The 57,671-nt window shown below is 63.5% G+C and carries 52 protein-coding genes and 1 pseudogene (2 of these 53 running past the window's edge); 32 read left to right on the plus strand and 21 right to left on the minus strand.

Annotation, left to right across the window (positions count from 1 at the left end; genetic code table 11):
• From GWE18_RS17555 to GWE18_RS17580, 6 genes are all read right to left on the minus strand, one after another.
• Positions 1-339, minus strand: partial view of a hypothetical protein gene (locus GWE18_RS17555; RefSeq protein ID WP_275186944.1) — the 5' portion only. 159 nt of this gene lie to the left of the window's left edge; only the first 339 of its 498 coding nucleotides appear in the window; its start codon is at positions 337-339; its stop codon lies off the left edge, out of view.
• Positions 336-1,019 carry an XRE family transcriptional regulator gene (locus GWE18_RS17560; RefSeq protein WP_275186945.1) on the minus strand — a complete coding sequence of 228 codons (684 nt, stop codon included), beginning with the start codon at positions 1,017-1,019 and terminating at the stop codon, positions 336-338. The genes GWE18_RS17555 and GWE18_RS17560 overlap by 4 nt, the downstream gene beginning before the upstream one ends.
• Before the next feature lie 53 nt (positions 1,020-1,072).
• Positions 1,073-2,011 carry a DMT family transporter gene (locus GWE18_RS17565; protein WP_275186946.1) on the minus strand — a complete coding sequence of 313 codons (939 nt, stop codon included), beginning with the start codon at positions 2,009-2,011 and terminating at the stop codon, positions 1,073-1,075.
• 73 nt (positions 2,012-2,084) lie between these two features.
• Positions 2,085-3,216 (minus strand): peptide chain release factor 2 gene (gene prfB, locus GWE18_RS17570; protein ID WP_156438336.1). Its coding sequence is split into 2 segments (ribosomal slippage): positions 2,085-3,146 and positions 3,148-3,216, totalling 1,131 coding nucleotides; the frame shifts between segments, so codons are not numbered across the junction.
• A 127-nt stretch (positions 3,217-3,343) separates the two neighbouring features.
• Positions 3,344-5,854: a penicillin-binding protein 1A gene (locus GWE18_RS17575; protein ID WP_275186947.1), complete on the minus strand. Its 2,511-nt coding sequence runs from the start codon at positions 5,852-5,854 to the stop codon at positions 3,344-3,346.
• A gap of 243 nt (positions 5,855-6,097) precedes the next feature.
• Positions 6,098-7,453, minus strand: a complete 1,356-nt coding sequence (locus GWE18_RS17580; RefSeq protein WP_275186948.1) for an N-acetylmuramoyl-L-alanine amidase — start codon at positions 7,451-7,453, stop codon at positions 6,098-6,100.
• Positions 7,454-8,165: 712 nt separating this feature from the next.
• Between GWE18_RS17580 and GWE18_RS17585 the strand changes: the two genes are divergently transcribed.
• A complete protein-coding gene (locus GWE18_RS17585) occupies positions 8,166-11,306 on the plus strand; it encodes an Rne/Rng family ribonuclease (RefSeq protein ID WP_275186949.1) in 3,141 nt (1,046 codons plus the stop codon).
• Positions 11,307-11,371: 65 nt separating this feature from the next.
• On the opposite strand, the gene GWE18_RS17590 is transcribed toward GWE18_RS17585, so the two are convergent.
• The gene (locus tag GWE18_RS17590; RefSeq protein ID WP_275186950.1) at positions 11,372-12,700 is read right to left on the minus strand and encodes a dicarboxylate/amino acid:cation symporter; all 1,329 of its coding nucleotides are present in this window, start codon (positions 12,698-12,700) and stop codon (positions 11,372-11,374) included.
• A 257-nt stretch (positions 12,701-12,957) separates the two neighbouring features.
• On the opposite strand from GWE18_RS17590, the gene GWE18_RS17595 reads away from it, so the two are divergent.
• The 3 genes from GWE18_RS17595 (at position 12,958) to GWE18_RS17605 (ending at position 15,910) form a co-directional block, all read left to right on the plus strand.
• Positions 12,958-14,337 carry a hypothetical protein gene (locus GWE18_RS17595; protein ID WP_275186951.1) on the plus strand — a complete coding sequence of 460 codons (1,380 nt, stop codon included), beginning with the start codon at positions 12,958-12,960 and terminating at the stop codon, positions 14,335-14,337.
• 57 nt (positions 14,338-14,394) lie between these two features.
• On the plus strand, positions 14,395-14,616 hold the full coding sequence (locus GWE18_RS17600; protein ID WP_275186952.1) for a hypothetical protein: 222 nt from the start codon (positions 14,395-14,397) through the stop codon (positions 14,614-14,616).
• A 400-nt stretch (positions 14,617-15,016) separates the two neighbouring features.
• Complete coding sequence (locus GWE18_RS17605) at positions 15,017-15,910, plus strand: ferritin-like domain-containing protein (RefSeq protein WP_275186953.1); 894 nt, start codon at positions 15,017-15,019, stop codon at positions 15,908-15,910.
• An 83-nt stretch (positions 15,911-15,993) separates the two neighbouring features.
• Here the strand turns inward: GWE18_RS17605 and GWE18_RS17610 are convergent, their stop codons facing one another.
• Positions 15,994-17,199 carry an aminotransferase class I/II-fold pyridoxal phosphate-dependent enzyme gene (locus tag GWE18_RS17610; RefSeq protein WP_275186954.1) on the minus strand — a complete coding sequence of 402 codons (1,206 nt, stop codon included), beginning with the start codon at positions 17,197-17,199 and terminating at the stop codon, positions 15,994-15,996.
• Positions 17,200-17,419: 220 nt separating this feature from the next.
• On the opposite strand from GWE18_RS17610, the gene GWE18_RS17615 reads away from it, so the two are divergent.
• The 3 genes from GWE18_RS17615 (at position 17,420) to GWE18_RS17625 (ending at position 20,722) form a co-directional block, all read left to right on the plus strand.
• Positions 17,420-18,823, plus strand: coding sequence for a M48 family metalloprotease (locus GWE18_RS17615; protein ID WP_275186955.1), 1,404 nt, complete (start codon positions 17,420-17,422; stop codon positions 18,821-18,823).
• A gap of 125 nt (positions 18,824-18,948) precedes the next feature.
• Entirely contained in the window at positions 18,949-19,716 is a 768-nt protein-coding gene (locus GWE18_RS17620) for a DsbA family protein (RefSeq protein WP_275186956.1), read from the plus strand.
• 193 nt (positions 19,717-19,909) lie between these two features.
• Entirely contained in the window at positions 19,910-20,722 is an 813-nt protein-coding gene (locus GWE18_RS17625; RefSeq protein WP_275186957.1) for a DUF1236 domain-containing protein, read from the plus strand.
• Positions 20,723-20,814: 92 nt separating this feature from the next.
• Here the strand turns inward: GWE18_RS17625 and GWE18_RS17630 are convergent, their stop codons facing one another.
• Positions 20,815-21,837: a helix-turn-helix transcriptional regulator gene (locus tag GWE18_RS17630; protein ID WP_275186958.1), complete on the minus strand. Its 1,023-nt coding sequence runs from the start codon at positions 21,835-21,837 to the stop codon at positions 20,815-20,817.
• 361 nt (positions 21,838-22,198) lie between these two features.
• On the opposite strand from GWE18_RS17630, the gene GWE18_RS17635 reads away from it, so the two are divergent.
• The 8 genes from GWE18_RS17635 (at position 22,199) to GWE18_RS17670 (ending at position 29,921) form a co-directional block, all read left to right on the plus strand.
• Entirely contained in the window at positions 22,199-23,386 is a 1,188-nt protein-coding gene (locus GWE18_RS17635) for a YadA-like family protein (RefSeq protein ID WP_275186959.1), read from the plus strand.
• A 41-nt stretch (positions 23,387-23,427) separates the two neighbouring features.
• The gene (locus GWE18_RS17640; protein WP_275187014.1) at positions 23,428-24,009 is read left to right on the plus strand and encodes a hypothetical protein; all 582 of its coding nucleotides are present in this window, start codon (positions 23,428-23,430) and stop codon (positions 24,007-24,009) included.
• Positions 24,010-24,312: 303 nt separating this feature from the next.
• Positions 24,313-24,780, plus strand: coding sequence for a type II 3-dehydroquinate dehydratase (aroQ, locus tag GWE18_RS17645; RefSeq protein WP_275186960.1), 468 nt, complete (start codon positions 24,313-24,315; stop codon positions 24,778-24,780).
• Between the two features lie 78 nt (positions 24,781-24,858).
• Complete coding sequence (gene accB, locus GWE18_RS17650; protein ID WP_275186961.1) at positions 24,859-25,353, plus strand: acetyl-CoA carboxylase biotin carboxyl carrier protein; 495 nt, start codon at positions 24,859-24,861, stop codon at positions 25,351-25,353.
• Positions 25,354-25,377: 24 nt separating this feature from the next.
• Positions 25,378-26,730 (plus strand): acetyl-CoA carboxylase biotin carboxylase subunit, encoded by a 1,353-nt coding sequence (gene accC, locus GWE18_RS17655; protein ID WP_275186962.1) that lies wholly within the window; start codon positions 25,378-25,380, stop codon positions 26,728-26,730.
• A gap of 124 nt (positions 26,731-26,854) precedes the next feature.
• Positions 26,855-28,384 carry a CHASE3 domain-containing protein gene (locus tag GWE18_RS17660; protein ID WP_275186964.1) on the plus strand — a complete coding sequence of 510 codons (1,530 nt, stop codon included), beginning with the start codon at positions 26,855-26,857 and terminating at the stop codon, positions 28,382-28,384.
• Positions 28,385-28,392: 8 nt separating this feature from the next.
• Positions 28,393-28,833, plus strand: a complete 441-nt coding sequence (locus tag GWE18_RS17665; protein ID WP_275186965.1) for a response regulator — start codon at positions 28,393-28,395, stop codon at positions 28,831-28,833.
• Positions 28,830-29,921, plus strand: a complete 1,092-nt coding sequence (locus GWE18_RS17670; RefSeq protein ID WP_275186966.1) for a response regulator — start codon at positions 28,830-28,832, stop codon at positions 29,919-29,921. Before GWE18_RS17665 ends, GWE18_RS17670 begins: the two co-directional genes overlap by 4 nt.
• 4 nt (positions 29,922-29,925) lie before the next feature.
• On the opposite strand, the gene GWE18_RS17675 is transcribed toward GWE18_RS17670, so the two are convergent.
• Complete coding sequence (locus tag GWE18_RS17675; RefSeq protein WP_275186967.1) at positions 29,926-30,720, minus strand: IclR family transcriptional regulator; 795 nt, start codon at positions 30,718-30,720, stop codon at positions 29,926-29,928.
• Between the two features lie 170 nt (positions 30,721-30,890).
• On the opposite strand from GWE18_RS17675, the gene GWE18_RS17680 reads away from it, so the two are divergent.
• The 6 genes and pseudogenes from GWE18_RS17680 to GWE18_RS17705 all read left to right on the plus strand — a co-directional run bounded on the left by GWE18_RS17680 (position 30,891) and on the right by GWE18_RS17705 (position 35,494).
• On the plus strand, positions 30,891-31,868 hold the full coding sequence (locus tag GWE18_RS17680) for a tripartite tricarboxylate transporter substrate binding protein (protein ID WP_275186968.1): 978 nt from the start codon (positions 30,891-30,893) through the stop codon (positions 31,866-31,868).
• A 10-nt stretch (positions 31,869-31,878) separates the two neighbouring features.
• A complete protein-coding gene (locus tag GWE18_RS17685) occupies positions 31,879-32,496 on the plus strand; it encodes a flavin reductase family protein (protein WP_275186969.1) in 618 nt (205 codons plus the stop codon).
• 56 nt (positions 32,497-32,552) lie between these two features.
• The gene (locus GWE18_RS17690) at positions 32,553-33,413 is read left to right on the plus strand and encodes a fumarylacetoacetate hydrolase family protein (protein ID WP_275186970.1); all 861 of its coding nucleotides are present in this window, start codon (positions 32,553-32,555) and stop codon (positions 33,411-33,413) included.
• A gap of 4 nt (positions 33,414-33,417) precedes the next feature.
• Positions 33,418-34,187: pseudogene (gene hpaH / locus GWE18_RS17695) on the plus strand (2-oxo-hept-4-ene-1,7-dioate hydratase).
• A gap of 29 nt (positions 34,188-34,216) precedes the next feature.
• A complete protein-coding gene (locus GWE18_RS17700) occupies positions 34,217-34,600 on the plus strand; it encodes a RidA family protein (protein ID WP_275186971.1) in 384 nt (127 codons plus the stop codon).
• 18 nt (positions 34,601-34,618) lie between these two features.
• Positions 34,619-35,494 carry an amidohydrolase family protein gene (locus GWE18_RS17705; protein WP_275186972.1) on the plus strand — a complete coding sequence of 292 codons (876 nt, stop codon included), beginning with the start codon at positions 34,619-34,621 and terminating at the stop codon, positions 35,492-35,494.
• A gap of 74 nt (positions 35,495-35,568) precedes the next feature.
• On the opposite strand, the gene GWE18_RS17710 is transcribed toward GWE18_RS17705, so the two are convergent.
• Together GWE18_RS17710 and GWE18_RS17715 are read right to left on the minus strand one after the other, a co-directional pair.
• Entirely contained in the window at positions 35,569-36,378 is an 810-nt protein-coding gene (locus GWE18_RS17710) for a class I SAM-dependent methyltransferase (RefSeq protein ID WP_275186973.1), read from the minus strand.
• Between the two features lie 61 nt (positions 36,379-36,439).
• Positions 36,440-37,381 (minus strand): AEC family transporter, encoded by a 942-nt coding sequence (locus GWE18_RS17715; RefSeq protein WP_275186974.1) that lies wholly within the window; start codon positions 37,379-37,381, stop codon positions 36,440-36,442.
• 86 nt (positions 37,382-37,467) lie between these two features.
• Here GWE18_RS17715 and aat point away from each other — a divergent pair, with 86 nt between their 5' ends.
• Positions 37,468-38,148, plus strand: a complete 681-nt coding sequence (aat, locus tag GWE18_RS17720; protein WP_275186975.1) for a leucyl/phenylalanyl-tRNA--protein transferase — start codon at positions 37,468-37,470, stop codon at positions 38,146-38,148.
• Positions 38,149-38,199: 51 nt separating this feature from the next.
• On the opposite strand, the gene GWE18_RS17725 is transcribed toward aat, so the two are convergent.
• Both GWE18_RS17725 and GWE18_RS17730 read right to left on the minus strand, forming a co-directional pair.
• On the minus strand, positions 38,200-39,234 hold the full coding sequence (locus GWE18_RS17725; RefSeq protein WP_275186976.1) for an aldo/keto reductase: 1,035 nt from the start codon (positions 39,232-39,234) through the stop codon (positions 38,200-38,202).
• Positions 39,235-39,265: 31 nt separating this feature from the next.
• Positions 39,266-40,447: an MFS transporter gene (locus GWE18_RS17730; RefSeq protein WP_275186977.1), complete on the minus strand. Its 1,182-nt coding sequence runs from the start codon at positions 40,445-40,447 to the stop codon at positions 39,266-39,268.
• A gap of 103 nt (positions 40,448-40,550) precedes the next feature.
• Here GWE18_RS17730 and GWE18_RS17735 point away from each other — a divergent pair, with 103 nt between their 5' ends.
• A complete protein-coding gene (locus GWE18_RS17735; RefSeq protein WP_275186979.1) occupies positions 40,551-41,507 on the plus strand; it encodes a LysR family transcriptional regulator in 957 nt (318 codons plus the stop codon).
• 43 nt (positions 41,508-41,550) lie between these two features.
• Here the strand turns inward: GWE18_RS17735 and GWE18_RS17740 are convergent, their stop codons facing one another.
• Positions 41,551-42,537 (minus strand): DUF2155 domain-containing protein, encoded by a 987-nt coding sequence (locus tag GWE18_RS17740; RefSeq protein WP_275186980.1) that lies wholly within the window; start codon positions 42,535-42,537, stop codon positions 41,551-41,553.
• 342 nt (positions 42,538-42,879) lie between these two features.
• Between GWE18_RS17740 and GWE18_RS17745 the strand changes: the two genes are divergently transcribed.
• The 6 genes from GWE18_RS17745 to GWE18_RS17770 all read left to right on the plus strand — a co-directional run bounded on the left by GWE18_RS17745 (position 42,880) and on the right by GWE18_RS17770 (position 48,646).
• Positions 42,880-43,623: an SDR family NAD(P)-dependent oxidoreductase gene (locus GWE18_RS17745; protein WP_275186981.1), complete on the plus strand. Its 744-nt coding sequence runs from the start codon at positions 42,880-42,882 to the stop codon at positions 43,621-43,623.
• 99 nt (positions 43,624-43,722) lie between these two features.
• Positions 43,723-44,670: an alpha/beta hydrolase gene (locus tag GWE18_RS17750; RefSeq protein ID WP_275186982.1), complete on the plus strand. Its 948-nt coding sequence runs from the start codon at positions 43,723-43,725 to the stop codon at positions 44,668-44,670.
• Positions 44,671-44,730: 60 nt separating this feature from the next.
• A complete protein-coding gene (locus GWE18_RS17755; protein ID WP_275186983.1) occupies positions 44,731-45,951 on the plus strand; it encodes an SLC13 family permease in 1,221 nt (406 codons plus the stop codon).
• A gap of 121 nt (positions 45,952-46,072) precedes the next feature.
• The gene (locus GWE18_RS17760) at positions 46,073-47,065 is read left to right on the plus strand and encodes a hypothetical protein (protein WP_275186984.1); all 993 of its coding nucleotides are present in this window, start codon (positions 46,073-46,075) and stop codon (positions 47,063-47,065) included.
• A 104-nt stretch (positions 47,066-47,169) separates the two neighbouring features.
• Positions 47,170-48,012: an endonuclease/exonuclease/phosphatase family protein gene (locus tag GWE18_RS17765; protein ID WP_275186985.1), complete on the plus strand. Its 843-nt coding sequence runs from the start codon at positions 47,170-47,172 to the stop codon at positions 48,010-48,012.
• Between the two features lie 121 nt (positions 48,013-48,133).
• Positions 48,134-48,646, plus strand: a complete 513-nt coding sequence (locus GWE18_RS17770) for a hypothetical protein (protein WP_275186986.1) — start codon at positions 48,134-48,136, stop codon at positions 48,644-48,646.
• Positions 48,647-48,797: 151 nt separating this feature from the next.
• Here the strand turns inward: GWE18_RS17770 and GWE18_RS17775 are convergent, their stop codons facing one another.
• From GWE18_RS17775 to GWE18_RS17795, 5 genes are all read right to left on the minus strand, one after another.
• Entirely contained in the window at positions 48,798-49,772 is a 975-nt protein-coding gene (locus tag GWE18_RS17775; RefSeq protein WP_275186987.1) for a tripartite tricarboxylate transporter substrate binding protein, read from the minus strand.
• Positions 49,773-49,796: 24 nt separating this feature from the next.
• Entirely contained in the window at positions 49,797-50,576 is a 780-nt protein-coding gene (locus GWE18_RS17780; protein ID WP_275186988.1) for an SDR family oxidoreductase, read from the minus strand.
• A gap of 19 nt (positions 50,577-50,595) precedes the next feature.
• Positions 50,596-51,537, minus strand: coding sequence for a 4-hydroxy-tetrahydrodipicolinate synthase (locus GWE18_RS17785; RefSeq protein WP_275186989.1), 942 nt, complete (start codon positions 51,535-51,537; stop codon positions 50,596-50,598).
• A 29-nt stretch (positions 51,538-51,566) separates the two neighbouring features.
• Positions 51,567-53,921, minus strand: a complete 2,355-nt coding sequence (locus tag GWE18_RS17790) for a molybdopterin-dependent oxidoreductase (protein ID WP_275186990.1) — start codon at positions 53,919-53,921, stop codon at positions 51,567-51,569.
• A 132-nt stretch (positions 53,922-54,053) separates the two neighbouring features.
• Positions 54,054-54,776, minus strand: a complete 723-nt coding sequence (locus GWE18_RS17795; RefSeq protein ID WP_275186991.1) for an aspartate/glutamate racemase family protein — start codon at positions 54,774-54,776, stop codon at positions 54,054-54,056.
• A 195-nt stretch (positions 54,777-54,971) separates the two neighbouring features.
• Between GWE18_RS17795 and GWE18_RS17800 the strand changes: the two genes are divergently transcribed.
• Positions 54,972-55,442 carry an Lrp/AsnC family transcriptional regulator gene (locus tag GWE18_RS17800; protein WP_275187015.1) on the plus strand — a complete coding sequence of 157 codons (471 nt, stop codon included), beginning with the start codon at positions 54,972-54,974 and terminating at the stop codon, positions 55,440-55,442.
• A gap of 50 nt (positions 55,443-55,492) precedes the next feature.
• Here GWE18_RS17800 and GWE18_RS17805 read toward each other — a convergent pair whose 3' ends face one another.
• The gene (locus GWE18_RS17805; RefSeq protein ID WP_275186992.1) at positions 55,493-56,431 is read right to left on the minus strand and encodes a GlxA family transcriptional regulator; all 939 of its coding nucleotides are present in this window, start codon (positions 56,429-56,431) and stop codon (positions 55,493-55,495) included.
• A gap of 130 nt (positions 56,432-56,561) precedes the next feature.
• Here GWE18_RS17805 and GWE18_RS17810 point away from each other — a divergent pair, with 130 nt between their 5' ends.
• A complete protein-coding gene (locus GWE18_RS17810) occupies positions 56,562-57,266 on the plus strand; it encodes a DJ-1/PfpI family protein (RefSeq protein ID WP_275186994.1) in 705 nt (234 codons plus the stop codon).
• A gap of 389 nt (positions 57,267-57,655) precedes the next feature.
• On the plus strand, positions 57,656-57,671 hold the 5' portion of the coding sequence (locus tag GWE18_RS17815; RefSeq protein ID WP_275186996.1) for a hypothetical protein. 359 nt of this gene lie beyond the right edge of the window; 16 of the gene's 375 nt are visible here — the first part of the coding sequence; its start codon is at positions 57,656-57,658; the stop codon falls past the right edge of the window.

Consider the following 57,671-nt stretch of genomic DNA (forward strand, 5'->3'; position numbering starts at 1 on the left):
ATGGAATAGCACCGTTCCCGGACCATGCAGCGTTCCGTCGATTGAAAACTCGCCTTTCAGGATGTGCCAGACCTGCGCGAAGCCATGATAGTGCTCGGGGTGATAGGCGCCGGGCTCAAGCCGCAGAATTCCCGCGTTCGGTTCGGTCGGCCGTTCCGGTCGCGGATGAAAAAGCATTTTGCCTGTTTCTCCCGGCCAGCGGATCGTCTCCCATTCGGCTTCGTCGAAATGGCGCGCCTCGTAAGGCTTGTGATCCTTTCGCGACGCTTCGCGCGCAGTCGTCAGTTCCGCATTAGCGGCCGCGGTATCGGGAATCTCCTTGCTCCTGACAGCACTCATTTTGCTCTCCCTTTTGCCGTGCTCTCTCGTTCGCTTTTCCTGCCCGCAATATTGCTCCACCACTCAACCGCGATGGCCGACTGATTTTCGATTGATGTCACCATGAGCAGGCGCGCACTGTCGGATCCGCGCGCCCATGCCATATGCGGTACGTCTGAGCGCAAATGAATCGAATCGCCGCGCTCCAGCGTGATGGTTTCGTCGCCCACCTGAAATTCGACACTGCCTTCGAGGACAAAACACATTTCTTCGCCTGGATGCGCGACCAGCGTCGGCTTGCGTGGTTTTGCCGACAATTCGAGCAGGAAAGCCTCCAGCCGCTGCTCGCCAATGCCCGAAGCCAGCTTGCGCCAGGCATAATTTGCATCAGCGCCCTTCGGTGGAACGGCATCGATTGACCGCACCACGCGATACGCGCGCGTCCGGTCCTCTCCTTCGATGTCGGCAAACAATTCGGCCGGCAGCAACTGAAGGACGCCGGCAATTTCCAGGAGATTACCGATCGAACACGCGATGAGTCCGCGCTCGATCCGCGAGAGAAATGTCGCCGATAGGCCGACCATTCCGGCGAGTTCATCGAGCGTCAAACCGCGCGCCGAGCGGGCCCTGCGAATGACGGCTCCAATTGCGGCAAGGCGAGCCGCCTCGCGGGCGCGCCGGCCAGCTTCTACCGAAACCACGCTACTCCCCTCATTTGCTTATAAGGCAAATCATATTGCTGTATAGGCAAATGTCAAGTTGGCCTCGCGTTGCCTGCACGGGCGAACCAACGTTCGAGAAACTTCAGCACGCGGCCGTCGATCACGAGCAGCGCGCTGCCGATCACAAGCGCGCCCGCGATTTCACGCGGCGAAATCTGCTCGCCGAGTACCAGGACGCCCAGCAGGATCGCAGTCACGGGTATCAGCAGCGTCACCAGCATGACATTGGTGGCGCCGGAGCGCCGCAGGATCTGAAAGAACACGATATAGGCCAGCGCCGTCGACAAGCCGGCGAGGCCGGTCACGGCGAGCCATGTCGCAGTCCCCGGCATCGGCAACTGCCAGGGACGGTCAATGAATGCGGCCACGACGGTCATCATCGCGGCCGAGGCCAGCATCTGAAACGTCGCCGTGCCGAGCGGCGGCGAGTTTGACAGCAGCCGTCGCGCCAGCAGCGCCGATAGTCCGTAAGAGAAGGCGGCCGCAAGGCAGAGCAGAATGCCGAGGCCCTGCCCGCTCTCCAATCCAAACCGGCCGCCCTGGAGAATGATCACGCCGATCAAGCCTGCGATGACGCCCGCGATCCGCCGCGCAGACAGCTTTTCCTCACCCGCCACTGCCATCACGACCACGGTGAACAGCGGCGTGGTCGCGTTCAGGATCGAGGCCAGCCCGCCCGGGATATAGGTCTGCCCGACCACGATCAACGAGAATGGCGCTACGTTGTTGAGAAGCCCGATCGCGATAAACGGCCGCCAGCCCGACAGGCCGGCCGGGAAGCGGATGCGGTAGAACCACAACAGCGGCAGCAGCATGATCGCCGCGAGCGCGACGCGCAAAAACACCACCGTGAACGGCGGCAATTCCTTCAGCACCACGCTGTTGAAGAAGAACGACCCACCCCAGAGGATCGAGAGCAGGCCGAGCAGCGACCAGTCGCGGGCGTCGATCGATGAGTCTTTTGCGGTCATTGCGGCTCAGGTCCGGGAGGCAAAAGGCTCTAGTCAGCCGCGCCGGACTTTGCCACCCGATTTCCGGATACAGCTAGTCGACGTCCTCGACCTGGCCGGGCGCGGTGCCGAATGCGCGCTGCGCCAGGGTTGCCGCCATGAACTCGTCGAGGTCGCCGTCGAGCACGCCCGACGTATCCGAGGTCTGCACGCCGGTGCGCAGGTCCTTCACCATCTGGTAGGGCTGCAGCACGTAGGAACGGATCTGGTGGCCCCAGCCGATATCGGTCTTGGCGGCCTGATCGGCAGCGGCCTGTTCCTCGCGCTTTTTCAGTTCGATTTCATAGAGCCGCGCGCGCAGCATGTCCCAGGCCTGGGCGCGGTTCTTGTGCTGCGAGCGGCCGGCCTGGCAGACCACCGCTACGCCGGTCGGAATATGCGTCAGGCGCACCGCGGATTCGGTCTTGTTGACGTGCTGCCCGCCGGCGCCGCCCGAGCGCATGGTATCGGTGCGCACATCCGATTCCTTGATGTCGATCTTGATCGAGTCGTCGACCACCGGAAAGATCGCGACGGACGAGAACGAGGTGTGCCGGCGCGCATTGGAATCGAACGGCGAGATCCGCACCAGACGGTGCACGCCCGCCTCCGTCTTCAGCCAGCCATAGGCGTTGTGCCCGCTGATCTGGATGGTCGCGGATTTGAGGCCGGCTTCTTCGCCAAGGGTTTCTTCCAGATATTCGATCTTGAAGCCGTGGTTCTCCGCCCAGCGCGTATACATGCGCAAGAGCATCGCGGCCCAGTCCTGGCTTTCGGTGCCGCCGGCGCCGGCATGCACTTCAAGATAAGAATCGAACCGGTCGGCCTCGCCCGATAGCAGCGCTTCCAGCTCGCGGCGGGCGACTTCCTTCTTCAGGGCCTTCAGCGCGTTCTCGGCCTCGACCACGACGCCTTCATCGTTCTCGGCCTCGCCGAGCGCGATCATCTCGACATTGTCGTCGAGCTCACGCTCGACCTTGCCGATGCCCTCCAGCGCATCCACCAGCGAGGTGCGCTCCTGCATCAGTTTCTGGGCCTTCTGGGGATCGTTCCAGAGATTGGGATCTTCGGCGAGCTTGTTCAGCTCGGCGAGGCGAGCCGTGGATTTCTCGACGTCAAAGATGCCTCCTCAGCAGCCCGACTGACTGCTTGATCTCTTCAACGAGGCGTTCGACTTCGGCGCGCATAGGTCTCTCTGATCTGCGGTCGGAACCGCTACTGGATAGAGCCTGATCGGTTCTGAGCAAATCAGAACCGGGCTTTGTCTTGTCTGAGGCGTCGGATGTAGCGGCGTCCGCCGCAAAGCGCAATCGGCTAGTAAAGCCCGCCGGTTCCCGGACGCATGATGTTGCCGGCGTCGGGCTGCTGGTAGCCTTGCGGGTATCCCTGCGGCATCCGGCCGTCCGCATCGGCGACCCCGATCACGGAGTAATTATCCGGCGGCGCGGTGCCCGGCTTGAACGCTTCCAGGATGGTGCGGCCACCCTCGCCCGGTCCGGCGCGCATGCCGCTCTTGGCATCGACGCGGACGAGCTTGATGCCAGCAGGTACCTTGAAGGGAGTCGCCGGCTTATCGGCAAGCGCCAGCTTCAGGAAGTCCTTGGCGATCGGGGCGGCCAGATGACCGCCGGTCATGCCGCGGCCGAGATTGCGCGGCTTGTCGAAGCCGACATAGATGCCGACCACCAGGTCCGGCGAGAAGCCGATAAACCAGGCGTCCTTTTCATCGTTGGTGGTGCCGGTCTTGCCGGCGATCGGCTTGCCGACTTCCTTGACCACCGTCGCGGTGCCGGCCTGCACCACATACTCCATCATCGAGGTGATCTGATAGGCCGTCATCGGATCGAGCACCTGCTCGCGGCGGTCAACGAGCTGCGGCTCAACCTGATTCTTCCAGCCGCCGGGTGCGTCGCAGCCGCGGCATTCGCGGGCATCATGCTTGAAGATGGTGCGGCCGTAGCGGTCCTGAATGCGATCGATCAGGGTAGGCTTCACGCGGCGACCGCCATTGGCGAACATCGAATAGGCCGTGACCATCCGCATGACCGTGGTTTCGCCGGCGCCGAGCGCATAGGACAGATAGTTCGGCAACTCGTCGTAGACTCCGAAACGCTTGGAATACTCGCCGATCAAGGGCATGCCGATGTCCTGGGCCAGCCGCACCGTCACCGTATTCAGCGAATTCCGCAGAGCGTTGCGTAGCGTGACCGGTCCCTGGTATTTTCCGGAGGAATAGTTTTCCGGGCGCCAGACGCCGACGCCCTGCCCCTGGTCGATTTCAATCGGCGCGTCGACCACGACGGTTGACGGCGTATAACCGTTGTCCATCGCCGCCGAATAGACCAGCGGCTTGAACGACGAGCCCGGCTGCCGATAGGCCTGGGTCGCGCGGTTGAACTGACTTTGGTCGAACGAGAAGCCGCCGACCATCGCCAGCACACGGCCGGTCCACGGATCCATGGCAACCATCGCGCCCGAAACTTCCGGCAATTGACGCAACCGATACTGGCCTTCGACCGGCTTGCCTTCCTTGTCGAACAGCGGGTCGGCATAGATCACGTCACCCGGCGACAGCACCTGCGCCACCGAGGTCGGCGTCTTGCCCCTCGTAGGACCCGAGGCCGCCTTGGCCCAGCGCACGCCATCGAGCGTGATGATGCCGGTCTGCCTGGCCTTGCTGACGGCGCCACCGAGTTCGCGGCCCGGCTGGAAGCCGATCCGCGCCGATTGGTCTGATGTCTCCAGCACCACCGCCATCCGCCAAGGCGAGATGTCGCCGAGTGATTTGACGTCGGCGAGCTTGACGCCCCAGTCGCCGGAAATATCGAGCTTCGAGGGCGCGCCGCGCCAGCCGCTCGCCTCATCATATTTGACGAGACCGGCGACCATGGCCTTGCGCGCCATCACCTGCATCTTCGGGTCGAGCGTGGCACGGACCGACAATCCGCCTTCGTACAGCTTCTTTTCGCCGTAGCGCTCAAAAATGTCGCGCCGGACTTCCTCGGCGAAATATTCGCCGGCAAAGATATGCGCGCCGTTGCCGCGGCTGGTGGTGACGTTGAGCTGTTCCTTGCGGGCCTTGTCGGCATCGGCCTGCTTGATCCAGCCGTTTTCTACCAGACGATCGACCACGTAGTTGCGCCGCTCGACCGCGCGATCGCGGTTACGCACCGGATGCAGCGCCGCAGGCGCCTTCGGCAGCGCCGCCAGATAGGAGGCCTCCGCGATCGTGAGTTCGTTCACCGACTTGTCGAAATAGACCAGCGAGGCCGCCGCGATGCCGTAGGCGCCGAGGCCGAGATAGATTTCGTTGAGATAGAGCTCGAGGATGCGGTCCTTCGAATAGGCGCGCTCGATGCGCATCGCCAGCAAGGCTTCCTTGATCTTGCGGGTGAAGGAAACCTCGTTGGTCAGAAGGAAGTTCTTGGCGACCTGCTGGGTGATCGTCGAGGCACCCTGCGGTCGACGATTGGAGCCGAAATTCTGCGCATAGAGGACGGCCGCGCGCGCCATGCCGGTGAAGTCGATGCCGCCATGCTCGTAAAAATTCTTGTCTTCGGCCGCGAGGAACGCGTTGATGACGAGTTTTGGCACCGCTTGAATCGGCAGATAGAGCCGGCGCTCCTTGGAATACTCGCCGAGCAGCGCACCGTCAGACGCGTGCACGCGCGTCATCACCGGCGGCTCGTAATCCTGAAGCTGCGAATAGTCGGGCAAGTCCTTGGAGAAATGCCAGATCGCGCCCGCGACGCCGGCGACGCCGACCAGGAACACGACGGTCCCGGCAGCGAACAGGAAACCCAAAAACCGGACCAGCAAGCGCATTATCGAAGTTTCCGTTCCAACCCTGTGCGCCGGTATCTGCGGCGTCTATCCTAGCCACGGCAATCCAGCCGAACGAGTTGCCGCTACGCGGTCGAACACTAAAAGGTCCGGCGGACAATAATTTACCGATTCCGAAGACCAGCCGTCGATTTTCTATACCGTTGCCGCTGTGGCCAAACTAGGGCTTGGTGCACCGGATGGCATGCTTTTCAGCCTGCTCTTACCCCATGCGCACCGGACTTTTCACTTGCCCGGTCCGGCAGTTGCCAGCCGTTTGGCTAAAAACGCATCAATTGCCTGCGCCATCGATCCAACCGTCCGGTTCCGCCAGTTTTCCGATACCAGATGCTCAAGGTCGCCCTTGTTCGAGACATAGCCGAGCTCGACCAGGACCGAGGGCACATCCGGGGCCTTGAGGACCCGGAAGCCGGCCGATTTCAGCGGATGCTTGTGCATCCGCACCGTATTCTTCATTTCGCCCATTAGTGTCCGCGCGAAGCGGTTTGAAAAGGTCTTGGTCTCCCGCTGCACCAGGTCGATCAGGATATCGGCGACCTCGGTCGGCTCGTCCGTGAGATTAACACCGGCGATCGCGTCCGACTTGTTTTCGGCATCTGCCAATCGTTCGGCATCGGAGTCGGTGGCCTTGTCGGACAGCGTGTAGATAGTGGCGCCCCGGGCGTCGCCTTCGCCGCGCGGCAAGGCATCGGCATGGATCGAAATGAACAGTGCGGCAGCTTCGCTGCGTGCGACCTTCACGCGATCGGCGAGCGCAACGAACGTATCGTCCGTCCGGGTCATGACAACGCGATACTTGCCCGATTTCTCGATCCGGTCGCGTAGCGCCAGGCCAAAGCTCAGCACTAAATTCTTTTCCATGACGTCGGCACCGCCGGCCTGGGTGCCGTTATCGACGCCGCCATGACCGGGATCGATCACGATCACCGGCCGCTTGTCGGGCGCTTGCGGCGGCTTGTCGGGCGCCTGCGGCGGCTTGGCCGCAGCCGACGAATCCGCCCGCGCGACGGCGGCGTTGGCCTCGGCGATCGCGGGCCGCAGTTCGGGCCGGCTTTCGGGCGCCAGAGACTGAACAAAGTTGGTGCGGTCCACCTCTTCGAGTTCAAGCACCAGCCGCGGCGGCTGCCCGTTGGCCGCCTCCAGGACGTAGGATTTGGCGATCTTGGCCGGCCCGGTCAGGTCGAACACGATCCGCGATCCGCCCGGCATGATGAGACCGTAGCGGAACGCCTTGACCAGCCCCCGCCCCGCGACTCCGATCCCCGCAGGAAGCTGGAAACTTATCTGCGGAAGGTCGACGATCACGCGATAGGGATCTGCCAGCGTGAAGGCGCGAAACTGGACTGCCTTGTCGAGATCGAGCACAAAACGGGTCTGTTTGGCATCGCCAGCCAGGCGAGCGTCAGACGCGACGGGGAAATTCGATACTGCCGCCGGGCTGGGGATGGCGGCTTGAGTAGCCGGTCCTTGATAAACCGGTGCTTGGGCCATGCTGGGGCTGACCAGCTGGGTGCATAGCAATGCTGCGGCGCACAACAGGCCGTGTCCCAGCAAAACAAGGTGATTTGCGCGGCTCGCCAACGATTCGGTGCCTCCGGAGGAGCCTTCCCTTACCGCATTAGGACCACAGGGTTAATTGGACCTTAAGGCCAGATCGGCGAAAAGCAGCGAGTGTTGCCGCACTGCGACGGTTCCATGATGCTTCCCTTGCACGCAGCCCCCAATCCACGTATGTACGAAGTGCTGACGGCTAATACTCCCGGTTGTGTCGCGTTCAGCCTCCCGGTGCAGCGCCGGAACCTTCGAAGCCGGAGGAACCTGCGTCTTTCCCGACCCCTCCACGGCCAGCGCCGCGCGCGGCTGACACGGAGAGCGGCGGTTTCGAGCCCGAGCGGCGTCCGATCCCAGGTCCTTTCCAGGGACGGTTTGAGACACGGCAAAACTGATTATCCGGACCAAAAACGGTCCGATATGCGATGGCCGGCGGGCGTTTAGGCGCCGAACCGGGCCTTCAGCGATAAATACGGCGGTATCCTTTTCCGCCAACATGTTCAGACGGGCCGACGCATGATGCGCCAGACTGTATTGCCGACCAAGATCCACGGAACGATCGCGCCGACGCGAGGCGAAAGCTTCGCACGTCGCATCGCTCTGGTGGGCCCCCGTTCGGCGCGGCGCCAAGAAGTGCGTTTTGGCCTTCCCCTCACCCCCGAATCAGGTGGACCGTCGCGTCACCGGGCCGCGCAATTTGCGCGCGCCATGCACCGCGCCCGCCGCCGTCAAGAGTTCCAAAATGCCCAACAAGATGTTGATCGACGCCACCCACCCGGAAGAGACCCGGGTCGTTGTGGTCCGTGGCAACCGCGTCGAAGAATTTGATTTCGAGACCGCCCAGCGCAAGCAGCTCCGCGGTAATATCTATCTGGCCAAAGTCACGCGCGTTGAACCGTCGCTGCAGGCGGCGTTCATCGAGTATGGCGGTAACCGCCACGGCTTCCTGGCCTTCAGCGAAATCCACCCGGACTATTATCAAATCCCGGTTGCCGACCGTCAGGCGCTGATCGAAGCCGACGAGCGTGCCCACCGCGAGGCCGAGGAAGAGAGCGAGAACCGCTCCAGCCACCGCCGCCGCTCGCGCCACCGCAATGCGCGACGCCGCGGCCATGGTGATCGTGTCCAAAGCGACGTCATCGAGAGCGCCGGCCAGGATCCCGCGCAGGCAGCCCAGCCCTATGAGGGCCAGGAGCTTGAACAAGGGCATGAGCACGAGGGCATGTATGCCGGCGAAGCGCATCCGCACGAGGCCGAACATCATGAGGATGATGCCGGGCATCATGACGATACGGCCCAACACGACACCGCCCAACATGACCAAGAATCGCATGACCACCAAGCGCATGGTCACGATCCCGACCATCCGCACGATCAAGCCGATCACGAGGCGCCCGCGCCTCACGAATCGGCGGAGGCCTCAAGCGAAGCGCCGGTCGTTCAACTAGAACCCGGCACAGTTGCCGCGGCGCCAGCCGAGACAGCCGCCGTCGAAGCAACGGCTGAGCACGCGCATGATGAGCGTCATGACGAGGAACAGGCGCGCGAAAACGCTGCCCATGCCGACGATGCGCCGCATATCGAGCACGCCGGTGAAGGGTACGCCGCAGCTTCTACGGACGAACTCGCCCCGGCTACCGAAGGCGATGACGGCCACGACGATGAGGACGATGCCGACGACGCCGAGGAGGAAGTCGTCGAATCCGTCGGGGGCGACGACGTCCTGGAAGAAGTTCCGGAACGCCCGTTCCGCCCGCGCCGCCAGTACAAGATTCAGGAAGTCATCAAGCGCCGCCAGGTGATGCTAGTTCAGGTCGTCAAGGAAGAGCGCGGCAACAAGGGCGCGGCGCTCACGACCTACCTGTCGCTCGCCGGCCGCTATGCGGTCCTGATGCCCAACACCGCCCGCGGCGGCGGCATCAGCCGCAAGATCACCTCGGCCCAGGACCGCTCGCGACTGAAGGAAGTGGTGCAGGATCTCGACGTGCCGGAAGGCATGGGGATCATCCTGCGCACCGCCGGCGCCTCGCGGACCAAGCCCGAGATCAAGCGCGACTTCGAATACCTGATCCGCATGTGGGAAACCGTGCGCGACATGACGCTGAAGTCGCAGGCCCCCACCCTCGTCTACGAGGAAGGCTCGCTGATCAAGCGCTCGCTGCGCGACCTCTACAACAAGGAGATCGACGAAATCCAGGTCGCCGGCGAAGCCGGCTACCAGGAAGCCCGCGACTTCATGAAGATGCTGATGCCCTCGAACGTGCGGGCGGTGAAGCAATATCGCGACGGTCAGCCGCTGTTCTCACGGATGGGCGTCGAGAGCCAGTTGGACGCGATGTTCTCGCCGACCGTCCAGCTCCGTTCCGGCGGCTACATCGTCATCAACCAGACCGAGGCGCTGGTCTCGATCGACGTCAACTCCGGCCGCTCGACCCGCGAACATCACATCGAGGACACCGCGCTCAAGACCAATCTGGAGGCGGCCGAGGAAGTCGCCCGGCAACTGCGTTTGCGCGATCTCGCCGGCCTGATCGTCATCGACTTCATCGACATGGACGAGAAGCGCAACAACCGCGCGGTCGAGCGAAAACTCTCAGACTGCCTGCGGCAGGATCGCGCGCGCATCCAGGTCGGACGGATCTCGCATTTCGGCCTGCTGGAAATGTCGCGCCAACGCATCCGCGCCAGCGTGCTGGAGAGTTCGACCGAGCCGTGCGCGCAATGCGGCGGCAGCGGCCATGTGCGCTCGGTCTCGTCGGTCGCGCTGCAGTTGCTGCGCGGCATCGAGGAAATCCTGATGAAGGGCGCGACCCACAATCTGGTGGTGCGCACCCGCACCGACGTCGCGCTCTATGTGCTGAACCACAAGCGCGGCCATCTGCGCGATCTCGAAAACGCCTTCAAGGTTTCGCTGGCCGTCGTCGCCGACGCCACCGTGAGCGGCCAGCAGTCGTATATCATCGACCGCGGCGAGCAGGTGCACACGCTGGAAGCCGCCAAGGCGCTGCTCGCGGCACAGGCTGCCGCCTTCCTGCCGCAGGTCGAGGAAGCCTATGACGACGACGAGGCGTTCGACATCGAAACCGAATCCGAGGTCGAAACCGAGGAGACCGAGGGCTTGACCGACGATGCCGCCGAAGCGGCGGCGGGCGAAGGCGAAGGAGACGGCCACCGCCGCAAGCGGCGCCGACGCCGGCGCGGCCGCGGCGAGCCGCGTGACGGCGGCGTCCCGCGCGAGGACGCTGACACGATCCGCGTCGCGGGCGAGGCCGTCGAAGACGCGACCGCCGAGGACGGCGGCGAAGCCGACGAGGACGAAGGCGACGAACAGCCCGGCATGGTCCGCGGCGATCAGCCTGCCAATGGCGAACGACGCCCGCGCCGCCGCGGCCGCCGCGGCGGTCGCCGCCGACGTGGCACCGGGCTGGAAGACGGTCTTGCCGGATCGATCGCGGATGAACTCAGGCCGTCCCCGGCTCCGGAAGTCGCCGGCGCGGTCGCCGATTTCGAGGGCAGCACGTCCGAACCCGCGCCATCGCTGGTGCAGGCCGACGTTCAGCCCGAACCATTCTCGCAGCCGGCGGAGATACAATCTCCGGCCTACGTCCAGCCCGAGCCGGTTGCGAGCGCGCCAGCGCCAGCCGCTGAAGAAAGCGGGCAAGAGGCCGAGCGGGCCGCTGCGCGGCGGCGTTCGACCGTGCGCGAGAAGGTCAGCTTCATGGCCAGCGCTCCGGCCGAGCCGGCGCCCTCCATCAGCGAGAGCACGCCAGAGCCGGTCGCGCCTCCCGCGCCCGCTCAGGCCGAACCTGCACCGGCGGAATCGGGCGAGCCCGCACCACGCAAGGCAGGCTGGTGGTCGCGGCGTTTCGGCAGCGGCGAGTAAGGAATCGAACCCAAAAGAAAACCGCCCGGCGAAAACCGGGCGGTTTTTTTGCGTCGAGCTGATCGCTAGCCCGTCGTGATCGCGGTCTCCACGTCGGACGGATCAACCTGCTTGTTCAGATTCGCGTGCAGCTTGTCCTTGTCAAGTTCGCCTTCCCACCACGACACCACGACACAGGCAACGCCGTTGCCGCACAGATTGGTCAGCGCGCGGCACTCGCTCATGAACTTGTCAATGCCCAGAACGATGGCCATACCAGGCACCAGACGTGGATCGACCACGGCGAGCGTCGCAGCCAGCGTGATGAAGCCGGCGCCGGTAATGCCGGACGCGCCCTTCGAGGTCAGCATCGCGACCAGGAGGATGGTCAGTTGCTGGCCGAAGGTGAGATCGAAGCCCAGCGCCTGTGCGATGAACAGCGTTGCCAGCGTCATGTAGATATTGGTGCCGTCGAGGTTGAAAGAGTACCCGGTCGGCACCACGAGGCCGACGACCGATTTGGAGCAGCCGAGCCGCTCGAGCTTTTCCATCAAGGACGGCAGCGCGCTTTCCGAGGACGATGTGCCGAGCACGATCAAAAGCTCGTCCTTGATGTAGGCCAGGAACTTGAAGATCGAGAAGCCCACCATCCGCGCGATCACGCCGAGCACCACGAACACGAACAGCGCGGCGGTGACATAGAAGGTCGCAATCAGCCCGACGAGGTTCAGGATCGCGCCGGTTCCGAACTTGCCGATCGTGAACGCCATCGCGCCGAACGCGCCGATCGGTGCTGCCTTCATCACGATGGCAATCACGCCGAACACGGCATGCGCCGCATCGTCGATGAAAGCACGGATCGTGTGGCCGCGCTCGCCGAGGCCCATCAGCGCAAAGCCGAACAGGATCGAGAATAGAAGGACCTGGAGGATTTCGCCCTGCGCGAAGGCGCCGACGACGGTGTCGGGAATGATGTGCAGGAAGAAATCGACCGTCTTCTGCGCCTCGGCCTGCTTGGCGTAGCCGGCGACGGCTTGCGCATTCGCCATGCCGCCGCCGAAACCCGCGCCCGGCTTGACCAGATTGCCGACCAAGAGGCCTAACACCAGCGCGAAGGTGGAGACGACCTCGAAATAAACCAGCGCCTTGACGCCGATCCGGCCGACCTTCTTGGCATCTTGTATGTGCGCTATGCCGGATACCACGGTGCAGAAGATGATCGGCGCGATCACCATCTTGATCAGCTTGATGAAGCCGTCGCCGAGCGCCTTGATCCAGTCGTTGGTCGCCAGCACAGGCCACAGCCAGCCAAACAGCGCACCGAGCACGATCGCAATCAAGACCTGAACGTAAAGAACTCGGTACCAGGGCTTTGCTGCGCTCGCGGGCGCTTCGGTCGCAATCGTTGCCGCCATGACGCTTACTCCCCTCAGAGGCGCGGACCGGTCGCATGCGCCAATCCGTCGCACACAGCCAAAGCCCTTTAAAGAAGAATATTTTTCCCGATCGGCGCGCGCGCGGTGGAACGAAAACGCGGGTGGCTGCCCGTTCGAGTGTGAGCCCATAATTCCAGAGGCGGGGGCGAACGTGCTGTTGGCGGCTGTGTTCGTCCGGTTTGGAGCAAAACATCTCGGCATACGTTAGCTGCGGAGCCTGATACCGCGAGGTCGCCATGCTGCCGCGCGTGTTGGTGACGATAACGATCGCCGTCCTCCTGTTCTCCCCTGCGGCGGCGCAAGAGCCGCGCGCGCTGCTCGACCTGCCGCAGCTTGCTCCTTGCAGCTCAACATCACATCCGCGCCTGCCAGAGAAATGGCGGGGTACTTATCTGATGGCGCCCTTCACCAAGGCGCAGCTCGTGCTGGCCGAAATCGTCTTCGACGCCGCGCTTTCCGCGATGCGAGTTAGGCTTCATGGTGTCAGGCGCGGGTCGCTCGATTTGTTTGTTGCCGGCAACCGGACGTATGTCCTCGAGTCGGATGGCTCCACGATCAAGGAGTGCCGCGCTTTAGGCGATACCGGCTGGCGGCCGCTTCCGACAGACTGGCTTGCGCCGCAGTCGCAATGCACGGGCTCAGCGCCAATCGGCGAGACGCCGGTCGAGTGGTGGAAAACAGCGATCGCTCCAGAGCCTGCAAGCTATTGGCTCTGGTTCAAGACATCGGATCAAACGCCGTTTCGTCTCGTCTTCCCATTTGCAAGCGATCGGCTTCCACCACTCAGCGGATATGCGCTCAGCTATCAGGTTCGATTCGATACACTGGACGAAACAGGTCTTGCCGGGATCGATGCCGCCTGCCGACAGGCCAAGCCGGCAATGACCGGAAATCCGGTGCGCACGCTGCATGGCCTGATCGGCAAAATATCGCAATCGCGCCAGCTTGCGCAGAGCGAGATCAACCAGATCATGCCCGAACTTCAGGCAGATTGTCCTGCGGTCCCATTTTCCGAGTGGCCCGAGAGGCTCGCGATCACAGGCGTGATGACCCCTTTCGATTCCGATGAAAACCCGTACCCCGCCGAAGTGCTGTATGACTGGACCGTGCCGGCACAACGCACCCGCACGTTCGGGGGACCGGAAGCCGGGATCACGGCTCAGGACTCACTGCTTCTGGACCCGCACGGTTACACAATGACGCATTATCGTGACCGGCCACTGGTCTGCAGGCCGGTCTTGCCCGGCACCATCCGTCCCGGTTGGGCCGCCCGCGCTCCCTGCGAGTGCGCAGCGACGATCAACGGCACGACCTCCCTGTCGCCCTACGGAACGGCGCGAATTTTGGTGTGTCCACTCGCAAGTCCGCGCGTCGCGTGGGCCTGGTACGCCCTCTCGGGGAGACCCACCGTGTTCATGGTGACTTCATTACGAGGCGATGAAGGAAAACGCCTCTTCGCGGTGCTCGACTATCACGCGTGGCTTCCTGACCATTCGTTCTCGCGCTCCGTATTTGGCAAGCCGCCGCAATGTGCAATTGCTTCGCATTCGCGGACCACTCGATCGCCGTTGAGACGCTGCTCCACATGCCATCTTGGTCCCGCGTACTCACGTTGACCTGCAGGAACGCGGACAGCATTCGCGCGTTCGCTTTTGGGGTGAGTATCACTGCAGATGGAGGAGCAGATGAGAAAGCTGACATTGATCCTTGCTGCCGCCGGCTGTGTCGGCCTTGCGGCGCCCGCGGTCGCTATCGAGAGGCCGCTCGCCGGGCAGAGCGGACCGCAAGTCTTAAGCACGGACCTGAACGGAACAAGCGCCATCGGTGAATTTTCTGCACAGAAGAAGAAGGCGAAGAAAAAATCGACGACCGACCGCAGCTCTTGGGGCAAATAGGCTGATCCGTCGGCTCTCGCGCTCTTCTTGAGATGACTTCAGATCTATCGCCGTGGCTGGCGGTAGGGGAAAGGCCATGACGTTCGTCGCCGAGATCGGCGCAGGTCTGTGATCGGCTTAATTGGCACGTACCCGGTTATGTTCACCTCAACGTGCGATCTGTTATGCCCTCGCGCGGGCACGGAGGCGCAGTCAGCGGCGAAAGCGAAACGTCTACATGGTGGCTTCGTCGAAGCGTCACGAGGTCGTGCTGCTTAGTTTGAAGCCAGCTAGGAACGTGCTCGGCGCTCTCACGTTGTGCGCATCAAGCATCGCACTGGTGCCGAGGTCGCGCCCGATAGCGTCCTTATAGCGGTGAAGAGCGGCGCGGCCCCCAATCAGAACAGAGGAGGGTTACGCCATGAAGTCGTTGCGTATTTCGCGCCGGCAATCGATCGCCGGCCTATCAGTCGCTGGCCTTGCGGGATTGCTCATTCCGCACGCCTACGCCCAGCAGAAGCGAGAGACGACCGGCGTTGGAATCGGCCCGAAGGGCGCCGCTATCGACGACGAGGACATCTTCACCTTCGCCCTTAATCTCGAATACATGGAAGCCGAGTTCTATCTGCGCGCCACCACCGGCAAGGGTATCAGCGACACCGATGCCGGGATGGACGCAGCTCGGGTGGTGGGTGGACACGAGGCCCAATTCAAGGACAAGGCGATCCGCGAGTTCATCGAGGAGACGGCGGAAAACGAACTGGCCCACGTTCGCTTCTACCGCAAGACACTTGGCAGAAACGCCATTTCGAGACCGGCGATCGACTTCGACGCGGGCTTCAAGGCCGCCGCCCAGGCTGCCGGACTGCCTGCCGATTTCGATCCGTTTGCCGACGACATGTCTGTCCTGCTCGGCGGCATGCTGTTCGAGGACGTCGGGGTGACCGCGTATGCCGGTGCGGCGCCGCTGCTCAAGAAAAAGGAATTCGTGCAGGCGGCGGCCGGGATCCTTGCCGTTGAGGCCTACCACATGGGAATGGCACGCTCCCAGCTTTACATGATGGGCGAGAAGGCGTGGGAAGCCGCCAACGCAATTTCGGACGCGCGGGATAAAATTGACGGGACGCCTGAAAAGGAAGACGAGGGAATCAGGCTCGACGGCAAAGCCAACTTCGTGCCTTCAAACGCCGACGCGATTGCCTTCCACCGCACGCCGCAGGAGGTTCTGCATATCGTCTACCTGACGGAAAAGGCCGGCGTCAGTAAAGGCGGATTCTACCCGAACGGAATGAACGGAGAACTCAGGAGCACCTGATGCTCCCGGGTTTGCACATGCGCGGATCGGCCGTCGCAAGGCGGCCGATCTCGTCGCGATCCGGCGACTTAATCCGAAATTGACTAGCTCAAACCCGAGCCCTGCCCGAGCCAGCGCGCGATGCGTGTCACCGCTTCACGCATCTCGTCGGCCGAGCGCGCGTAGGAAAAGCGAATGAAGCTGCGGCCGTGGATCGGATCGAAATCGACGCCCGGCGTCGCCGCCACATGCGCCTTCTCCAGCATGCGGCCGGCAAATTCGAAACTGTCGGATGTGAAGTCCGAAACATCGGCGTAGAGATAGAAGGCGCCATCCGCCGGCAGGAACTTGGTGAGACCGGCCTTCGGCAGTCCCTCGATCAGGATGCGGCGGTTCTCCTGGTAGCCGCGCTTGATCGCCTCCATCTCCTCGCGTCCTTCGAATGCTGCTTCGGCCGCGATCTGCGATAGCGTCGGCACCGAGATCGACAGGTTCTGCTGCAGCCGTTCGATCGGCCGCACCAGCGGCTCCGGAACCACCATCCAGCCGACCCGCCAGCCGGTCATGCAGAAATATTTCGAGAACGAGTTGATCACCAGCGCATGCGGCGAAAGCTCCGCCGCCGTCACCGCCGGAAACGCATAGTCGAGACCATGATAGATCTCGTCCGAAATGAAGCGGATGCCCGCGCCTTCCGCCGCATTGATCAGGCCGGTGAGCGCCTCGCGCGACATCATCGTTCCCGTCGGATTGGCGGGGCTGCCGACCAGCACGCCCTTCAGCGGCGCCTTGCGATGCGCGGCCAACAAAGCCTCTCCGGTCAGCGCATGACGCGCCGCGCTCGATGTCTCGATCAGCACCGGCTCGCAGCCGAGCGCGGTCAGGATATGCCGGTATGGCGGATACCCCGGCACCGTGACCGCCACGCGGTCGCCCGGTTCGAACATCGACAGAAACGCCAGAATGAATCCGCCGGACGAGCCGGTCGTGATCACGATGCGTTCGGGATGGACGGTACAGCCGTAAGTATCACGGTAATGTCTGGCGATTCGCGCGCGCAGCGTGGGCATGCCGAGCGCGGACGTGTAATCGATCCGCGCCGCATCGAGCGCGGCGTGCGCGGCCGCGATCGCGACCTTCGGCGCCGGCGCCGCCGGCTGCCCCACTTCCATGTGAATGACATGGCCGCCGGCCGCCTCGATGCGGGCTGCGGCCGCCATCACGTCCATCACCATGAAAGGCGGAACGTCGCTCCGTCCCGAGGGCGTCAGCAGGTCCTTCACACGGTCTCTAAGTGTCGATTCCAGCATCGATATCTGCTATCTGCACGGGCGCTGCCCGAATTCAGGTCCCTGAACCGGTTACCGCCCCAGACTGGCCGTATTCGGTGGCTTGTTATAGCGTTTTCAAGCGAAGTGATACCGGCTCGGGTGAAGAAAACACGTTGAAACAACAAACTGGGACCCGTCTCTGATCTAATCAGAAACCGAACCGGCCTCCGGGCATACCACCAATCGCCAAAGACTGCTCATGCTGCTCCGCACCGCCTTACGCAAGAAATTATTGAAGCTGACCGCGCTGACGACAGCCGTCGCGCTTGCCGTGTCGCCCATGGCGGCGATGGCGCAAGAGAACAGGGGGCCGCCGGTGCTCCGCGACACCGAGACGGAACAATTGCTGCGCGAATACACCCGGCCGATCCTGCGCGCCGCCGGTCTGGAAAAACAGAACATCCAGATGGTGATCATCAACCAAGGCGTCTTCAACGCCTTCGTTGCCGATGGCCGCCGCATCTTCGTGAACTACGGTGCGATCATGCAGTCGGAAACGCCGAACCAGATCATCGGCGTCATGGCGCATGAAACCGGCCACCTTGCCGGCGGTCATCTCGCCAAGATGCGCGAGCAGATGGCGCAAGCCCAGACGCAGATGATCATCGCCATGCTGCTTGGCGCCGGCGCGATGGTGGCTGGCGCGCAAGGCGGCAGCAACAGTGGTTTGGCCAACGCCGGCGCGGCAATGTTCTCAGCTCCCGGAGAAATCATCCGCCGCAACCTCCTCTCTTACGTGCGCCAGCAGGAGGAAAACGCCGACAAGGCCGGCGTGAAATTTCTGACCGCCACCGGCCAGTCCGCGAAGGGCATGTACGAGACCTTCAAGCGATTCACCGACGAGAGCCTGTTCGCCGGGCGCGGCACCGATCCCTACGTCCAGTCGCACCCGATGCCGTCTCAGCGCGTCGCCGCGCTGGAAGAGCTGGCAAGGTCGAGCCCTTATTGGGACAAGAAGGACGACCCTGCCCTGCAGCTTCGCCACGACATGGTGCGCGCCAAGATCTCGGCCTTCATGGAGCGGCAGGACACCGTGTACCGACGCTATCCGTTGTCCAACAACAGCCTGCCTGCGCGCTACGCGCATGCTATCGCAACTTATCGGCACGGCGACCTGCGCAGCGCGCTCGCGCAGATCGACGCCCTGATTCAGCAGCAGCCCAACAACCCCTATTTCCACGAAGTGCGCGGCCAGGCGCTGCTTGAGGGCGGCAAGCCGCAGGAGGCGATTGCGCCGCTGCGCAAGGCCGCAGCGCTCTCCAACAACTCCCCGCTCATCGAGATGCTGCTTGGGCAGGCCCTCGTGGCAACCGGTAACAACGCCTACACCGACGAGGCGATTGCGATCCTGCGTGCGGCGGTAGCGCGAGAGAGCGAGGCGCCGCTCGGCTACATGCAGCTTGCGATGGCCTATGGCCGAAAAGGAGATTACGCGCAGGCCGATCTGGCATCGGCCCAGGCCGCCTACCTTCGCGGCGACAGCAAGACCGCGCGTGATCTTGCGTCCCGGGCGAAAACGCGCTTTCAAATCGGGACGCCGGGATGGGTCAAGGCTGACGACATTGTGAGCGCCAAGCCGTTGCCGGGCCAGAAGAGCAACTAGAAATAAACTGCATTCAGCTATAATCGGACTTGATCACCAAGGATTTGGTCCCAAGGACCAAGATATTCTCGAGGAGCCGGCCTTCAGCAGAATTGCCCGGGAACTCGCCGCATAAGGATTAACCGATGCCCTCGTTCCGCCGTCTCATCCCCGCATTGTTCGCTTTGGCGCTTTGCGGCGCACCGCAGTCCGCTTCCGCGCAGAGCTTCACCGACGCCCAGCGCGGTGACATCGAGGCCATCGTCCGGAATTACCTGATCGCGCATCCCGAAGTGCTCGAAGAGGCGATGACCGAACTTAGCAAGCGTCAGGCCGCGGCGGAATCCGCCAAGCATGAAGCAGGTGTCGCCAACAATGCGGATGCGATCTTCAACTCGCCGCGCAACGTCACGGTCGGCAACAAGGATGGCGACGTCACCTTCGTCGAATTCTTCGATTACAATTGCGGTTATTGCAAGCGTGCGATGATGGACATGATGGAGCTGATGAAGAGCGATCCCAAGCTCAAGGTCGTGCTGAAGGAGTTTCCCGTACTGAGCGCGGGCTCGGTCGAAGCGGCCCAGGTCGGCGTCGCCGTGCGCATGCAGGATCCGTCCGGCAAGAAATATCTCGACTTCCACCAGAAGCTGCTCACCGGCCGCGGCGCCGCCGACAAGGCGCGCGCGATGGCCGTTGCCAAGGAAGTCGGCCTCGACATGGCGAAGCTGGAGAAGGATCTCTCGAGCGCGGAGGTGCGCGGCACGCTCGAAGAAAACTTCAAGCTCGCCGAAGCGATGGGCATGAACGGCACGCCGAGCTACGTGATCGGCAAGCAGGTCGTGATCGGTGCGGTCGGCGTCGAGAGCCTGCGGGAAAAGATAAGCAACGCCCGTTGCGGCAAGGCGACGTGCTGAGGCGACACTTGCTTCGCGCATGAAGTGAAAAAGGCCGGCTCGACAGCCGGCCTTTTTCGTTGCGGCATTCTGCGGCGTCGCGGTTCATCCCGCGTTCACAAAACAAAGACGGCGGAACCGCCAACTATCAGGAACATCAGGCAATTCCTTTCGTTGTTGGCGCGGGCAACGCAGAAACGTGAGGAGACATTCAATGAGTAATCGCTTTCTGATGACGGTCGCCGCGGCCGCCCTGATCGCCGGAACCGGCTTTGCGAATGCGCAAGGCACCGGCATGGGACGTGGTGACGCAGGGTCGGCCGGTGGTTCTGCGGCGCAGCAGGGCGCGCCTTCTGAGCGGGGCGGTGCTGCTTCTGAGCGGGGCGGTGCCGGCACTACGCAGCAGCGCGAACCCGGCGGCACGACCGGCATGAAGGGCGCAGAGTCCGAACAGAAGTCGAAGGGCGGTGAAAAGGCCCAGCGCAGCGAAGACCGCAAGGGCGGCAAGGACATGAAGGCCGAGGGCAAAGAGGACCGCGGCACCATGAAGGGCGACAAGGGCCAGACGACCGGCCAAGGCACCGCCCCAGAAAAGATGCAGCGTGATCAGGGCACGACCCAGCGTGACCGTGACAAGACTACGACCCAGGGCCGTGAGCAAATGCAGCGTGACCAGAAGGTCCAGGGCCAGCAGGAACGCGACCGCACGCAGACCCAGACCCAGGGCGGAGCCGCGGGCGAAACGACCACAACAGGTCAGGCCGGCGCGGGCGCCAAGCTCTCGACCGAGCAGCGCACCCAGATCACCACCGCGATCAAGGAGACACGCGTTCAGCCGGTGACGAACGTGAACTTCTCGGTTTCGGTCGGCACCCGCGTACCGCGCGACGTGACCTTCCACACGCTGCCGGAGCGCGTTGTGACGATCTATCCGGAATGGCGCAGGTATAAGTACATCCTCGTCAAGGAGCAGATCGTGATCGTGGATCCGAACACCTACGAGATCGTGGCGATTCTGGAAGCCTGACACGGCACCTCCTGAGTATCGGGGGCGGGCAGCAATGCCCGCCCCCGATTTGGTCGGCCTAGGCTCCACTCAATGAAATACGCGGCTTCGCTTCACTTTTGCAGAAGCAGCCGCACCAGTTCGGCCTGGCGACGTGAGCCCGTCTTGTCAAAGATACTGGACAAATGGCTGCGCGCCGTTCCGACTGTGATGCCTAACCTGTCGGCGGCTGCCTGGCGACCATCACCCTTGACGATCTCAAGCGCGAACGCGGCCTCTGCCTGCGTGAAACCAAACCGTTGACGTAAGTCCTCGGCGCGCGCCTGGATTTCCCCTTCGGGATCGGAGACGAGCACGATCGCGATAGCACGTTGCGAGAAAGTCCAGGGGATGACGGCCTTCGCCGTTTCCTGCTTTACTGGCGTCACGACAACATCAAGCGGCAACCGCTCCGCTCCTCGCGACAGCGCGACGCCGCCGCCAGAGCCGGTTACAGCACTGGCATCACCAGCGCATGACTTGATCAGCCCGCGCAATGTCCGCCCGCCGTCGGCATCGGATGCGGACAAGGCGCCGGCTTCGAGCCGCAGGCCATCGCGATTATCGAGCAGCGCCCGGGCGGCACGATTGACGAACAGCGGCCGCGCCTCCGCATCGACAAGCAGAAAACCCTGCTGCAATCCGTCGAGGCTGGTTAGCGCACGCTCGTTTGCGATCGTCAGATGATACACACGGCGCTGCAGCGCGACCGCGCGAACGAGATGCTGCGCCAGCGCCGCGAACAAACGTTTCTGGCTGCTGTCAAATGGCGACCGATCCAGCAGTCCGTGACTAGCAATGTGCCCGGAGGCCGCGCTATCGGCAAACAGGTTGGTGACCAGGGGATCCGCGCTGAAACCGCCCGGCCGCCACAATTCATTATAGAATGCGGTGTTGGTAAACTCGTCACGCGAGATGACGTCCGCACCGGTAAAGATCTCGCCGGGCCGATGGTTGCCGGTGCACGGCAAGGCCGGAATATTCAGCGTCCAGTCGTCGAAGCTGCGCAAGATATCCGGATCGGTCCGCGGCGCATGCATGCTGACGATGCCGTTCGCCGGGTCGTAAAACCCGAACACCACCTGCGGCCCGCCCACGGCATCGCCAATTCTGTTCAGGACGCCCGGCCAAAGCTGCGCATCGAGCGCGGCATCGTAAATCGATCCGACAAGGTCCAGCACCTTGTCCTCGCCGGATAGTCCACCGCCAGACATTCGCCCTACCTCAAGCCCTGCCCGAACTGTGGCCCAGGTGCCATCCCGGCCGCAAGGCTCGATTATGGGCATCAAGCACGATGTTGCCGCGAAGCCTCACTTCGCAAACATCAGCTCAGAACGCTCCGTTTGGTTCGATGCCTCTGACGTTCGTCAGATGCGGCCCCTGCATGGCTTGGGCCAAGGTCGCGTCATGGCAGACCGAAACAACAGAATCATGCCGTCTGCCGTGGGAGCTTTTTGGATGTTTGATATTCGGCGCGGGACACTGCCAGGGCTAGTGCTAGCCGCCAGCGTTTCAATCGCAGCCGCAACCCTCTGGGCCTTTCCGGCGATGGGCCAGCAATCCCTCGACGGCGGGACGGCTACCGGCGCCAATGCCTACGCTTCCGGCAATAGCGCGGTAGCGACCGGCGATGCCGCGACCGCGATCGGTCAGTTCAGTGTCGCGAACGGCACTCTCGCGACCGCGACCGGCGGGGGCAGCAACGCGACCGGCGACAACGCGACCGCGACGGGCCAGAACGCCAACGCGAACGGCACCGCCGCGACGGCAACGGGCGTCAACAGTTTCGCGAACGGTTCGACCGCGACAGCGACAGGCACGAGCAGCCAGGCGAACGGAATTTTCGCGACCGCGACCGGCTCGGGAAGCACGGCGAACGGCACCGCTGCGACTGCGACCGGAAAATTCAGCACCGCGAACGGCAGCTTCGCGACCGCGACCGGCACGGGAAGCGGCGCGGCCGGCGCCCTGGCGACCGCGACGGGCGCGGACAGCGTCGCGAACGGCGCGCAAGCAACGGCAACCGGCCAGCACAGCATTGCCAACGGCACTACGGCAAGCGCCTACGGCCAGGGCAGTAGGGCTACCGGCGACGGCACCACGGCGATCGGCCAGGCAAGCCAAGCCACTGCCACCGGCGCGACCGCGCTTGGTGCCGGCGCCACCGCGGCGTTCACCAATTCGACCGCTATCGGCAATGGCGCTACGACGACGGCTGTCAACCAGGTCTCGATCGGTACCGCATCGAACACCTACCGGATGTCCGGTATTGCCTCGGCGGCAAGCCTTGCTGCGCAATCCGGCCCGACGTCACTCGTCACCACCGATGCGGCCGGCAATCTCGCTGCGGCAGGTTTCAGCGGCCAGGATATCTCCCTGCTGCAATCCAACGTCGCGACGCTGCAGACGCAAATGCGCCAGGCTTTTGAAGGAACGGCGATTGCCATCGCCATGGGCGGCTCCGCGCTGCCGTCGGACAAGAAATTCGCGATCTCGACAAACTGGGGCACCTTCCGCGGCCAGAATGCCATGAGCCTGGGCGCCCAGATGCGGTTGAGCGAATATGTGGTCGTCAATGGCGGTGTCGCCGCGGGCTTTGCTCAGGGCGGCGTCGGCGGACGGGCCGGCGTGACATTCGCGTGGTGACGGCGAAAACCAGTGCCTGGCGAATCCTCGGTGCTCTCTTGCTGGCAGCGGTCGTGATCGCATGCGGATTCCGCGCGCAGGCGGAGACGCCGGCAGCCCCCAAGCCCGCGCAGATCGATCGCAACGGGGTGATCATCCTGATCCGCTCGACGCTGCTCGCGCTGGATCAGGCCAACAAGACCGGTAACTACACGGTGCTGCGCGACATCGGCGCGCCGGGTTTCCAGACCAACACAGCGGCGCAGCTTGGCGAAATCTTCACCAAGCTCCGCAACGACAACCTCGACCTCTCCGGCGTCGTCGTGATCGAACCGCAGCTCAATCTGCTGCCGCAGATCGAAGCCAACGGCCTGATGCGTATGGCGGGCTTCTTTCCCTCGATGCCGACCCAGGTCAATTTCGACCTGTCGTTCGCGCCGGTGAACGGGCAGTGGCGGCTGTTCGGCATCTCCGTCGGCGTCGGATCGTCCGCACCCGCCGCGCCTGAGCCGCCCTCGTCGCCGATTGCGCAAAGGCCCCCTCCTCCGAACCACGCCAAGCAGGCTGCATCAGCAAAGCCCGCGCCGACTATCAAGCTGACGCCGCCAGAGAACAAGCCGACAGGCAACCAGCAACCTAAGTAGGCCGAGCGCGCGGTTCTATCTGCAATGCAAGGTGCTGCATCTCGGGCAGTACAATTTCCGCAGTGGCCTCGCCGAAAGCCTGCAGGGCCAGAACCGGCGGTAATGTGGGATGATCCGACCGCTCGGTTACGGTGCCGGTTCTCCTAACATTGGTTAACGGAACAGTTTCAGAAGGTTCTGTGCGCCTTTTTATGAACAGGATGAGGCTTTTGAAGGGGGGCCAGAGTGGCCTAAAGGCTTCCCCTTGGGCCCGTTGTTACCTATAACCCCGCGACCTGCCTGCCCCCATTTGCTGGAATCCGGATGGCCCAAGCCTCTGCCGCGACGATCTATGTGCTCAACGGCCCGAACCTCAACATGTTGGGGACGCGCGAGCCGGAGACGTATGGCCATGCGTCGCTGGCCGATGTCGAAAAGCTGTGCGTCGAAACCGCGGCGCAATTCGGTCTTAAGGCCAATTGCCGGCAGTCCAACCGCGAAGGCGAATTGATCGACTTCATTCATGAGGCTCATGCGAAGAAGGCGGCCGGCATCATCATCAACGCCGGCGGCTACTCGCACACCTCGATCGCGTTACATGACGCGTTGGTCGCGGTGAAAATCCCGACGGTCGAAGTTCATATCAGCAATATCCACGCCCGCGAGAGCTTCCGCCACCACTCCTTCACGGCCATGGCCGCCTTCGCGTCGCTCTGCGGCTTCGGCATCGATGGCTATCGGCTCGCAATCAACGGCCTTGCCGCCAAACTCGGCGCCAAGGCCAAAACCTGACTTCAAAACCCGACGTCGACCGACACCAAGCCTGACGCCTAAGCCGTCCACCCACATCGAGAATTCCGGATCAAGAGCATGGCCCGCCAGCCCGAGAACAAGTCAGCGGACAAATCAGCCGCAAATCTGCAGAGCGACGACAGCTCGCTCATTCGCGAACTCGCGCTGTTGCTGGACGAGACCAGCTTGACCGAGATCGAGATCGAGCGCGCCGGTTTGCGGGTGCGGGTCGCGCGCAATATCAGCGTGTCGGCGGCGATGCCGGCAAGCTTCCAGCCGATGCCGGCTGGTGCGGCGGCCGTCGCTTCCGCGGCGGCGGGCGCCGATCTGGCCAAGCATCCGGGCGTGGTCCCCTCGCCGATGGTCGGTACCGCCTATTGGGCGCCTGAGCCCGGCGCCAAGCCGTTTATCGAGGTCGGCACCAAGGTATCGGCCGGCCAGACTCTGCTGATCATCGAAGCGATGAAGACGATGAACCAGATCCCATCGCCGCGCGCGGGCACGGTGACGCAAATTCTCGTCGAGGACGGCCAGCCGGTCGAGTTCGGCGAGCCGCTCGTGATCATTGAATAAAATTCGTCAACGTCAGGCGCTGCGATGTTCGACAAGATTCTGATAGCCAATCGCGGCGAGATCGCGCTCCGCGTCCTGCGCGCGTGCAAGGAACTCGGCATCTCCACCGTCGCGGTGCATTCCACTGCCGACGCGGATGCCATGCATGTGCGGCTCGCCGACGAGAGCGTGTGCATCGGGCCGCCGCCGTCAAAGGACTCTTATCTCAACGTCCCCGCGCTGCTCGCAGCCTGCGAGATCACCGGCGCGGATGCCGTACATCCCGGCTATGGCTTCCTGTCGGAGAATGCACGCTTCGCCGAAATCCTCGCCGACCATAATCTGCATTTCATCGGCCCGAAGGCCGAGCACATCCGCCTGATGGGCGACAAGATCGAAGCCAAGAAGACCGCCAAGAGATTGGGCATCCCGGTGGTGCCCGGCTCCGACGGCGCGGTCACTTCCGATGACGACGCGATGGCGATCGCCAAGGGAATCGGCTTCCCCGTGCTGGTCAAGGCTGCCGCCGGTGGCGGCGGCCGCGGCATGAAGGTCGCACGAACCGCCGACGATCTGATGATGGCGCTGACGACAGCGGGCAATGAAGCCAAGTCGGCGTTCGGCGACGCCTCGGTCTATCTGGAAAAATACCTGCAGAAGCCGCGCCACATCGAGATTCAAATTCTCGGCGACGGCCGCGGCGGTGCGATCCATCTCGGCGAGCGCGATTGCTCGCTGCAGCGCCGCCACCAGAAGGTCTGGGAAGAAGGCCCCTCGCCGGTTCTCGCCGCCGCCGCCCGCGCCAGGATCGGCGAGACCTGCGCAAGAGCGATGCAGGACATGAAATATCTCGGCGTCGGGACCATCGAATTTCTCTATGAGGATGGCGAGTTCTATTTCATCGAGATGAACACCCGCATCCAGGTCGAGCATCCGGTCACCGAGAGCATCACCGACATCGACCTTGTGCTGGAGCAGATTCGCATCGCCGCCGGCGGCGACCTGCCCGCAAAGCAGGAAGAGATCGCCATCATCGGGCATGCCATCGAATGCCGCGTCAATGCGGAAAACCCGCAGACCTTCCGTCCCTCCCCCGGCAAGATCACGCAATTCCACCCGCCCGGCGGGCTCGGCGTGCGGATCGATTCGGCCGTTTATCAGGGCTACGTCATCCCGCCCTATTACGACAGCCTCGTCGGCAAGCTGATCGTGCACGGCAAGACACGCGCCGAATGCCTGATGCGGCTGCGCCGAGCGCTGGACGAGATGGTGGTCGACGGCATCGAAACCACCCTGCCGCTGTTCCGGGCGCTGGTCCGGGAGGCCGACATCATCAATGGCGACTACCATATTCACTGGCTCGAGCACTACCTCGCCGGCCAGCCGGTGGACCGCTAGGGCCTCCCGAGCGACAACCTCCTGAAATATTCGATGGCGCTTGGAACCGACGGGTTCCATCGTACGTTGGGGTGTGGGGGTTCGCAGGGGCGTTTGTTCCGTTTGTCTATGACGCGAGATCACCGTGACCGCTGATGCCCAGCGCAGGCGCGCCGTGGGGCATATCCTGCTGCTTGCGGCGGGACTTTTGGTGTTGACCGCCATCAGCGCCGGTTCGGTCCACCTCGTAAACAACGCGCGCGAGGACGCGCGCGCCGTTCAGCGCACCCTTGAGGTTGAGAACCAGATATCGCTCGTCCAACTGCAGTTGCGGCGTGCCGAAAGCGCACAGCGCGGCTATCTCGCGACATTGCGGCCGGATTTTCAGACCGATTTTGAGCAAGCCATATCCGAGCTGACGCCGGCGTTGACGAAGTTGAGCCAACTTATCACCAACAATCCGGTTCAAAGGAGGCTCATCAACGAAATGATGCCGCTCTACGAGCAGCGGATCCAGGAATTCCGTACGACGAACGAACTGGCCCGGTCGAAGCGCATGAGCGACGCCGCCAAGATCGTGCGCGAGGGCATCGGACGCGACACCATGAAACACATCGACGATCTGGCCGGCCGGATGCGGGCGGAGGAAGATCGTCTGTTTGTCGAGCGTACGACCAACGCGGACCGCAGCCAGACGCTGGCGGCTTCGATCACCGGCATCGGCTCTGGTTTCGTGGTCGTGCTGGCCGGCATCGCGATCTTCATGGTCCGGCGTTCGTCGCACGCACGCGACGAGGCCGACGCCAGGCTGCGCGACAGTCATCTCAACCTCGAGGCCACGATCGACGAGCGTACCGCGGACCTGCGCGAAGCCAATGACGAGATCCAGCGCTTCGCCTACATCGTCAGCCACGATCTGCGCTCGCCGCTGGTGAACATCATGGGCTTCACCAGCGAGCTCGAGGAATTGCGCGGCGACATCTTCAAACGGATCGCAGCGCTGTCCCGCGAGCAGTCCGCCGCATCGCCCGCCCCGGAAAACGCCACCGATACCGCCGAGCCCGTACTCGAGGGCTCCGACAAACAGCTCTCGGAAGACTTCTCCGAGGCACTCAGCTTCATCAAGTCGTCGATCGGCAAGATGGATCGGTTGATATCGGCGATCCTCAGTCTCACCCGCGAGGGGCGGCGCGAGTTCGAGCCAGTCTGGATCGATACCAAGGAGCTGATCGAGGGCATCGTGGCGACCGTGGCGCATCAGGCCGCGGAAGCCCAGGCCGAGATTCGGATTGACGCGTTGCCGAATATCGTCAGCGATCGCCTTGCGTTGGAGCAGATCTTCTCCAATCTGATCGACAATGCGCTCAAATACCTCAAGACAGGCGTCCCTGGCGAAATCACGGTGCGCGGCCGCACCAAGCTCGGCTTTGCGATTTTCGAACTATCGGACAATGGGCGTGGTATCGACCCCAAGGACCATCAGCGCATTTTCGAGTTGTTCCGTCGCGCGGGAACCCAGGACAAGCCGGGACAAGGTATCGGCCTTGCCCATGTTCGCGCCTTGGTGCGTCGCTTGGGAGGAACCATGTCGGTCGCGTCGGAACTTCACCAGGGCAGCACGTTCACGATCACGTTGCCCATTAATTGGTCTGCCAACCGGAACCCACGGCCATGAGTAATGCCATGAGTAATCCAGTCACCATCATCATGATCGAGGACGACGAGGGTCATGCTCGCCTGATCGAGCGGAATATACGCCGGTCCGGTGTCAACAATGAGATAAAGCCGTTCACCAGCGGTACAGCCGCGCTGAACTACCTGCTCGGCGAGGACGGATCGGGCATCGATCACAAGGGCAGCGCGCTCCTGATCCTGCTCGATCTCAATTTGCCCGACACGACCGGCATCGACATTCTGAAGCGGGTCAAGGAAAACAAGTATCTCAAGACCACACCGGTCGTGGTGCTGACCACGACCGACGATTCCCACGAGATCAAGCGCTGTTACGACCTCGGGTGCAACGTCTACATTACCAAGCCCGTGAACTACGAGAGCTTTGCCAACGCCATACGCCAGCTTGGTCTGTTCTTCTCCGTCATTCAGATCCCTCCGGCCGCCATATGAAACCCACTACGCCGACACTGCTGTATATCGACGACGACGCCGGGCTGGCCCGGCTGGTCGACCGCGGCCTGACGCGGGCTGGCTTCAAGGTCGTTCACGCGGCCAGCGGCGAGCAAGGGCTGGCGCGGCTGGCGCAAGGCGGCATCGATGTGGTTGCGCTCGACCAGTACATGCCGGGTCTCGACGGCCTCGAAACGCTGGAACGGATCATGGCGATAGCGGACGCCCCGCCCGTAGTGTTCGTCACGGCCGCGCAGGATTCGGCAATCGCCGTCACGGCGCTGAAGGCCGGTGCCGCCGACTATCTGGTCAAGGACACGCAGGGCGATTTCATTCCGTTGCTGCAGGTCGCGATCGACGGTGCGCTCAGGCAGGCCGAGCTTCAGCGAGCCCGCGATGAGGCCGAAGCCGAGGTTCACGCCTCGCGCGACCGCTATGCGGCGCTCGCCGCCGAACGCGAAGTGCTGCTCCGCGAAGTCAATCACCGCGTCGGCAACTCCTTGCAGATCATTGCCTCGCTGCTGCACTTGCAGGCCAATTCGACGACCCAGGAGGACGTCAAGGCGGCGCTGACCAATGCGATGGGCCGCGTCGCCGCGGTCGCCCAGGTCCATCGCCGTCTCTATACGTCGCACGATCTCAAGAGCGTGTTGCTGAACCAGTATCTCGAAGCCTTGCTGGAGGACCTCCGGCGTTCGGCCGAAGGCAACAGGATGTCGCGGCTGACGCTCAAGGCCGAACCGATCGAGATCGACCCGGACCGCGCGGTGGCCATCGGCATCATCGTCAACGAACTGGTGATGAACGCCGTCAAATACGCCTATCCCGACGGCGCCGGTCCCATTCACGTCGAGCTCAAGCCCGAGGGCGAAGACCTCGTCGTCGCGATCGCGGACGACGGCGTCGGTCTCAACGCCAAGGCCGACCCACGCTCGACCGGCATGGGACAACGCATCGTGAGCGCGATGGCCGCCAAGCTGGACGCCAGTGCCGAGCGTGATCCTGCGCATAACGGCACAAGGATCGTACTGCGCTTCCGTCGCGCCCCGGCGGCGGTGGCGAAGACGACCAACGCAGCGGCGAGCTAGGCGGCTAATCCCGCGGCGTCGCCGCTTCGATCGCGCGCGCAGCCGCGACGAGAACGTCGGCCACCTCGATCGCGCGACGTGGACTCAACCTGTTTCGCATGGCGGAGAGCGTGATCGCGGCGGCGGGCTGGCCGTCCGGAGTCCGTATCCATGCTGAAAGCGACTTCGTTCCCTGCACGAGGCCGACATCACGCAGATTGTAGCCTCGGCGCCGCGCGAGCTGGATCTGTCCAAGGACCGTTGGCGTATCGGTCCGGTAGGCCTTAAATCTCGCTTCGTTAGCCAGGACAATTTTGCGCGCCTCGGGCGCTGACATGGCGGCCAGTATCGCCACCCCCGCGCTGCTGACACCCAGCGGCCGCCGCGCACCAACCTCGATCGACAATACCTGGATTGGATAGCCGCCGATGCGGCGCGCCACACACAGCGTATCGAGCCCGGTGCGCACCGTGAGAAAGATGGTATCGCCGAGTTGCGCCGACGCCGCCGCGAGGTGGGGCTCGGCTGCAATCAGCAGCGGCGAACGCGATGGACGCGCCAGCGCCAGTTCAGGCACCTGGTGGCCGATGATGTAATTGCCCGTTCTGTCGCTGCGCTCGACGATGCCCTCCTCGATCAGGACATGCACGATGCGATGTACCGTGGGGCGTGTGAGGGACGTCGCCTGCACGACTTCAGCTAGCGGTACGCCTGTCTCGCGGCCGACTGCCAGGGCCCGCAACACAGCCAATGCCCGGCGGATCGCTTGCCCACCCTGCAGCGGCCCTCGCCTGCGCGCCTTTAACCGACCGTTTGTCATACGCGTTGTCCGATGTCCACAATGTGGACAAAAACACCACAATTTTGTCGACAGCGGAAGGGGCGCGCGCAAAATCCGCGGTGCGGAACAATATAGGCGCATGCCGCTGGGACGGGGCTCGCGCAAAAACAAAAGGTAGCGGCAGATTTGCCGCTTTTCGGGAGAAGACGATGAAATTTTTCGCGATCGCAGGCGTCGCAATATCGGTACTGTCAGCAGCAGTATTGAGCACTCCGGCCGAGGCCCAGCAATGGCCAGCGCGGCAGGTACGCCTGATCGTCCCCTATCCGGCAGGCGGCAATGTCGACAGCGCCGCGCGTGTCGTTGCCGACAGGCTGCAGGCGAAATTGGGCCAACCGTTCATCGTGGAAAACAAAGCTGGCGCCGGCGGCCTGATTGCCGGCGAGGCGTTCGCGAAAATGCCTCCCGACGGCTACGCGCTGTTTGTCGGCGCCAACGGCCCGGTCCTGTTTGCACCCGAGATCGCCAAGCGCGAGGCCTATAGCTGGAAGCGGGATTTCGTCCCGATCACGTCGATCACGATGACGCCGCTGGTGCTCGAAGTGCATCCGTCGGTGCCGGCCAAGAATCTGAAGGAATTCCTCGAACTCCCCCGCCGCGATCCCGGCAAGCTGACGATGGCCTCACCCGGCCAAGGCACCACCAACCATCTGCTCAGCGAGCTGATGCAATCGACGCTGGGCCTGCAATGGCTGACCGTACACTACCGCGGCAATGCGCCTGCTCTCAACGACCTGATCGGCGGACAGGTGCAATTTGCCCTAGACCAGATCTCGGTCGGTTTGCCGTCCATCAAGAGCGGCATGCTGCGCGCGCTCGCAGTCACCGGCAGCCGCCGCGCCTCCTGGCTTCCCGACGTCCCGACCTTCACTGAACTCGGCTACAAGGAATTTGACGGCCAGACCTTCACCGGCCTGTTCGCGCCCGCGCGCACGCCGGCCGAGATCGTGACCAAGCTGCACGAAACGCTGGCGGAGATCCTGAAAGATCCCGCCATCATCGAGAAGTTCAACGCGCTCGGCGCCGAGGCTGTATCGATGACGCCGGCGGAGTTCACGAGCTACCTCGAACGCGAGGACGCCAAGTGGATTCCGGTCGTCCGCAAGGCGAACATCAAGGCTGACTGAAAGCCATCAGATGCGGATTGATCCTGCATATCTCGACCCAGAAACGGCCTACCGGCTGCTCACCGGCGTCGTGGTGCCGCGCCCGATCGCCTGGGTGACCAGCCTGTCGAGCAGCGGCGTGCTCAACCTCGCCCCGTTCTCTGCCTTTACCTTCGTTTCGCCGAAGCCGCCGATGCTGGCCATCAGCGTCGGCCGCAAGGCCGGAATCTACAAGGACACCGCGCAAAATATCCTCAACAACGAGGAGTATGTCGTTCACATCGCAAACTCGAGCCTGATGACAGCGGTGCACGAGAGTTCTACCGAGCATCCGCCCGATGTCAGCGAGGTCGAGGAATTGCGGCTTGCGACGCTGCCCGGGGAACGCATCAAGGTGCCCCGTCTCGCCACAGCGCCGATCGCCATGGAATGCCGCTTTCGGCAGTGCCTCGAATTCGGCGAAACCCGCAGCCGGCTGATCGTCGGCGAGGTGCTGGTCTTCCATATCAGGGATGGGCTGCTGCAGAACGGCAAGATCGAAACCGAGGCGCTCGACCCGATCGCCCGCATCGCCGGTCCGCGTTACGCGAAGCTCGGCGAGATCGTCACCCTGAAGCCTGTATTCCAGACGTCGAAAACTAAATCCTGAAGCGTCGAAAGGCGCGGTCGCCGCGTGAACACGGCGCTGATCCGGAGATCCACCGCATGCATCTTCTGAGTTTTCTCGCAGACGGTGAGCCGCGCTTCGGCGCGGCCGTTGCCGGTGGCGTGGTCGATCTCACCCAACGGCTCGGACCGAAATGCCCTGACCTTCGAACCCTGATCGCCAAGGACGGTCTGGAAGTCGCACGTCAAATGGTGGCTGGCCTCAAGCCGAGCCATGCACTCGACGATGTCGTGTTGTTGCCGCCGATTCCGAACCCGGAAAAGCTCTGGTGCATCGGGGTCAACTACAAAGATCGCAACGCCGAGTACAAGGACAATTCGGACCTGCCGAAATATCCGAGCCTGTTCGTCCGCAACCCCTCCTCGGTCGTCGGCTCCAACCAGCCGATCGAGAAGCCGAAGATCTCCGAACAGCTCGATTACGAGGGCGAGCTTGTGATCGTGATCGGCAAGGAAGGAAGACACATCCCGCGCGAGCGCGCCTTTGAGCACATCTTCGGCATGACGCTGTGCAACGAAGGCAGCGTTCGCGACTGGCTGCACCACGGCAAGTTCAATGTCACCCAGGGCAAGAATTTCGATCGCTCGGGCAGCATCGGGCCATGGATCGTCACGTCGGACGAATGCGATCCGCGCGGACCGCACGACATCGTCACCCGCGTCAATGGTGAAGAGCGCCAGAGCGATTCCACCGAGCGGCTGATGTTCCCGTTCGATTTCCTGATCGCCTACCTCTCCACCTTTGCCACCCTGAAACCCGGCGACATGATCGCGACCGGCACCCCGACCGGGGCCGGCGCCCGCTTCACGCCGCCGCGCTGGCTCAAGGTCGGCGACGTCGTCGAAGTGGAATCCAAAGCCATCGGCATCCTTCGTAACACCGTGGCGGAGGAGCAATAGGCCGATGCTCGATCAACAGACCATCGAACGGCTGGCGCAGCGCCTGGATGAGGCCGAACGCAGCAAGTCGCTGATACCCGCATTCACGCGCGAACACCCCGATCTCACGATCGAGGACGCCTACGCGATTCAGCGCGCCTGGACGAAACTGCAACTCTCCCGCGGCCGCGTCGTCAAGGGACACAAGATCGGCCTGACATCGAAGGCGATGCAGAATGCCGTCGGCATTGCCGAGCCGGATTACGGCGTGCTGTTCGCGGACATGTTCTACCCAGACGCATCCGCGATCCCGTTCGACCGCTTCCGCGCGCCGCGTATCGAGGTCGAACTGGCCTTTGTGCTGAAGACGCCGCTGAAAGGCCCTGAGTGCACGCTGTTCGACGTGCTCAACGCTACTGACTACGTCACGCCGGCGCTCCCGAGACGAAGGCGCCGCGCAAGGTGATGGACACGATCTCCGACAATGCCGCCAATGCGGCGCTGGTCGTCGGCGGCCGGCCCATTCGCCCGCTCGACGCCGACCTGCGCTGGATCGGCGCGCTGCTGTTTCGCAACGGCCAGATCGAGGAGACCGGCATCGCCGCCGGGGTTCTCAACCATCCCGCCAACGGCGTGGCCTGGCTCGCCGACCGCCTGGCCGCCCAGGGCGAGTATCTTGAAGCCGGTGAAGTGGTGCTGGCCGGATCGTTTACGCGCCCGGTCGAGATCGCCAGGGGCGACACCTTTCATGCCGATTACGGCCGGTTCGGATCGGTGTCCTGCCAGTTCGTCTGAGCAAGAAGCATCGCGGAGGAGGAGTAGAGATGACAAGGCGCAGGAGCATTCATATCGGCGAGTTCAAGCACGCCAATCCCATTCCGAACGCTTGCCGCATCGGCAATCTCCTGATGTCCGGCGTCATTCTCGGCCGCGACCCCACAACCGGCGCGATGCCGGAACGTATCGAGGACCAGTGCGCCAACATGTTCGCGCACATGAAGGCCATCGTGGAGGCCGGCGGCGGGACAACCGACGACATCATCAAGATGACGGTGTGGCTGCAGGACCGCACCCAGCGCGCGCCGGTGAATACCGAGTGGCTGAAAATGTTTCCCGACGAGCACTCACGCCCCGCCCGTCACGCGCTGCAGATGAACATGGACGGCGGCGCGCTCGTGCAATGCGATTTCACCGCCGTGATCGGCTGATCAAACAAGGAACCCGAGATGGCGACTTATCTCCCCTTCGATCCGAACCCGCGCCGCCCCTCAAAACTGCCGCCGCCCAAGAGTGTCGACAGCCAGTTTCACGTGCTGGGCCCGCTGGAAAAATATCCGGTGCGGCCGGGTGCCGCCTACCAGATGCCGACCGCGACCTGGGAGGCCGCGCTGCGCGTCCACAAGGCGCTCGGCATCGAGCGCGGCATCATCGTGCAGACCACGACCTATGGCGCCGATCATTCCGTGGTGCTCGATGGCCTCGCCGCGATGGGACCGAACTATCGCGGCTGTGCCAACGCGCTGGTGTTTGCCGAAGCCGATGACGCCTATCTCGCCAAGCTGCACGATGCCGGTGTCCGCGGCGCCCGTTTCAGCTTCCGGCAGGAACTCGGCGCGGTGCTCTCGGACAAGGATTTTGCCCGCGCCATCGCGAAGATTCGCGAACTCGGCTGGTACGCAAAAATCCAGCCGGAGAAGGACGGCATCGTCTCCAGCGTCGCGAAGTACCAAAATCTTGACGTCCCCGTGCTGATCGATCACATGGCGCGGCCGGACCCGACACGCGGCAAGGATGACCCGAACCTGCAGAAGATGCTGGAGCTCCTGTCCAAGGGCAATTTCTGGGTGATGCTGTCGCTCGGCGAAAAGACCTCGAAAAAGGGCCCGCCCTGGGACGACGTCATCCCGATCGCGCGCGCCTATATCGACGCGGCGCCGGACCGTTGCGTCTGGGCCAGCGATTGGCCGCACCCCGTTTCGGTGGTGCAGCCGCCCAACGATGCCGACCTGCTCGAACTTCTCTACCGCTATGTGGCCGATGAAGCGGAGTTGCGGAAGATACTGGTGACCAATCCGGCAAAGCTGTTCGGCTTCGACGACTAGCCAGACTGCATCGAAGTTGATGTCCGGCCGCGGCTGCGCAGCCGCGAAATGACGCGATGCGGCCTCAGGCCGCCTCATGATCTACCGACAAGAAGCAAATGGTCCGTGGCGTGTCTGTACTGCGGTAATTTGCCTGTTAGAACGCCAAAATCGATGATCTTTTCGAAGATGCTGGGATTGTTGTTCGCAATAGCAGCGATTTCATTACGAGCGCCACTTGCAAACCCTTCCGCGCCAATTTCCTCCAGAATGACGAAACCAGCCTCTTGCATTTCCTTTCGGGCGTGGTCGGGATTGGACCAATGACATTCTGTGAAGCCCGAACAAGCGCGCGCTCCGACAAACTCAGCGCCGGTCAATAGAGCGGCCACGTTAAAACTGTCGGCAAACCATGCGGGAGCGTCCGTCAGCAACGTCCGCGCGATCCCCCAAGCGTTCAGATACGCTGCAATGACGATTCCATCTGGCTTTAGCAGCTGCCTTGCGGCCTGCAAGAACGCGATACGCTCTTCTCTCGCGGTGAGGTGGTAAAGAGGTCCAAGTGCCAAGATGCCGTCAAACTGCTGGCTGCGCAGTGCCGACAGGTCACGCGCATCTCCCACCAAGTATCGTTCGGCCTGCAAACCAAGCTCAGCCACTTTCGTCTCTGCCAAGGCGATATTTTCAGGTGACAAGTCAAAGAGGGTAGCGTGACAACCGCGCTTCAACAATTCGATCGTATAGCGACCCGGCCCACCCCCTATGTCGGCCACCTTCTCCTTTCGACCGGTTAAATACGCATCGATCAGTGCAAGGGTCGAGGCGAACTCAATTTGACATAGTGGGATATCCAAGCGGTCCCATTCTTTTTGGGCGTCCTTATAGAATTCCCGCACTAAACTCATCCTTCAATCTCCCAACTTTTCAGCCATCACACGCATGGCTTGGTGTCGACCCGTGAAACATTTAGCGCAGCGCGACCGTTACGAAGGCTACGACGACGGGCAACGTCACCGCCGCCAGAACCGTCCCGAGCGCCACGGCGCCCGAGACGGCTTCGGTCAGCCGTCCGTACTGGGCCGAGAAGAGGTAGGCATTGGCACCGGTCGGCATCGCGGCAAAGAGGACAACCACAGCCGCGGAAATCGGCTGCAGCGCCAGGACGTAGAACGCAAGGATCGCGGCAATGGCCGGCATCGCCAGCAGCTTGAGCGCGCACATGACGGCCATCGCGACCGCCTGGCCCTTGATCCTGAATCCGAAGAGATTGATGCCGAGCGCGATCAGCGCCGTCGGCGAACCCGCCTGCGCCAGCAGTTCCAGCGTCTTGTCCGCAACGGGATGCAGCCCCAATCCGGTAAGGCGCCAAAGAAAGCCGAAGCCGAGCGCGAGCATGATCGGATTGCGCGCGATCTCCCGTACGGCCCGCAGGACCAGGAGCGGCGCTGTCTCGGAAGACTTCCGCTCAGCCCATGCCATCTGCAGCGTGCCGCAAAGCCAAAGCAGCGGCGTATTGACCGACAGGATCAATGCCATCGAGCCGGCCGCCTGACTTCCCAGAGCCGACAACGTCAAGGGAATGCCGAGCATCACGATGTTGCCGTAGATCGAGCCGATCGCGAGGACCACGCCGTCGGCCCGGGATTGCCGAAGAACGGATGACGCCAAAAGCGCGACCATCCAGGTCGCCGCCGTTGCCCCATAATAGGCGCCCCACACCGAGAAGGCATTGACGGCAGGAAATTCTGCGACGACCACGATCCGGAACAGGAGGGCGGGAATGGCAATGCTGAAGGCGAACTCGGAAATGCCCTTGTGCGCCGTCGGGGAGATGAAACGCAGAGCTACCGCCGCATAGCCGGCCGCGATCAACGCGAACACCGGAACGACGATCAACACTGCGCTCATGATGCACTCATTCACCTGCGATCGGGCCGCGCCGCCACTGTTACGGAACGTAGCATTCGCCCCGCGCATCCTGCTATCATGAGCCCATGACCTCGCGCGAGTCAGCCGCTTCCGAAATCACGCCCGACGTGCTGCTGCGGGCCTATGCCTGCGGCATCTTCCCAATGGCCGAGAGCGCCGGCGATCCAACGCTGTTCTGGGTCGAGCCGGAAATACGCGGGGTGATCCCGCTCGACGGCTTCCGCATCGCCTCGCGGCTCGCCCGCACCGTGCGCTCAGACGTGTTCACCGTTACCGTCGATACCGCCTTCAAGGCGGTCATCGCGGGCTGCGCGGCGCCGCAGCCCGGCCGCGACGACACCTGGATCAACAAGCGCATCCGGGATCTCTATGTCGGGCTCCACGAGCTCGGGCACTGCCACAGCGTCGAGGTCTGGCAGGACGGCGACCTCGTCGGCGGCCTCTATGGCGTGAGCCTGGGGCGGGCTTTCTTCGGCGAGAGCATGTTTCATCGCGCCCGCGACGCCTCCAAAGTGGCGCTGGTGCATCTGGTGGCGCGGTTGATCGCAGGCGGATTCGAGTTGCTCGACACGCAATATGTCACCGAGCATCTGCGCAGCTTCGGCGCGGTCGAAATTCCACGGCGCCGGTATCGCGTATTGCTCGACAAGGCGATCGCGGGCGAGCCTGCGGATTTCCTGAACTTGGCCGCCGGCAAACCGGTCGGCGGCGCAGAAGCGCTCGCGATCATTGCCGAACGCAATTGATGCGTAGTCTTGCAAAACACCGAGGCGCTGCGGCGTCCGCTTCCGGTCGGCTCAAACCGGCGGCGGGTTCAATCGCGCAAAGCCTTCCTGGACGCGATAAGGATAATAGGGATAGCAGGGCATCACCGCGCTCGCCTTGTCGAGGAGCGCGATCTGCTCGGCGGTCAGCGACCAGCCAATGGTGCCGAGATTGTCGCGGAGCTGCGCTTCGTCACGCGCGCCGATGATCACGGACGCCACGCTTGGGCGGGTGAGCAGCCATGCGATGGCGACCTGCGGCACGGTGCGACCGGTCTCGGTCGCGACCGCATCCAGGACGTCGACAACGCGATAGAGCCGCTCCTCGTCGACAGGCGGACCGAACTGCGCCGTCTCGCGCAGGCGACTGCCCGTCGGCAGCGGCTGGCCGCGTCTTATCCTGCCGGTGAGACGTCCCCAACCCAGCGGGCTCCAGACCAGCGCACCAACGCCCTGATCGAGGCCGAGCGGCATTAGCTCCCATTCGTAGTCGCGGCCGACGAGCGAATAATAGACCTGGTGCGCCACATGGCGCGGCCAGCCGTGACGCTCGGCAATGGCGAGCGATTTCATCAACTGCCAGCCCGAGAAATTGGAGGCGCCGACATAGCGCACCTTGCCGCCACGGACGAGCCCATCAAGCGTTGACAGCACTTCCTCGATCGGCGTGAAGGCATCGAAGGCGTGGAGCTGCAGCAAGTCAATGTAGTCGGTCCCGAGCCGCCGCAAGGCGGCGTCCACCGCCAAAATGAGGCGATGCCGCGATGAGCCCGCGTCGAATGGACCGTCACCCATCGGCAGGCTCGTCTTGGTAGAGATCAACACCCTGTCGCGGCGACCTTTGATCGCAGCGCCGAGAATCGCTTCCGACGCGCCGTTCGAATAGACATCGGCGGTGTCGAACAGGTTCACGCCCGCTTCGAGGCAGATGTCGACCAGCCGCCTTGCTTCCTCGGCACCGCTCTGGCCCCACGCCGAGAACAGCGGCCCCTCTCCGCCAAACGTGCCGGTGCCGAAACTGATAACGGGGACCTTCAGGCCCGAGGCACCCAGGTTGCGATATTGCATCGACGTGCTCCCTTTCTTGATTGCTTTGCTTTCATTCCGCCGGGCACGCCGCAGCGGAAGATACCGGCCGGTCGAGACGCACGCTCCATAGCGCCAGCAGGAGCCCCGCCGCGGTGATCGCCGCCGCGACGAGTGGAAGCGCGGCCAGACCCGGGCCATGATCGATCGTTAGCCCGCCGGCCCAGGCGCCGAGCGCATTACCGAGATTGAAGGCCGCGATGTTGAGGCTGGATGCGAGCGTGCGCCCCTCCGTGCCGGCAGCTTCGAGCACGCGAAGCTGCAGCGGCGCCACAGTGGCGAAGGCGGCGGCGCCGAGCAGGAAGATAAGCGCCACCGCGAGGCCTTTGATCGACAGCACCGCCGCAAGCGCGACGAGCACAAGCGCAAGCGCCGCAAGCGTGCCGATCAGGGCGCGTCCGAGACCGCGGTCCGCGAGCCGCCCACCCGCAACATTGCCGATCGACAGGCCGACCCCGAACACGAGAAGAATCGGCGAGACCGCCGCTTCAGAGAAGCCGGTCAGTCGCGTCAGGATCGGCTGGACATAGGTAAAGACCACGAACAGGCCGGCAAAGCCGAACACGGTCATGGCGAGGCCGAGCAGGACTTGCGGACGGCCGACCAGCGCCAATTCCTCGCGCAGCGAAACGGCTTTCTCATTGCCACCCACATGATTGGGAACGAAAACGACAAGCACCGCGAACGCGACCACACCGATCGCGGTCACCGCCCAGAACGCGGCGCGCCATCCCAGCATCAAGCCGAACCACGCGCCGAAGGGAACGCCGAGCAGAGTAGCCACCGTCAGCCCAATGAACATGGTGGAAATCGCCGAAGCACGCTTGTCCTCGGCGACGAGGCTCGTAGCCACCACCGAACCGACGCCGAAGAACGTGCCATGGGCAAGAGACGTGAGGATCCGCGCCGCCATCAACAGCCCATAGTCCGGCGCCAGCGCGCAGGCGGCGTTGCCGAGGGTAAAAATCGCCATCAGAGCAAGCAGCACCGACTTGCGCGGCATCCGCCGCGTCGCCAGCGTCAGGATCGGCGCGCCGACGAACACCCCGAACGCATAGCCGGAGATCAGCAGACCCGTCGCGGAGACGGAGACCTGCATATCGGCGGCGACCTGCAGCAAGAGACCCATGATGAGGAATTCAGTGGTGCCGATGCCGAAGGCACCGGCGGTTAGCGCAAGAACAGCGGCAGGCATGCGTTACTCCGGATCAGGACAGGGTTGCTGCAACGCAAATAGCGGAAGGGCGGCTAAAGAATTAGAATGCCGGTAGTCCAATCATTTGTGACGTGAAATCAACATGACCCGGCTCGACATCAACCGTTCCGCCGAGATGGAGGTCTTCGTCCGCGTCGTCGACCTCGGCGGGTTCACCGCCGCGGCAAAAAGCTTTCGCATGACCCCATCCGGCGTGAGCAAGTTGGTGTCCCGCCTGGAAGCCCGGCTCGCCGCGCGGCTCGTGAACCGGACCACGCGCAAGCTCCAACTGACCGAGGAAGGCCAGGCCTTCTATCAGCGCTCGTTGCGCATCCTCGGTGAGATCAACGAGGCGGAGCGCGAGGCCGGCTCCGGTGCAGCGCCGCGCGGGCATCTGATGGTGAACAGCAACATCCCCTTCGGCATGCAGTACGTGATGCCGATGCTTCCGCGCTTCCTCGCCGAGCATCCCGATATCACGCTCGACATCGTCCTCACCGATACGGTCATCGACCTAATGCAGGAGCGCGCCGACGTGGCGATTCGCGTCGGGCCGCTCGGGGCTTCCCGCCTGGTCGCGCGCAAGCTCGGGACGAGCCGCATGGCGGTGGTGGCCGCGCCGACCTATCTTGCCCGTTTCGGCGAGCCGAAGACCCCGGCTGAACTCGCGGGGCATCGCGGCATCGGCTGGACTTTTCCGCGCAGCATTCGCGGTTGGCCGTTCCGTCGCGGCGAGCGGATCGAGGAGGTACTGCCGCCGCCGGCAGCACGCGCCAGCGACGGCGAAGCGGTCCGCCGGCTTGTGCTCGGCGGAGTCGGCTGCGCACGCCTGGCTCTATTCCACATCGGTCCGGACATCGAGGCCGGGCGCCTGGTTCCGGTGCTGCAGAACTACAATCCCGGGGATCGCGAAGACATCCATGCGATCTACGTCGGCCACGCCGGGCCGCTGCCGGCGCGCGTGCGCAGCTTCATCGATTTCCTCGCGACGCACATCCGCATCGGCGACCTGACCGTAAGGCGCACTGCCGACGGCAAGTGGCGGCTACACGGTGAATGAGTATTTGGGATGGACGATATGCCGACGTGGAGGCGCGGATGGCCTAATTCCCGAACAAACCGCCGAACAATCCACCCGGCCGCTGCTGCGGCGGGGGCGGCGGTGGAGGCGCCTGTTGCGGCTGCTGCTGGAATTGCGGCTGCGGCGGCGGTCCCGGCGGCCGTGGAGCTGCCTGCTTCGGCTGCGGCGGGCGCTTTGCGGCCGCCGGCGGGGCCGCCTTCGGCGAATCAGGCTGCGCGCTGACGATGGTTTGGTCAGGGCCTTTGCAGTCGGTCAGCCAGATGTCGTAAACCGGGTGCTCGACGCCGTGCAGACCGGGGCTCGCGGCATACATCCAGCCCGAGAATATCCGCTTCACCTCGCCCTGCAGCGTGATCTCGTCGACCTCGACGAAAGCATCGGTGTTGGCGGCCTCGGTGGACGGCCGTGTGTAGCAGGCACTGGTCTTCACGCGCAGCGCGCCGAACTGCACGGTCTCACCGATGTCCTCGTCGAAATTGATGATGCGGCCTGTGATCTTGTCGAGGCCGGAGAAGCTCGCCTTCTTGTTGGTGATCTTGGTGGCTGGCGGTTCGGACACGACCTCGTCGCCCGGCTGCAGTGTCGCCGGCGAACTTGGCACGCCCTTGGCCGGAGGCTGGCGCTGGCCCGGCGGTGCATTGGCAACGCCCGGCTGGCCCGGCTGCGGCGGCTGAACCGCGACGCCCGGCTGGGTGCCTTGGGGAGCGACGGTCGTTCCGGGAGGCGGCGGCAGCGGTTGCGACTGGAAGCTTCCCGGCGGCGGAGCGCCCTGCCCCGGCGGCGGCCGGTTCGGCGTCGGCAACAGGCGGCCACGCGGCAGTTCCGGCACCTCCTCGTCGTCCTCGGGGAATTGTTGTTGCTGCTGATTGCCGCGGGGAATGGCGCCCGGCGGCCGCAGCGGCGGATCGGAAAAGATATTGCCGATCTGCGCCTGCGCCGGCGGCACAAGCGAGGTCAAGGTGGCGGCAATCAAGGCCGCAAGACCGGTCAGGGCAATGGTTCGAAGCATCTCGCGGCTTTTACAGGCGAATCGGGCTCGCGACATTCTACAGACATATCCGCCGCTCGCGTCCCACCCGGTTAACACGGCGAATACGGCGGGGAAAGGGCCGGTTTGCCGCCTTCCTGCCGCGCTCGATCACGGCCGGAAGGGCGGAAACCTTTTTCGATGGTCGCGCCATGATCTCAATCATGGCCCAGGAGCGCGGAAACCGTTTTCGATAGTACGCCATGATCTAGTCAGCGTCAGCCGCAAATGAAATAGTCGCTCCCGTTCGCGCTAGGCGCCCCGCCAGGCGCGAAAACCACCAAAATCCGGGATAACCGGAAGAGCGAGAGGAACCCCCAGGAAATGCCCGATCGAATTCGCCTCGACGGCCGGGTTGCCGTCGTGACCGGCGCGGCCGGCGTGATCGGAACCGCGACCGTCCGCCTCCTGGCGGAACGCGGCGCCCGGATCGTCGCCGTCGACCGCAGGGAGCAGGATCTTGCCGCCGCCATCAGGGACCTGCCGGCCTCGGCCGAAGCGCTCGCGGTCACGGCTGACGTCACAAGGGAAGACGAGGTCACGATCGATGCGTTCTACAACAACGCCGGCATCGAGGGCGACATCAAGCCGATCCCGGAATATTCGGTGGAGAGTTTTCGGCGCGTGCTCGACGTCAACGTGGTCGGGGTCTTTCTCGGCATGAAGCACGTGCTGCCGGTGATGCTGAAGCAGAGCAAGGGCAGCATCATCAACACCGCCTCCATCGCCGGCCTGATCGGATCGCCGATGATCGCCGTCTACAGCGCCAGCAAGCATGCCGTGATCGGTCTCACCAAGAGCGCCGCATGGGAATGCAGCGGCACCGGCGTGCGGGTCAATTGCGTCTGCCCTGGCCTGATCGACAGCCGGATGCTGAGCACGATCCTGCAGGGGCGCAATCCCGGCAATGAGCCGCCGCCGACCGAAAAGATCCTCGACCGCATTCCGGCGCGGCGGCTCGGGCAGGCGTCCGAAGTCGCCTCCATCGTGGCGTTCCTCGCCTCCGACGAGGCGAGCTACGTCTCGGGCTCCGCCTACACCGTCGATGGCGGCCGCACCGCCGCTTAGCACCGTCATTTCCGGGATGGTCCGAAGGACCAGACCCGGAATCTCGAGATCCCGGGTTCGCTGCGCGCCCCGGGATGACAACTGAAAACGAGAGGTCCCATGCCCGTCACGCTCGATCCCGATGCCGCCGCCGTTTACAAGGCTTTTCAGGAAGCGGGCCGTCCCGCCTATGAAACGCTGACCGCACCGGAAGCGCGCGAATATTATCGGAACGCCCGCGTCGTCAGTAACCCCGAGCCGCCCGCGCTTGAATCAAACAAGCCGCTGTCGATCCCCGCGCCGCACGGCACGATTCCCGCCCGCCTCTACACCCCGAAAACGCTGCGCAAGAGCAACGGCCTTGCACCATGCCTGGTGTTCTTTCACGGCGGCGGCTGGGTCATCGGCGACCTCGATACCCATGAAGTGGCCTGCCAGAAGCTTGCCCATGAGGGCGAGTTGATCGTCATCTCGGTCGACTATCGGCTCGCGCCGGAGCACAAATTTCCTGCCGCTGTCGACGACGCCATCGCCGCGACCAAGTGGATTGCCGCCAACGCCAGCCAGCTCGGCATCGACGCCGGACACTTGCTGGTCGGTGGCGACAGCGCCGGCGGCAATCTCGCCGCCGTCGTGGCGCTGGCCGCGCGCGACGGCGACGGCCCAAAACTCGCCGGCCAGGTGCTGATCTATCCTGCCACCGATTTTGCGATGAGCCATCCCTCGCACAGCGAGCCCGAGACCAGCATCCTGCTGACACACTCCGTGATCAAATGGTTCTGCAACCACTACCTCAACGGCACGGCCGACATCGATCACTGGAAGGCCTCGCCTGCGCGCGCCAAAACGCTCGCCGGCCTGCCGCCGGCCTATGTGCTGACCGCGGGCGCCGATCCGCTGCGCGACGAGGGCGCCGAATATGCCGCGCGGCTGAAGGAAGCCGGCGTGCCCATGACCTACCGGCACTTCCCCGGCCAGTTCCACGGCTTCTTCACCATGGGCAAGCTCTTGCAGCAGGCCAATGTCGCGGTCAGCGAAATCGCCGGCTGGCTGAAGACACTGAAATAAAGCACATTGCAGATTGCGACCTGAACCCGTGAATTTCTCTCGCGCTTATCCGAGGCCGTTGTGATCGAACCCATTCTTGTATTCGGGATACCCGTCGACTTCATCCTGTTTGCGCTGACGCTGCTCGGCGTCGCGCTGTTTCATCATCACACCCTCCCCGTCGCGCTGACCGGGCTCACCGCAATCGTCGTCTACAAGCTGATCTTCACCGGGTTCAAATACGGCACGGGCCTCGCCGGCCTCGGCCACCATATGGCGCATGAGTGGGTCACGCTCGGCAATCTGTTTCTGCTCTTGATGGGATTTGCGCTGCTGTCCCGGCATTTCGAGGACAGCCGCATTCCCGATGAGATGCCGGCGCTGTTGCCGGACGATTGGAAGGGCGGCGTTGTGCTACTCGTCCTGGTGTTCGTGCTCTCGAGCTTCCTCGACAATATCGCCGCCGCCCTGATCGGCGGCACCGTTGCGCGGCACGTGTTCCGGGACAAGGTTCACATCGGCTATCTCGCCGCGATCGTCGCGGCCTCGAATGCCGGCGGAGCCGGCAGCGTCGTCGGTGATACCACGACGACGATGATGTGGATCGCCGGCGTCAGTCCGCTCGCCGTGGTGGAGGCCTATATCGCGGCCATCGTCGCCATGCTGGTCTTTGCCGTGCCCGCCTCCATTCAGCAACATCGCTACTCGCCGATCCAGAAGGATCCGTCGAAGGGTCTTAAGATCGACCCGGCGCGCGTTTACATCGTCGCCGCCATTCTGCTCGCTGCGCTCGCCGCGAACATCACCGCCAATGTGAAGTTCCCTGCCCTGCTCGATGTGGTCCCGGTTCTCGGCATCGCTGTCTGGATGGTTATTCTGCTGACGGCTGTATGGCGCGCGCCGGACTGGAAGGTGATGCCGGAAACCTTCAAGGGCACGCTATTCCTTCTTGCATTGGTCACCGCGGCCTCGCTGATGCCGGTCGAGAGGCTGCCGGCCGCTTCATGGCCGACCGCGCTCGGCCTCGGCCTCGTCTCAGCGGTGTTCGACAACATTCCGCTCACCGCGCTCGCACTGAAACAAGGCGGCTATGATTGGGGGTATCTCGCCTATGCGGTCGGCTTCGGCGGATCGATAACCTGGTTCGGCTCGTCGGCGGGCGTCGCCTTGTCGAACATGTATCCGGAAGCCAAATCCGTCGGCCGCTGGGTCAGCCAGGGCTGGCCGGTGGCCGCGGCCTATGTGATCGGATTTCTCGTGATGCTGGCGGTGCTCGGCTGGCACCCCGACAGGCCGGTTTAACGCGCCTGCATCCACGCCGCGCAAAACATCCAGAGCGCATCTTCCGGACGCGGCACAACCGAGCGACCGCGCGGCGCACGGGCCCGAAAGTTGTGGCCGGCCTCGCGCCGACCATCGCCCATTGGCGGCTGCGCTGTACCGACTCAGGCCGCAATGTTATCTAAGTTTCGTACTAGCTTTGGCACACAACGATCGGCCAGATGATTCGGCACACGATCGCGAGGAGAGAGCTATGGCATTTTTCAAGCGCGAGCTCGGCCCGATCGAGCGCTTCGAGAACGCGCTGAAGGAGAAGCTGGCGGCGCGGCAGAAGCTGGCCGACCGGTTGAGTATCGCCGAAACGGAACTTGCAGAAAAACGTGCCGCAGCCGAACGGCTGGCGGTGGCGGGGGCTACCGCTGCCCGGCTTGATCGCGCAGACGCCGACATGCGCGCCGTCGAAGAACGCACCAAGACATGGCGCGCCGCATTGGCGGAATACGACGAGCAGGTGGCCTCGGCCGAGCGCGCACTGGCAGATGCCAAGGCGCAGCGTGAACGTGACACTATGGCTGACCAGATCGAAGCGATGGCTGCGGCTATCGAGCGGGCCGCGCCGGGATTTGATACCGGCGCCACCGCGCTGGTCGAGGCCGTTACCAAAGCCGCGCTGTCGATACCGGAAGCGACCAGGTTTTCGACCAATGTGGATGCCGTGCGTCGCGAGGTTCTCTCCGCGGCGGACTTGATGTGCTGGGAGCTGCGATCGGCCGCCGTGCGCACACGTGCGGGCAACGCCAACCTCGCCAGCCTCACGCTGTCCGAGTCGGAGCAGCCGCCATCGTCGGAGATCGAGCGGCAGTTGATTTACACCCTCCATCCCCTGCTCTGGCGCGAGGACGGCGAGGTGCGCAAGGTTCCGGCCTTTACCTTGGTCGGGTTGCCCAAAGCGCTGCTGACGGTAGCGCTGCAGCATCAGCATGTGGACCATCTCAACGCCCGCCGTGTGCAAACCTTGATGCATCTCCACGGCAGCGCAGGACTGGGCGAACCCGAGACTGACGATCCGCAGCTCGTCGATCTCGATGCCTTGCTCGCAGAAGAACAGCAGACCGCGCAAGCCAACGTTGCGTGAGCCGGCGCGGGGCGCTTGCTCATCGAGCGCCAGACGACCAGCAAGCACTGAACCAACGCCCCTGACGAACGTTGTTCGGGTTCATTCATGAGCCCGGTTCGGCCATGCGGCTGCGCGTTGTCACGCTCAACGTCTGGAATCGGCAAGGCGATCCGAAACGAACTGGCTTGATCAATCGGGAACTGTGCCGGCTCGCTCCTGATCTCGTGTCGTTCCAGGAAGTCGCCAAGTCGCCGGACCGTTCGCAGCTCGATGAATTGATCCATGACGCCGAACTGTATGGGACACATCAGGCCGACGTTCTACGCAGCGTCCCGCCCCATGCCGATCGCTTTGGCGGAAATGCCGTCGCGACGCGATGGCCGCATCGTGTCGAGGAGGTCCTCGACCTGCGCATGTCGGATGCAAACGACGTGCCCTGGTGCTCGCTGGCGGTAACGGTGCCACTGCCCGGCGAGGGCGATCTTCTGTTCATCGCGGCCGCGACGTCGTGGCGGCTCGCCGCGGAATCAGCCCGGGAACGTCAGGCTGTCGCGCTGACAGATCTCGATGCGCGTCACCGGCAGGTGCTTCCCACCATCATCGCCGGCGATTTCAACGCGACGCCTGACGCGGCCAGCATTCGCTACATCAGGGGATTGCAGTCACTGGGCGGGCGAAGCGTGAGATATCACGACGCCTGGGAGATCGCGGGCGAGGGTCATGGCCATACCTGGAGCGTCGATAATCCGAATGCAGAGTCGGAGATCGGCATGATCGTCCGCCAGCCGCATCACCGCCGCCGAGTGGACTATGTGTTCGTCGGCTCCTGGGACGCCCATCCGAAAGCGGCTTGCGAGGTTCGGGCCGCCTCGCTCGCGTTCGACCAGCCGGTTGATGGCATCTGGCTCAGCGATCATTTCGGCGTTGTCGCCGATTTGGAAATCAGTGCCGCTCCCGCCGTGTGAGGCGCCCCTGCCCTTGCCGCGCGTAACGACAAAGTTCCTTTCGGAAATCGGGTGGCCGCCACGCGTCGATCCTGCGATCCCAAGCATTCACGAGATAAGGCAATTGCAGTTGGAGACGCCAATGAAATCCGAAAACGCCAAGCGAGACGCCGTGTCCGAAAACGATCCGGCAACCCGAAATCCATTCGGCGTCATGGACGTTCCGCATCCCAACGACGATAGCGTGACGCAGTTCGCCTGCAACACGGCGCCGGAAGAATCTGGCACCGATGAGAATGCAAAGCCATGGGGCACTCAAGACACCGGCTACCCGCACGGCACGATCGAAGGTCAATGGTCGAGCCGCTGGAAGGGCGCTGCGGATCCCACCATACCGGGCGATGCGCCCGATAAATGGAAACAGGGTCAGGGCGAGGCGAGAATCGTCGGAGACCGCGTCTACCTGCTATTCGACTGGGATTCCGGCAAGCGCAGGGGTCTCATCGACGCAAGGCGCGAAGGCCCGCGGCGGCTGGTCGGCAAGTATATCAACTTGAACAACCCGGAAATCACCGTTCCCTGGGTCGGCCTCGTGGTGAGCGATCAGCAAATAGACGGCTACTTTGCACAAGGCCGGGTGGATTTCCGGAGATGATTTTTTCCCGAAACATCTACCCCGCCCTTAGGCGCAGGCGGTGCCGATCACGCCGGCGCCGAGAACGATGACTTTCATGGCGTCGTCCGGAATACCTCAAGATGGACATCGAGAGCCCGATCCGCGTGACGCGATCAGGCTCTCGTTGCCGTCATTCGGCTTTGATGTTGGCGTCCTTGACGATCTGCTCGTACTTCGCCATCTCGTCCTTGATGTATTTGGCGAAATAGTCCGGCGTGGAGCCGATCGGTTCGAAGCCGAGCACCCCGAGCCGTTCCTTGACGTCCGGCCGCTCGACGATTTTCGCCACCTCGCCTTGAATCTTCGTCACCAGATCGGCGGGAAGACCTTTCGGCGCCCACAAACCGTACCACGAGGCGAAATCGAAGCCCTTCATGCCGGATTCGGCGACGGTGGGAATTTCGGGCGCGACCGCCACGCGCTTGGTGCTGGTAATGGCCAGGGCCTTGATGCTTCCGGCTTTCGCCAGCGGCAGCGAGGACAGCATCGGATCGGCCATCAGCTGCACCTGGCCGCTCATCAGGTCGGTCAAGGCCGGGCTCGCGCCCTTGTAGGCGATCACCAGCGTTTCGACGCCGGCATCGCGCTTGAGCAGCTCAAGCGCGAGGTGACCGGCCGACCCGAAGCTTGAGGTCGCGAAGGTGTATTTGTTCGGGTCTTTGCGCACGAGATCGAAGAATTCCTTGAGCGTCTTGGCCGGCACGTCCGGTGCCGTGCTGACGACCAGCGGTCCCGACGCCACCAGCGTGAGCGGCGTGAAATCCGTGACCACATCGTAGGGGACGGTCTTGCGCAGGAACGGCGTCACCACATGGATCGAGGCCGTCAGCATCAAGGTGTAGCCGTCCGGCGCCGCCTTGGCGACGTAGTTCGCGCCGACGATGCCGCCGGCGCCGCCCGCCCGGTTTTCGACGATAAAGTGTTGCCCGAGCGTCTCGTTCAGCTTCTGCGCGATAATGCGAGCGACGCCGTCGACCGAGCCGCCGGCGGGATACGGCACGACGATGGTGACGGTTCGACCTGGATAGGTGTCGGCCGTCACGGATGCCGAGGCAAACCCGAACAGGGCGATGCCCAGTGCGGCAATGAATTTAAGGTGTCTCACGAAGGATCCTCTCAGCGTTTGCAATTAGAAGGTTCCTGGGTAGCTTCCCCCGTCGATCAATATATTTTGGCCGGTGACGAAGCCGGCGTGTGCGGAACACAGGAATGCGCAATAGGCGCCGAGCTCAGCCGGCTGACCGTAGCGCCTGGCCGGGTTGGCGGCCGCGCGCTCCTGCCAGATCTGACCGAATGATTTGCCGCCCGGCTCCAGCATGCCTTCGATGTGCCGGACCTGCGCACCGCCGTCGAAGATGCCGGGCAGCAGGTTGTTGATGGTGACGTTGCGTGCAACTGTCTGACGCGACAGCCCGGCGACGAAACCCACGAGGCCCGAACGCGCGCCGTTCGACAGGCCAAGCTCGACCTGCGGAATCTTGACGCTGCGCGACACGATGTTGACGATCCGGCCGAAGCCGCGCTCCATCATGCCGTCGACAGTCAGGCGCATCATCTCAATCGGGGACAGCATCATCGCGTCGAACGCGGCGATCCAGTCGTTACGAGTCCAGGTCCGGAAATCGCCGGGCAGCGGGCCGTCGGCATTGTTGAGCAGGATGTCGGGCGCGGGGCATGCCGCCAGCGCATCGGCGCGTCCCTGCGCCGTGGTGATGTCGCCCACCACCGGCGTCACCGTGACGCCGGTCGCCGCGCGGATCTCCGCGCAGGTGTTTTCCAGAACGTCGCGGGTGCGGGCCACGATGGTGAGGTCGACCCCATCCTGGGCGAGCGCCATGGCGCACGCCTTGCCCATTCCGCGGCTGGCGCCGCTCAGCAGAGCCTTGCGGCCGCGGATACCGAGATCCATGGTTGCGTCGATCCCTGGTTCAGGCTGCGACGGCCGACAGCGGCTTGATGTTGTAGCCGTAGCGCTTGTCGAGGCCGAGTTCCTGAACGATGCGGATGCCCTTGGCCAGTGCCTCGCCTTCGAGATTGGTCAGCGGCTTGCGCAGATCGCCCGCCGGCATGCCCAGCGCCTTCATCAGCGATTTCACCGCCACCGGATTAATTGCCGAATACGTGTAGTGCAGCAGCGGCAACAGCGAGAGATAGGCATTCTTGAAGCCTTCGGCCTCGCGATAGCTGGTCCAGGGCGTCGAGATGGTGGCGAGTTCGGCTGGAGCGATATTGCCGGTCATATTGGCGGTGCCGTGTCCTCCGAGGCTCATGGTCGGTACCACCAGGCCGAGATTGGGGCTGTCGCAGCACATCACGGCGACATTAGGCTTGCCGGCTAGCACCTGCGCGACCTGGCCGACGCGTCCGGTGGATTCCTTGTGCACGACATAGTTTGGGTGCTTGAAGATGCGCAGCAAGTTATCCCAGTGCAGGTCGCTCTTCACCCGCGGCGGATTGTTGTAGATGCCGAGCGGCAGGTCGGTGGCATCGGCAACATCGAGGAAGAAGCCCTCGATGTCCGCCTCTGGGGCGCAGATATAGGCGGGGGCGGCCAGGATGGCGCCGTCGGCGCCGTTGTCCTTGGCGAACCTGACATTGGCGATCGTCGTCTCTGTATTATTGCCGGTGCAGCCAAAGAAGATCGGCATGCGGCCGGTCTTCATTTTCGCCGTCTCGACGATGATCTGCTTCTTCTCCTCCGCGGAGAGCATCGAGCTTTCGCCGGTTGAGCCCATGATCAGGATTGCGCTGGTGCCGTTGTCTTCATGGAATTTGAGCAGAGTCCGAAACGCTGCGAAGTCCACCGACCCGTCCTTGTTGAACGGGGTAATCAGGGCAACGAATGAACCGGTCAGCTTCTTATTCGACATCTCATGTCTCCTTTTCGATTTCTCGCAGTCTAGCGGTTGTCAGTTCCAATTGTCAGTTGTGATAGTCCGTTGAATGTCTCGTCGTTCGTTGCTGTCTGCGTGACGAGCCGCGGCGGGGACCACGCCTCCACCGCCGGCAGCGCGGCGTCCCAGCGCTCGACCTCGACAAGTGCGCTGAGCGCGCTCGGCCCCTGGGTCAGCCGGGACGTGCCGATGTCCAAGGTGAGCACGTTAGGGTTGCCGTGCCGCTCGGGCTCTCCGTCCGCCAGCGCCGGATCGAACCAGGCCCCGGTGGCCATGATCGCGACCCGAGGCCGCATGGCGGCCTCAACCTGCGCCGCTGCGAGGCACGCCCCGCGATCGTTGAATACGCGGACCACGTCGCCGGTTTTGATGCCGCGTGGGTCGGCGTCCTGCGGATGCAGGCGAATCCGCTCGCGTCCGTGCAGCTTGTGGCCGCGCGAGACCGATGCCGGGTCCATTTGGCTGTGCAGCCGGCCGGCCGGTTGATGGGTGATCAGATGCAACGGCCAACGCTCGGCCGTGGCGCTGCCGAGCCATTCTGCCGGCGGCAGCCATGCTGGATGCGGCGGACAGTCCGCGTAGCCGAAGTCGGCGATGGTCTGCGACGCGATCTCGATCTTTCCGGACGGCGTCTTGAGCGGGTGAAGCTGCGGATCCCGGCGGAAATCGTCGAACAGCACGAAATCCTCGTCGGGCAGCGGCAACTCGACAAAGCCGTCGGCCCAGAACGTGTCGAAGTCCGGCAGCGCGACGTTCTGATTGGCGGAGCCGGACCTCACGCGTTCATAGATCGAGCGGCACCAGGCCATCTCGTCCCGGCCCTCTGTGAAAGCATCCTCGTAGCCGAGGCGGCAAGCGAGGTCGCGGAAAATCTCGAAATCATGTCTCGCGTCGGCGAGCGGCGCGATGGCGCGGTGCATCGCGAACACGTAACGGTCGCGTGACGAGCCGCCGACGTCGCTGCGCTCCAGCGATGTCGTCGCCGGCAGCACGATATCGGCATGACGCGCGGTCGGCGTCCACCAGCTGTCGTGGACGATGATCGTGTCCGGCTTCTGCCAGGCCTTGCGCAGGCGATTGAGATCCTGGTGATGATGGAAGGGATTGCCGCCGGCCCAATAGACCAGATGGATGTCGGGATAGATCCCGCGACGGCCGTTGAACTCGTAAACGCCATTGGGCGCGAGCAGCATGTCGGCGATGCGCGCGACAGGAATGGCGCTGCGGGCCGGATTCGGCGGCGCCGAGACTTCCGGGCCTGGCAAGTCCGCGCGCGGCACGCCGACGCCGCTGAGCGAGCCGTGGCCGAACGCGAATCCGCCGCCCGGCAGGCCGATGCCGCCGATCATCGCGGCGAGCGCGATCGCCGCCCAGTAAGGCTGTTCGCCATGATGGGCGCGCTGCAACGACCATGTGCAGGTGATCAGGCTGCGGGTGTTGGCCGCGCGCCGCGCGAGATTGCGAATGTTGTCCGCATCGATGCCGCAGATCGCCGAGGCCCAGTCTGCATCCTTGGGCGTTGAATCATCCGCGCCCAGCAGATAGCTGCGCAACGTCTCGAAGCCGGTGCAATAGCGGTCCAGAAATGCGGCGTCATGCCGCTGTTCGACCAGCAGCGTATGGGCGAGCGCCAGCATCAGCGCGGTGTCGGTATTCGGACGAATCGCGAGCCACTGGGCATTGAGAAACCCGGGTGCATCCGAGCGACTGGGGCTGATCACCACGAATTCGATGCCGGCGGCTTTGGCCCGGCCGAGCCATGATTCCAGCACGTGCGAGCCGCTGCCTCCGGACGTCACCTGGCTGTTCTCGAGGCGCAAGCCGCCGAATGCGATCACCAGCCGGGTGTGCTTGACCACCGAGTTCCAGTCGGTCACGCGGCCGGTCACCGGCTGGTAGGTGCCGATCACATGCGGCAGCAGAAACTGCGCCGCGCCCCAACTGTAGTTTCCGATCTGATCTACGCAGCCACCGCCGAGAAACAGGAAGCGACGTACCAATGTGCGCGCATGATGCAGGCGTCCCGCGGACGACCAGCCGTAGGAGCCGCCGAAAATAGCGGTGTCGCCGTAGGTGCCGCGCACCCGCGTCAATTCGCCGGCGACCAGATCGAGCGCCTCGTCCCAACTCACTTCCCGAAAGCGATCGGCGCCGCTGCGCGGCCGTCCTTCGCGCCAGCCTTCGCGGATCGCCGGCCGGGCAATCCGCAGCGGTGAATGAACCATCTCCGGCATGGCGGCGAGCATTGGTGATGGCAGCGCGTCTCGGACGAACGGTTCGCATCCGATCACTCGGCCGTTCTCCACCAGCGCGTTGAACGCGCCCCAATGGGCCAGTGAAGGGGTTCGGGCAATAGTCATCAAACACTGGGTTCCGAGGTGCCGTGGCGATCCCCCGCCGCAGGCCGCTGGCCGATGGGGATAGCGCGGACACCTCTTAGCGTGAAAAGAATCCGATGGAGAAGTGGGGCGGACGCAGGCGCCATGGCCGGATTATGCGGCATTGCGCCGGGGCGCGTCACTCTGCTCCAGCGCAAAGTCGACGGCGGAATCAGCGTGCAACAGCGTGGAATCGAATGTCGGCAGGCCGACATGGTCCGGGCTGATCAGGAGACCTATCTCGGTACAGCCGAGGATCACGCCGTCGGCACCGGCCGCCCTCGCCTTGGCGATCACGTCGAGATAGCGCTGCCGCGACTGTTCCAGCACGATCCCGCGACAGAGTTCGCCGAAGATGATGTCGTGAACGCTCGTGCGGTCCTCGGCATCCGGCACCATGGCGGCAATGCCGTGCTTGGCCCGCAGTTGCGACAGATAGAAGTCCTGCTCCATGGTGTAGCGGGTCGCGAGCAGCAACGGCCGCTTCACGCCCGCCGCCTTGACCGCCTGCCCGGTGACATCGGCGATATGCAACAGCGGCACCGTCACAGCGCTTTGAACGGTATCGGCCAGCTTGTGCATGGTGTTGGTGCAGATCACGACGCACGCCGCGCCGGCGGCTTCGAGATCGCGCGCGAAGCCCGCCAGCACCGTGCCGGCCTTGTCCCAAGCATCCGCCTGCTGCAGCGCCACGATCTTGTCGAAGTCGACCGAGCGCATCAGCACTTCGGCGGAATGCAGGCCGCCGAGGCGATCGCGTGTCTGTTCGTTGATGCGCCGGTAATACACCGCCGTGCTCTCCCAGCTCATGCCGCCCAATAGCCCGATCGTTCGCATTACCGTCCGCCTCTGCTGGTTTCGAATCCGCGCCGAAACGATAGCAAGCATGGGATGCAACGTTGGTATCGAATTTTTTCTGAATCACACCAATATGAGCAATGCTATTGCTATAATTTGCAAGTATGAGATATTTGCTCCCAATATTTCGTTTGATTAAGAAATATACATTCAGCCTAAATGAAGGGCAACGTGATGGATGCGATCGACCGCCGAATTCTCGATATCCTGCAAACTGACGCTCTCGTTCCCGTTGCTACGATTGCCGAAAAGGTGGGGCTGAGCCCCGCCCCCTGCTGGCGCCGGATCCGGCGGCTCGATGAGGACGGCGTCATTGTCCGGCGCGTGGCGCTGTTGAACCGACGTATGGTCAATCTGCCGATGACGGTGTTCGTGTCGGTCAAGGCGCCGCGCCACGAGGCCGCATGGCTGCAGGCATTCCGCCGGGTGATCGTCGATATCCCCGAGATTGTCGAAGCCTGGCGGCTCACCGGTGAAACCGACTATCTCCTGCGCATCGTCGTGCCCGACATCGAAACGTACGATGCGGTCTATCAGCGGATGATCAAGCGCCTGGAATTCTCCGGCATCAACTCGTCCATCGCGATGGAGGAACTCAAGTTCACCACCGCCGTTCCGACCACCTACATCAAGGTGAAATCATAAGTTCGGATCTTGGCTCTTGCCGCGGCGCAGATAACAGTTTTCCAATGCCCCTACCCCGCCCTTGCCGCGCGGCGCAGCGATTGCGGCGGCTGGCCGAAGGCGCGGATGAAGGCACGGCGCATCCGCTCCGGATCGCGGAAGCCGGTGGTTTGCGCGACGCGCTCGATCGCCTCGCTGGAGGACTGCACGCGCTGCCGCGCCACCTCAATGCGCAGCCGCTCCACCGCCTTTGACGGCGTCGTGCCGGTTTCCGCCATGAAGGCGCGAGTGAAATGCCGCGAACTCATGCCGGCCTGTTCGGCGAGATCCTCGACGGTGAGCGGCGCATCGAGATGTTCACGTGCCCAAGCCAAGAGCGGCCCGAAGCGGCCGTTCGGCGCCTTCAATTCCAGCAGCGAAGAGAATTGCGACTGGCCGCCGCTGCGGCGGTGATAGAGCACCAGTTGCTTCGCGGTCTTCTGCGCGATCTCGTCGCCGTAATCTTCCGCGATCATCGCCAGCGACAGATCGATGCCGGCCGATATCCCGGCCGACGTCCAGACGTCGCCGTCGCGCACGAAGATGCGGTCGGGCTCCAGCTTCACCTGCGGATAGGTCTTGAGAAAGTGCCGCGTGCGCTGCCAATGCGTGGTGGCGCGGCGGCCATCGAGCAGGCCGGCCTCCGCGAGGACATAGGCGCCGGAGCAGACGCTGGCGATGCGGACACCACGTCTGGCAATAGCGCGCACGAAGCCGAGCGTCTTCTCACAGCTTGCCGCCTGCCGAACGCCCTCGCCGCCCGCGACGATCAGCGTGGTGATCGCCGATGCCGACTTCAATCCCCTCGCGACGATCTCGACGCCCGACGACGACCGCACCGGCCCCGGCGTCACCGCCAGAACCCGGATCGATGGCGCGCTCTCGGCAAAACGCGCCGCGATCTCGAATGCCGAAATCGGCCCGGCAGCGTCGAGCAACTGGAAATCCGGAAACACGAGAACGCCGATCATGATGCTGGCCCGCTTTTTGGTTTCTGTCCCAACTTGGCATATGTCCTAAAACGAGGGAAAAATGCCATTTCGGACATGAAGCGACCATGGCAGAATACCTCTCGTCAAGCCAAATTTTCCGGAGGTCACGATGTCCGCGCCGTCTCCAACGCCCACGCCGCTGCAAATCGGTCTCGTGTTGTTCCCACGGGTCACCCAGCTCGACTTCACCGGCCCCTTGCAGGTGTTTTCCAGCCTCCCCGACGCCAAGGTGCATCTGATCTGGAAACGGATCGAGCCGGTCACGAGCGACTCCGTGCTGATGCTGACGCCGACCACAACCTTTGCCGACTGCCCGCAGCTCGACGTCATCTGCGTGCCGGGCGGATTCGGCACCGACGACATGATCAACGACGAGGAGATGCTGGCCTTCCTGCGCAAGCAGGCCCCTGGCGCAAAATACATCACCTCGGTCTGTACGGGCTCGCTGGTGCTGGGCGCTGCCGGCCTGCTCAAAGGCTACCGCGCGGCGACGCACTGGACGGCGATGGATTTTCTCAGCGCGTTTGGCGCGATCCCGACCAAGACGCGGGTCTGCGTCGACCGCAACCGCGTCACCGGCGGCGGCGTCACCGCAGGTATCGATTTCGCGCTGACGCTGGTCTCGCTGCTGCACGACCAGAAGACCGCAGAGGCGATCCAGCTCCGCCTCGAATACAATCCCGCGCCACCGTTCAATTCCGGCTCGCCGGACACCGCGCCGCCGGAAGTCCTTGCCCTCATGAAAGACAGGATTGCACAGGCGCAAATCCGCCGCGGCGAAATGATCAACCGCGCCGCCGCGCGGCTGGGGTGACCTCCCTCCCGCCGTCATGCCCGCGAAGGCGGGCATCCAGTAAACGCAGGTGCCAACTGGAGCCGAGAGATCACGGAGTACTGGATCGTCCGCGCCACGGCCGATGAAGATGGGCACTATTGTTTCGCCATGCCGCTATGATGGCGCGGCCGCCGATGCGCTCCGGCAGCATGATCAGCGATGTCCTGTAATTTTTCGCTAGCCGCGGCGTAGATGTCAGGCGACACGGAGTGACTCGCCAGCCGGCGCGTTCACGGCTGCAAACTGTCTTCCGGCTTGAATCTAGGGTGTAAGCAACCGTTAACCAACAACAAGAAATCGCGACTTTCGCAACGTCAATTTATTGAAAGAGGTTTCAGGTTCGCCCGAGTGTCTAGTGCGGAGAGCCAATGTTTGAACTTGATT

Origin of the sequence: Bradyrhizobium sp. CSA112, assembly GCF_029051645.1 — a bacterium.
Classification (GTDB): Bacteria; Pseudomonadota; Alphaproteobacteria; order Rhizobiales; family Xanthobacteraceae; genus Bradyrhizobium.

Bases quoted from the DNA above. Each gene is read 5' to 3' on its own strand.
- GWE18_RS17565 (WP_275186946.1), bottom strand. From the start codon at position 2,011: ATGACCGCAAAAGACTCATCGATCGACGCCCGCGACTGGTCGCTGCTC.
- GWE18_RS17575 (WP_275186947.1), bottom strand. From the start codon at position 5,854: ATGCGCTTGCTGGTCCGGTTTTTGGGTTTCCTGTTCGCTGCCGGGACC.
- GWE18_RS17585 (WP_275186949.1), top strand. From the start codon at position 8,166: ATGCCCAACAAGATGTTGATCGACGCCACCCACCCGGAAGAGACCCGG.
- GWE18_RS17590 (WP_275186950.1), bottom strand. From the start codon at position 12,700: ATGGCGGCAACGATTGCGACCGAAGCGCCCGCGAGCGCAGCAAAGCCC.
- GWE18_RS17595 (WP_275186951.1), top strand. From the start codon at position 12,958: ATGCTGCCGCGCGTGTTGGTGACGATAACGATCGCCGTCCTCCTGTTC.
- GWE18_RS17600 (WP_275186952.1), top strand. From the start codon at position 14,395: ATGGAGGAGCAGATGAGAAAGCTGACATTGATCCTTGCTGCCGCCGGC.
- GWE18_RS17605 (WP_275186953.1), top strand. From the start codon at position 15,017: ATGAAGTCGTTGCGTATTTCGCGCCGGCAATCGATCGCCGGCCTATCA.
- GWE18_RS17610 (WP_275186954.1), bottom strand. From the start codon at position 17,199: ATGCTGGAATCGACACTTAGAGACCGTGTGAAGGACCTGCTGACGCCC.
- GWE18_RS17615 (WP_275186955.1), top strand. From the start codon at position 17,420: ATGCTGCTCCGCACCGCCTTACGCAAGAAATTATTGAAGCTGACCGCG.
- GWE18_RS17620 (WP_275186956.1), top strand. From the start codon at position 18,949: ATGCCCTCGTTCCGCCGTCTCATCCCCGCATTGTTCGCTTTGGCGCTT.
- GWE18_RS17625 (WP_275186957.1), top strand. From the start codon at position 19,910: ATGAGTAATCGCTTTCTGATGACGGTCGCCGCGGCCGCCCTGATCGCC.
- GWE18_RS17635 (WP_275186959.1), top strand. From the start codon at position 22,199: ATGTTTGATATTCGGCGCGGGACACTGCCAGGGCTAGTGCTAGCCGCC.
- aroQ (WP_275186960.1), top strand. From the start codon at position 24,313: ATGGCCCAAGCCTCTGCCGCGACGATCTATGTGCTCAACGGCCCGAAC.
- accB (WP_275186961.1), top strand. From the start codon at position 24,859: ATGGCCCGCCAGCCCGAGAACAAGTCAGCGGACAAATCAGCCGCAAAT.
- accC (WP_275186962.1), top strand. From the start codon at position 25,378: ATGTTCGACAAGATTCTGATAGCCAATCGCGGCGAGATCGCGCTCCGC.
- GWE18_RS17665 (WP_275186965.1), top strand. From the start codon at position 28,393: ATGAGTAATCCAGTCACCATCATCATGATCGAGGACGACGAGGGTCAT.
- GWE18_RS17670 (WP_275186966.1), top strand. From the start codon at position 28,830: ATGAAACCCACTACGCCGACACTGCTGTATATCGACGACGACGCCGGG.
- GWE18_RS17675 (WP_275186967.1), bottom strand. From the start codon at position 30,720: ATGACAAACGGTCGGTTAAAGGCGCGCAGGCGAGGGCCGCTGCAGGGT.
- GWE18_RS17680 (WP_275186968.1), top strand. From the start codon at position 30,891: ATGAAATTTTTCGCGATCGCAGGCGTCGCAATATCGGTACTGTCAGCA.
- GWE18_RS17685 (WP_275186969.1), top strand. From the start codon at position 31,879: ATGCGGATTGATCCTGCATATCTCGACCCAGAAACGGCCTACCGGCTG.
- GWE18_RS17690 (WP_275186970.1), top strand. From the start codon at position 32,553: ATGCATCTTCTGAGTTTTCTCGCAGACGGTGAGCCGCGCTTCGGCGCG.
- GWE18_RS17700 (WP_275186971.1), top strand. From the start codon at position 34,217: ATGACAAGGCGCAGGAGCATTCATATCGGCGAGTTCAAGCACGCCAAT.
- GWE18_RS17705 (WP_275186972.1), top strand. From the start codon at position 34,619: ATGGCGACTTATCTCCCCTTCGATCCGAACCCGCGCCGCCCCTCAAAA.
- GWE18_RS17710 (WP_275186973.1), bottom strand. From the start codon at position 36,378: ATGAGTTTAGTGCGGGAATTCTATAAGGACGCCCAAAAAGAATGGGAC.
- GWE18_RS17715 (WP_275186974.1), bottom strand. From the start codon at position 37,381: ATGAGCGCAGTGTTGATCGTCGTTCCGGTGTTCGCGTTGATCGCGGCC.
- aat (WP_275186975.1), top strand. From the start codon at position 37,468: ATGACCTCGCGCGAGTCAGCCGCTTCCGAAATCACGCCCGACGTGCTG.
- GWE18_RS17725 (WP_275186976.1), bottom strand. From the start codon at position 39,234: ATGCAATATCGCAACCTGGGTGCCTCGGGCCTGAAGGTCCCCGTTATC.
- GWE18_RS17730 (WP_275186977.1), bottom strand. From the start codon at position 40,447: ATGCCTGCCGCTGTTCTTGCGCTAACCGCCGGTGCCTTCGGCATCGGC.
- GWE18_RS17735 (WP_275186979.1), top strand. From the start codon at position 40,551: ATGACCCGGCTCGACATCAACCGTTCCGCCGAGATGGAGGTCTTCGTC.
- GWE18_RS17740 (WP_275186980.1), bottom strand. From the start codon at position 42,537: ATGCTTCGAACCATTGCCCTGACCGGTCTTGCGGCCTTGATTGCCGCC.
- GWE18_RS17745 (WP_275186981.1), top strand. From the start codon at position 42,880: ATGCCCGATCGAATTCGCCTCGACGGCCGGGTTGCCGTCGTGACCGGC.
- GWE18_RS17750 (WP_275186982.1), top strand. From the start codon at position 43,723: ATGCCCGTCACGCTCGATCCCGATGCCGCCGCCGTTTACAAGGCTTTT.
- GWE18_RS17765 (WP_275186985.1), top strand. From the start codon at position 47,170: ATGCGGCTGCGCGTTGTCACGCTCAACGTCTGGAATCGGCAAGGCGAT.
- GWE18_RS17770 (WP_275186986.1), top strand. From the start codon at position 48,134: ATGAAATCCGAAAACGCCAAGCGAGACGCCGTGTCCGAAAACGATCCG.
- GWE18_RS17780 (WP_275186988.1), bottom strand. From the start codon at position 50,576: ATGGATCTCGGTATCCGCGGCCGCAAGGCTCTGCTGAGCGGCGCCAGC.
- GWE18_RS17785 (WP_275186989.1), bottom strand. From the start codon at position 51,537: ATGTCGAATAAGAAGCTGACCGGTTCATTCGTTGCCCTGATTACCCCG.
- GWE18_RS17790 (WP_275186990.1), bottom strand. From the start codon at position 53,921: ATGACTATTGCCCGAACCCCTTCACTGGCCCATTGGGGCGCGTTCAAC.
- GWE18_RS17795 (WP_275186991.1), bottom strand. From the start codon at position 54,776: ATGCGAACGATCGGGCTATTGGGCGGCATGAGCTGGGAGAGCACGGCG.
- GWE18_RS17800 (WP_275187015.1), top strand. From the start codon at position 54,972: ATGGATGCGATCGACCGCCGAATTCTCGATATCCTGCAAACTGACGCT.
- GWE18_RS17805 (WP_275186992.1), bottom strand. From the start codon at position 56,431: ATGATCGGCGTTCTCGTGTTTCCGGATTTCCAGTTGCTCGACGCTGCC.
- GWE18_RS17810 (WP_275186994.1), top strand. From the start codon at position 56,562: ATGTCCGCGCCGTCTCCAACGCCCACGCCGCTGCAAATCGGTCTCGTG.